Source organism: Ancylobacter amanitiformis, from assembly GCF_030814815.1.
Classification (GTDB): domain Bacteria; phylum Pseudomonadota; class Alphaproteobacteria; order Rhizobiales; family Xanthobacteraceae; genus Ancylobacter; species Ancylobacter amanitiformis.
This window is the reverse complement of sequence record NZ_JAUSVR010000008.1, coordinates 171,848-219,799: the sequence shown is the minus strand read 5'-3', so window position 1 is coordinate 219,799 and position 47,952 is coordinate 171,848. Positions and strand designations below refer to the sequence as shown.

At 67.1% G+C, this 47,952-nt stretch carries 39 protein-coding genes (1 of these 39 running past the window's edge); 19 read left to right on the top strand and 20 right to left on the bottom strand.

Annotation, left to right across the window (positions count from 1 at the left end; all coding sequences use genetic code 11):
* From bamA to QOZ99_RS13895, 3 genes are all read left to right on the top strand, one after another.
* The coding region (gene bamA / locus QOZ99_RS13905; protein ID WP_306890584.1) for an outer membrane protein assembly factor BamA at positions 1 to 1,392 on the top strand (1,392 nt) is incomplete at its 5' end.
* A gap of 340 nt (positions 1,393 to 1,732) precedes the next feature.
* Entirely contained in the window at positions 1,733 to 3,538 is a 1,806-nt protein-coding gene (locus tag QOZ99_RS13900) for a monovalent cation:proton antiporter-2 (CPA2) family protein (protein ID WP_370876858.1), read from the top strand.
* A gap of 53 nt (positions 3,539 to 3,591) precedes the next feature.
* Complete coding sequence (locus QOZ99_RS13895; RefSeq protein WP_306890583.1) at positions 3,592 to 4,110, top strand: DUF924 family protein; 519 nt, start codon at positions 3,592 to 3,594, stop codon at positions 4,108 to 4,110.
* Between the two features lie 116 nt (positions 4,111 to 4,226).
* Here QOZ99_RS13895 and QOZ99_RS13890 read toward each other — a convergent pair whose 3' ends face one another.
* The 3 genes from QOZ99_RS13890 to QOZ99_RS13880 all read right to left on the bottom strand — a co-directional run bounded on the left by QOZ99_RS13890 (position 4,227) and on the right by QOZ99_RS13880 (position 8,974).
* Positions 4,227 to 4,799 (bottom strand): GNAT family N-acetyltransferase, encoded by a 573-nt coding sequence (locus tag QOZ99_RS13890; protein ID WP_306890582.1) that lies wholly within the window; start codon positions 4,797 to 4,799, stop codon positions 4,227 to 4,229.
* Positions 4,800 to 4,819: 20 nt separating this feature from the next.
* Positions 4,820 to 7,177 carry an Orn/Lys/Arg family decarboxylase gene (locus QOZ99_RS13885; protein WP_306890581.1) on the bottom strand — a complete coding sequence of 786 codons (2,358 nt, stop codon included), beginning with the start codon at positions 7,175 to 7,177 and terminating at the stop codon, positions 4,820 to 4,822.
* Positions 7,178 to 7,300: 123 nt separating this feature from the next.
* Positions 7,301 to 8,974, bottom strand: coding sequence for a CYTH and CHAD domain-containing protein (locus tag QOZ99_RS13880; RefSeq protein ID WP_306890580.1), 1,674 nt, complete (start codon positions 8,972 to 8,974; stop codon positions 7,301 to 7,303).
* A 265-nt stretch (positions 8,975 to 9,239) separates the two neighbouring features.
* Here QOZ99_RS13880 and QOZ99_RS13875 point away from each other — a divergent pair, with 265 nt between their 5' ends.
* Positions 9,240 to 10,067 (top strand): metallophosphoesterase family protein, encoded by an 828-nt coding sequence (locus tag QOZ99_RS13875; protein ID WP_306890579.1) that lies wholly within the window; start codon positions 9,240 to 9,242, stop codon positions 10,065 to 10,067.
* 57 nt (positions 10,068 to 10,124) lie between these two features.
* On the opposite strand, the gene QOZ99_RS13870 is transcribed toward QOZ99_RS13875, so the two are convergent.
* The 8 genes from QOZ99_RS13870 to QOZ99_RS13835 all read right to left on the bottom strand — a co-directional run bounded on the left by QOZ99_RS13870 (position 10,125) and on the right by QOZ99_RS13835 (position 24,840).
* On the bottom strand, positions 10,125 to 12,215 hold the full coding sequence (locus tag QOZ99_RS13870) for a 3'-5' exonuclease (RefSeq protein WP_306890578.1): 2,091 nt from the start codon (positions 12,213 to 12,215) through the stop codon (positions 10,125 to 10,127).
* Positions 12,216 to 12,283: 68 nt separating this feature from the next.
* Positions 12,284 to 15,088: a site-specific DNA-methyltransferase gene (locus tag QOZ99_RS13865; RefSeq protein ID WP_306890577.1), complete on the bottom strand. Its 2,805-nt coding sequence runs from the start codon at positions 15,086 to 15,088 to the stop codon at positions 12,284 to 12,286.
* 47 nt (positions 15,089 to 15,135) lie between these two features.
* Positions 15,136 to 18,159, bottom strand: coding sequence for a BPTD_3080 family restriction endonuclease (locus tag QOZ99_RS13860; RefSeq protein ID WP_306890576.1), 3,024 nt, complete (start codon positions 18,157 to 18,159; stop codon positions 15,136 to 15,138).
* A 277-nt stretch (positions 18,160 to 18,436) separates the two neighbouring features.
* Positions 18,437 to 19,147, bottom strand: a complete 711-nt coding sequence (locus tag QOZ99_RS13855; RefSeq protein ID WP_306890575.1) for a siderophore-interacting protein — start codon at positions 19,145 to 19,147, stop codon at positions 18,437 to 18,439.
* The gene (fhuB, locus tag QOZ99_RS13850; protein WP_306890574.1) at positions 19,144 to 21,117 is read right to left on the bottom strand and encodes a Fe(3+)-hydroxamate ABC transporter permease FhuB; all 1,974 of its coding nucleotides are present in this window, start codon (positions 21,115 to 21,117) and stop codon (positions 19,144 to 19,146) included. The genes QOZ99_RS13855 and fhuB overlap by 4 nt, the downstream gene beginning before the upstream one ends.
* Complete coding sequence (locus QOZ99_RS13845; RefSeq protein WP_306890573.1) at positions 21,114 to 22,001, bottom strand: iron-siderophore ABC transporter substrate-binding protein; 888 nt, start codon at positions 21,999 to 22,001, stop codon at positions 21,114 to 21,116. The genes fhuB and QOZ99_RS13845 overlap by 4 nt, the downstream gene beginning before the upstream one ends.
* Positions 21,998 to 22,804, bottom strand: coding sequence for an ABC transporter ATP-binding protein (locus QOZ99_RS13840; protein WP_370876857.1), 807 nt, complete (start codon positions 22,802 to 22,804; stop codon positions 21,998 to 22,000). The genes QOZ99_RS13845 and QOZ99_RS13840 overlap by 4 nt, the downstream gene beginning before the upstream one ends.
* The gene (locus tag QOZ99_RS13835; protein ID WP_306890572.1) at positions 22,804 to 24,840 is read right to left on the bottom strand and encodes a TonB-dependent siderophore receptor; all 2,037 of its coding nucleotides are present in this window, start codon (positions 24,838 to 24,840) and stop codon (positions 22,804 to 22,806) included. Before QOZ99_RS13835 ends, QOZ99_RS13840 begins: the two co-directional genes overlap by 1 nt.
* A gap of 263 nt (positions 24,841 to 25,103) precedes the next feature.
* On the opposite strand from QOZ99_RS13835, the gene QOZ99_RS13830 reads away from it, so the two are divergent.
* The 5 genes from QOZ99_RS13830 (at position 25,104) to QOZ99_RS13810 (ending at position 28,496) form a co-directional block, all read left to right on the top strand.
* Positions 25,104 to 26,045 carry a LysR family transcriptional regulator gene (locus tag QOZ99_RS13830; RefSeq protein ID WP_306890571.1) on the top strand — a complete coding sequence of 314 codons (942 nt, stop codon included), beginning with the start codon at positions 25,104 to 25,106 and terminating at the stop codon, positions 26,043 to 26,045.
* A 7-nt stretch (positions 26,046 to 26,052) separates the two neighbouring features.
* The gene (locus tag QOZ99_RS13825) at positions 26,053 to 26,262 is read left to right on the top strand and encodes a hypothetical protein (RefSeq protein ID WP_306890570.1); all 210 of its coding nucleotides are present in this window, start codon (positions 26,053 to 26,055) and stop codon (positions 26,260 to 26,262) included.
* A gap of 120 nt (positions 26,263 to 26,382) precedes the next feature.
* Complete coding sequence (locus QOZ99_RS13820) at positions 26,383 to 27,006, top strand: LemA family protein (protein ID WP_306890569.1); 624 nt, start codon at positions 26,383 to 26,385, stop codon at positions 27,004 to 27,006.
* Positions 27,007 to 27,017: 11 nt separating this feature from the next.
* Positions 27,018 to 27,875, top strand: a complete 858-nt coding sequence (locus QOZ99_RS13815; RefSeq protein ID WP_306890568.1) for a TPM domain-containing protein — start codon at positions 27,018 to 27,020, stop codon at positions 27,873 to 27,875.
* Between the two features lie 9 nt (positions 27,876 to 27,884).
* Positions 27,885 to 28,496 carry a TPM domain-containing protein gene (locus tag QOZ99_RS13810; protein ID WP_306890567.1) on the top strand — a complete coding sequence of 204 codons (612 nt, stop codon included), beginning with the start codon at positions 27,885 to 27,887 and terminating at the stop codon, positions 28,494 to 28,496.
* Between the two features lie 432 nt (positions 28,497 to 28,928).
* Here QOZ99_RS13810 and QOZ99_RS13805 read toward each other — a convergent pair whose 3' ends face one another.
* Positions 28,929 to 29,240 carry a hypothetical protein gene (locus tag QOZ99_RS13805; RefSeq protein ID WP_306890566.1) on the bottom strand — a complete coding sequence of 104 codons (312 nt, stop codon included), beginning with the start codon at positions 29,238 to 29,240 and terminating at the stop codon, positions 28,929 to 28,931.
* Between the two features lie 307 nt (positions 29,241 to 29,547).
* On the opposite strand from QOZ99_RS13805, the gene QOZ99_RS13800 reads away from it, so the two are divergent.
* From QOZ99_RS13800 to QOZ99_RS13770, 7 genes are all read left to right on the top strand, one after another.
* A complete protein-coding gene (locus QOZ99_RS13800; RefSeq protein WP_306890565.1) occupies positions 29,548 to 30,699 on the top strand; it encodes a transporter substrate-binding domain-containing protein in 1,152 nt (383 codons plus the stop codon).
* Positions 30,696 to 31,277 carry an ANTAR domain-containing response regulator gene (locus tag QOZ99_RS13795; protein ID WP_306890564.1) on the top strand — a complete coding sequence of 194 codons (582 nt, stop codon included), beginning with the start codon at positions 30,696 to 30,698 and terminating at the stop codon, positions 31,275 to 31,277. Before QOZ99_RS13800 ends, QOZ99_RS13795 begins: the two co-directional genes overlap by 4 nt.
* Positions 31,277 to 32,134: an ABC transporter permease gene (locus QOZ99_RS13790; RefSeq protein WP_306890563.1), complete on the top strand. Its 858-nt coding sequence runs from the start codon at positions 31,277 to 31,279 to the stop codon at positions 32,132 to 32,134. The genes QOZ99_RS13795 and QOZ99_RS13790 overlap by 1 nt, the downstream gene beginning before the upstream one ends.
* On the top strand, positions 32,134 to 33,054 hold the full coding sequence (locus tag QOZ99_RS13785) for an ABC transporter permease (protein ID WP_306890562.1): 921 nt from the start codon (positions 32,134 to 32,136) through the stop codon (positions 33,052 to 33,054). The genes QOZ99_RS13790 and QOZ99_RS13785 overlap by 1 nt, the downstream gene beginning before the upstream one ends.
* Before the next feature lie 47 nt (positions 33,055 to 33,101).
* Positions 33,102 to 34,739 (top strand): ABC transporter substrate-binding protein, encoded by a 1,638-nt coding sequence (locus tag QOZ99_RS13780; RefSeq protein ID WP_306890561.1) that lies wholly within the window; start codon positions 33,102 to 33,104, stop codon positions 34,737 to 34,739.
* A gap of 172 nt (positions 34,740 to 34,911) precedes the next feature.
* On the top strand, positions 34,912 to 35,856 hold the full coding sequence (locus QOZ99_RS13775; protein WP_306890560.1) for an acetamidase/formamidase family protein: 945 nt from the start codon (positions 34,912 to 34,914) through the stop codon (positions 35,854 to 35,856).
* Entirely contained in the window at positions 35,853 to 37,523 is a 1,671-nt protein-coding gene (locus QOZ99_RS13770; RefSeq protein ID WP_306890559.1) for an ABC transporter ATP-binding protein, read from the top strand. Before QOZ99_RS13775 ends, QOZ99_RS13770 begins: the two co-directional genes overlap by 4 nt.
* Here QOZ99_RS13770 and QOZ99_RS13765 read toward each other — a convergent pair.
* The 6 genes from QOZ99_RS13765 to QOZ99_RS13740 form a co-directional block, all read right to left on the bottom strand.
* On the bottom strand, positions 37,510 to 38,436 hold the full coding sequence (locus QOZ99_RS13765; protein WP_306890558.1) for an SMP-30/gluconolactonase/LRE family protein: 927 nt from the start codon (positions 38,434 to 38,436) through the stop codon (positions 37,510 to 37,512). The two genes, QOZ99_RS13770 and QOZ99_RS13765, sit on opposite strands and share 14 nt — an antisense overlap.
* Positions 38,437 to 38,448: 12 nt before the next feature.
* The gene (locus tag QOZ99_RS13760) at positions 38,449 to 39,624 is read right to left on the bottom strand and encodes a mandelate racemase/muconate lactonizing enzyme family protein (protein WP_306890557.1); all 1,176 of its coding nucleotides are present in this window, start codon (positions 39,622 to 39,624) and stop codon (positions 38,449 to 38,451) included.
* An 82-nt stretch (positions 39,625 to 39,706) separates the two neighbouring features.
* Positions 39,707 to 40,510: an ABC transporter permease gene (locus QOZ99_RS13755; protein ID WP_306890556.1), complete on the bottom strand. Its 804-nt coding sequence runs from the start codon at positions 40,508 to 40,510 to the stop codon at positions 39,707 to 39,709.
* The gene (locus QOZ99_RS13750; RefSeq protein WP_306890555.1) at positions 40,507 to 41,394 is read right to left on the bottom strand and encodes an ABC transporter permease; all 888 of its coding nucleotides are present in this window, start codon (positions 41,392 to 41,394) and stop codon (positions 40,507 to 40,509) included. The genes QOZ99_RS13755 and QOZ99_RS13750 overlap by 4 nt, the downstream gene beginning before the upstream one ends.
* A gap of 12 nt (positions 41,395 to 41,406) precedes the next feature.
* On the bottom strand, positions 41,407 to 42,486 hold the full coding sequence (locus tag QOZ99_RS13745) for an ABC transporter ATP-binding protein (protein WP_306890554.1): 1,080 nt from the start codon (positions 42,484 to 42,486) through the stop codon (positions 41,407 to 41,409).
* Positions 42,487 to 42,589: 103 nt separating this feature from the next.
* The gene (locus QOZ99_RS13740) at positions 42,590 to 43,609 is read right to left on the bottom strand and encodes an ABC transporter substrate-binding protein (protein ID WP_306890553.1); all 1,020 of its coding nucleotides are present in this window, start codon (positions 43,607 to 43,609) and stop codon (positions 42,590 to 42,592) included.
* A 295-nt stretch (positions 43,610 to 43,904) separates the two neighbouring features.
* On the opposite strand from QOZ99_RS13740, the gene QOZ99_RS13735 reads away from it, so the two are divergent.
* A complete protein-coding gene (locus QOZ99_RS13735) occupies positions 43,905 to 44,735 on the top strand; it encodes an SDR family NAD(P)-dependent oxidoreductase (protein ID WP_306890552.1) in 831 nt (276 codons plus the stop codon).
* Here QOZ99_RS13735 and QOZ99_RS13730 read toward each other — a convergent pair.
* Positions 44,681 to 45,733, bottom strand: coding sequence for a hypothetical protein (locus QOZ99_RS13730; RefSeq protein ID WP_306890551.1), 1,053 nt, complete (start codon positions 45,731 to 45,733; stop codon positions 44,681 to 44,683). The genes QOZ99_RS13735 and QOZ99_RS13730 overlap by 55 nt on opposite strands.
* Before the next feature lie 5 nt (positions 45,734 to 45,738).
* Positions 45,739 to 46,557: a FadR/GntR family transcriptional regulator gene (locus tag QOZ99_RS13725; RefSeq protein WP_306890550.1), complete on the bottom strand. Its 819-nt coding sequence runs from the start codon at positions 46,555 to 46,557 to the stop codon at positions 45,739 to 45,741.
* Between the two features lie 372 nt (positions 46,558 to 46,929).
* On the opposite strand from QOZ99_RS13725, the gene QOZ99_RS13720 reads away from it, so the two are divergent.
* Together QOZ99_RS13720 and QOZ99_RS13715 are read left to right on the top strand one after the other, a co-directional pair.
* Positions 46,930 to 47,799: a substrate-binding periplasmic protein gene (locus tag QOZ99_RS13720; RefSeq protein WP_306890549.1), complete on the top strand. Its 870-nt coding sequence runs from the start codon at positions 46,930 to 46,932 to the stop codon at positions 47,797 to 47,799.
* Between the two features lie 76 nt (positions 47,800 to 47,875).
* Positions 47,876 to 47,952, top strand: partial view of an amino acid ABC transporter permease gene (locus tag QOZ99_RS13715; protein ID WP_306890548.1) — the start only. Its footprint extends 601 nt past the window's final position; 77 of the gene's 678 nt are visible here — the first part of the coding sequence; it begins with the start codon at positions 47,876 to 47,878; its stop codon lies beyond the right edge, outside the window.

The window sequence follows — 47,952 nt, the reverse complement described above, 5'->3', positions numbered from 1 at the left end:
ATCTCGCTGGTCTTCGCCGTCGAGGAAGGGCCGCGCGTCTATATCGAGCGCATCGAGATCCGCGGCAACACCCGCACCCGCGACTGGGTCATCCGACGCGAGTTCGATCTCGCCGAGGGCGATGCCTATAACCGCGTGCTGATCGACCGCGCCGAGCGCCGTCTGCGCAATCTCGGCTACTTCAAGGACGTCAAGATCACCACCGAGCCCGGCACCGCGCCGGATCGCGTGATCCTGGTGGTTCAGGTCGACGACCAGCCGACGGGTGACTTCTCGATCTCGGGCGGCTACTCGACCTCGGACGGCTTCATCGGCGAAGTGGCGATCTCGGAGAAGAACTTCCTCGGTCGTGGCCAGTATGTGCGTCTGGCCGGCACGCTGGGTCAGAACACGCAGGGTGTCGACTTCAGCTTCACCGAGCCCTACTTCCTGGATTACCGCGTCGCCGCCGGCTTCGACCTTTACTACAAGGTGACGAGCGCGACGAGTTCGAGCCCCTATGACACGACCACGGGCGGCGGCACGCTACGGGTCGCGTTGCCGCTCACCGATGAACTGACGCTCGGTCTGCGCTACAGCCTGTACCAGAAGGAAATAACGATCGACGCAGATACGATTGCCGACTACGGAACGCCGTCCTGGGCCCTGCGCGAGGTAAGCGGCGTGGCATCCATCACCTCGTCCGTTGGATACACGCTCACCTACAACATGCTCGACAACAACATCGATCCGACCAACGGCTACCTGCTGGAACTTAAGCAGGACTTTGCCGGCCTCGGTGGTGACGTCGACTATATCAAGAGCACGTTCGACTCGCGGTTCTACTTCCCGGTCTATGGCGACGTGGTTCTCATGTTCCGCGGTCAGGCCGGCAACATCACCTCGTGGGGCGGCGACGACCTGCGCATCCTCGATAATTTCTTCAAGGGACCGGACATTGTCCGCGGCTTCGCGTCCAACGGCATCGGCCCGCGCGACCTGGCCTCCGGCCTTGATGGGTCCGATCCGGATGCGCTGGGTGGCACGCTCTATTGGGGCACTTCGGCCGAGTTGCAGTTTCCGCTCACCTTCCTGCCGAAGGATATCGGCATGAAGGCCGCCGTGTTCGCGGATGCCGGCTCGCTGTGGGGCTATGAGGGCGGGACGACCTTCCAGAATGTCTCGGGATGGCAGGATAATCTGGTGAACTGCGATGCCATCGCGGGTTCGAAGACCAAGGGCTATGCGAATGTCTGCGTCGCCGACAGCGACTCCATCCGCTCCTCGGTCGGTGTCAGCTTGATCTGGAAATCGCCTTTCGGCCCGCTGCGCTTTGACTATGCCTGGGCGCTCACCAAGGAAGACTACGACCAGACGCAGGCTTTCCGTTTCAGCGGGGGCACCAAGTTCTAGAGATTGGGCTGGTAGGCTTGGCTTGCTGCCGGCCCCGTGGACGCTCAGCCAAGCGGGAACGGGAGGCGCTCATGCCTATGTCGCTCCTCCTTGCAGAGGGTGCCGACGGTGCTCGGCATCTTCGCCCTTTTCGGCAAGCTCTGGAACGGCAGTGTCGCCGGCATCGCCTCGGGTGCCAGGCTCTTCATCCCCGTGGCGGGGCGATTGCGCTGGCAAACATGTGGGTGAGCGTCACCAAGGCCGGCTGCACGGTCACACAGGAGTTGCCGATCCGTCTGGTCGTCTTCATCGTGCTGCGCTCGCCGCGTTGGTGACGTGGCAGTTGACGAAAGGCTGACCCGTGAGCCCCGAAGCCGTCTCCCATGCCGCTGAGGCCGCCTCTCATGGCGGCTTCGATCTGGTTCCCGTCGTGGTGCTTCTCGGCGCGGCCATTATCGCTGTGCCATTGTTCAAGCGACTGGGGCTCGGCTCCGTGCTGGGCTATCTTGCCGCCGGCCTTGTCATCGGGCCGTTCGGCATCGGCCTGTTCACCGACCCGCAGTCGATCCTGCATGTCGCGGAACTCGGCGTCGTCATGTTCCTGTTCATCATCGGACTGGAAATGCAGCCCTCGCGGCTCTGGTCGATGCGCGGCGAGATTTTTGGTCTGGGTCTCGCGCAGGTCGGATTGTGCATCGGCCTCCTGACCTGTGTCGGTCTTGCCCTTGGCTATCCCGTCGCGCAGAGCTTCGTCGCCGGCACCGGCTTCGTGCTGACCTCCACCGCCATCGTCATGCAGATGCTGGAGGAGCGGCGGGCCATGGGCCTGGCCAAGGGGCGGCGGATCGTTGCCATCCTGCTGCTTGAAGATCTCGCCATCGTGCCGCTGCTGGCACTTGTCGCCTTTCTCGCGCCGGGCGGGGAAGACGCCACGCTCGCCGACCGGCTGACCGGCGTCGCGATCGGTCTGGCGTCGATCGCCGGACTGGTGCTTGCGGGTCGTTACCTGCTCGATCCGCTGTTCCGCCTTCTGGGCAAGGCGAGAGCGCGTGAGGTGATGACGGCGGCCGCGCTGTTCGTGGTGCTCGGCGCGGCGCTCGCGATGCAGCTTGGCGGCCTGTCAATGGCGATGGGGGCCTTCCTGGCGGGCGTGCTGCTGTCGGAATCCTCGTTCCGCCACCAGTTGGAGGCCGATGTGGAGCCGTTCCGCGGCATTCTGCTCGGCCTGTTCTTCCTGGGCGTGGGCATGTCGCTCGACCTTGCCGTGATCGCCGCCAACTGGCGTCTGATCGGGCTCGCCGTGGTCGCCTATATGGTGCTGAAGACGGTCGGCATCTACGCGGTCGCCCGGCTGTTCCGGGCCGATCATCGCGAGGCGATCGAACGTGCCGTGCTGATGGCGCAGGGTGGCGAGTTCGCCTTCGTGCTCTACGCCGCGGCGACCTCGGCCGGGATCATCGATGGCGAGGCCAACGCCATCCTGACCGCGACCATCATCGTCTCCATGGCGCTCACCCCGCTCATGATCATCCTGCACGATCGGTTGATGCCGAAGCGCGCGCCGTCGATGGAAGGCGTCGAGACCGCGCAAAACCTCTCCGCCAGCGCGCTGCTCATCGGCTTCGGCCGCTTCGGCCAGATCGCGAGCCAGCCCCTGCTGGCCAATGGCTGTTCGATCTCCATCATCGAGACCGACACGGACGCCATCCGCGACGCCCGCGATTTCGGCTTCAAGGTCCATTATGGCGATGGCGCGCGGCTCGACATCCTGCACGCCGCCGGCGCCCATGACGCCCGCCTGATCGTTATCGCCGTTCACGATCGCGAGGCGAGCCTGAAGATCGCGGAACTGCTCAAGGCCGAGTTTCCGCTGGTGCCCGTGCTCGCGCGCTCCCTCGACCGAGAACATGCCGTCGAACTGATCCACGCGGGTGTCGACTGGCAGATCCGCGAGACCCTCGAATCCGCCCTCATGCTCGGCGAGAAGGCGCTCGAAATGATGAATGTCGATGAGGAGGATCGCCGGCGCGTGATGGAGGATGTCCGCCGCCGCGACAGCGAGCGCTTCGCCATGGAGACGGTGGAAGGCATCTATGCCGGGCGGGATCTGATCCACGGCAATGCACGGCGAAAGGATGAGCCGGCAAGCCGGGACGGCTCGTCTTGAAGGTGACGCACAGGCCTCAGGCTGGGGAGACGGAGGCGGAGATCGCAGCCGTCGTGGCGTTCTGGAAGAAGGCGGGCGAGCGCGGGCAATGGTTCGACGCGGATGGCGGCTTCGACCTGGCTTTCCGCGAGCGGTGCCTCGGCCTGCACATGGAGGTGGCGGCACGCGGGCATGACGGCTGGCTGGCATCGCCCGAGGGCGCGCTGGCGCTCCTGATCCTGACGGACCAGTTCCCGCGCAATGCCTTCCGGGGCACCGGCCACATGTATGCGACCGACCCGCTCGCACGCTGCTTCGCGCGTCAGGCGCTGGCGATGGGGCATATGGCGCGCGTCGAGCCAGGCTTGCGGCTCTTCTTCTGCCTGCCGTTCGCCCATTCCGAAGACCTCGACGATCAGGATCTATCGGTGCGGCTGAACGCGGAACTGGGCGAGCCATGGCTGGGGCATGCCGAAGGGCACCGCGATATCATCCGCCGCTTCGGCCGCTTCCCGCATCGAAATCCCGTGCTCGGCCGCGCCATGACACGGCAAGAGGACGATTATCTCAAGAGCGGCGGCTTCCGGGGCTAGAGCTTTTCCGGTGAATTCCGGCTCCCCGGAAAAGCTCCAGGTTATTGTTCTGACGCATTTTCTTCACGCGAACCGAAATCCACTTCGCTCGAAAATGCTCTAGCGATGCGTTCAGATCAGGTTGCGTCCCGTGGGGTGGAGAGGGGCAAGGGCGGAGGCGGAGCGGTTGCGCCGGGGCCCAGCGAGCGCTGCACCATCACACTGTCGGCCCAGCGGCCATAACGGTAGGCAACCGAGGGGAGAACTCCCACCCGGATGAAGCCGAACCGCTCATGGATGGCGAGCGATGCGGTGTTGTCGCCATCGATATAGCCGATCATCTGCCGGAACCCAGCCGCCGCGCAGGCGTCGATCAGCCCGCGCAGGAGCCGGCTGCCGATGCCGCGGCCAATGTGCTGGTGGTGAACATAGATGGAATGCTTGACGGTGTAGCGGTAAGCCGGGCGCTTGCGGAACAGCACCACATAGGCATATCCGACCACCTCACCGCCGCGAACCGCGACGATGTGGGGAAACCGGCGGTTTTTCAGATTCTTGCGCCGCTCCCGCAGATCGTCGGGCTGCGGCGTGTCATTGTCGTCCACCCCGTCCTCGACGCCCCGGCGGATGTGATGGCGATAGATCGCCAGCATGGCATCAACGTCGCCATCCCGCGTCGGCCGGATGACGACCGCAATCTCCTGCTCCATGAACGAATCCGAATTCCTGATTATTCCGCAACCACATACGTATAGAGCCGGATGCGTCCGGCAGCATCGGTTTCGCGATAGACGCCCTGTATCTCGACGTCAAAGCCCGGGAATGTATTGAAGCAGGCTTCGAACATCCGGAGATAATCGATCATCGGCTGCGCGCGCTCGGTGAGCCTTTCGCCGGGGACGATCGTTGCTATGCCCGGCGGGTAAACCACGAACGGCGTGGTAGCGATACGCCCGGCAATGGCGTCGATGGGCAGGTACTCCACATCGTTGCGCACGAGGCAGCGCGCCGCATCGTGGGGAGACAGCGCGATATCGGGCAAGTGCTCAGCCGAGAACTGCATCGCCTGCAGCGCGCTGACATTGGCGGCGCGGAAAAAGCGGTGCATCTCGCCGCACAGGTCGCGCAGGCGCACGCCGGCATAGCGCGCGGGCCGGCGCCGGTAGAATTCGGGAATGGCGTCTTCCAGCAAAGCGTTGTCGTCGTGCAGCTTCTTGAAGGCGACCAGACCGCTGATCAGCGTCCCCGCCTTGCTCGATTCAACACCGGGCGTCAGCAGGAACAGCAGCGAATTGAGGTCGTTCTTCTCCGCGACGATTCGATTCTCGCGCAGATACTGCGCCACCACAGGGGCCGGGATGCCGTGCTCCACATAGGCGCCGGTAGTGCGATCGAAGCCGGGCGTCAGCAGGGTCAGCTTGTTGGGATCGGTCATGGCGAATCCAGCCGCCATGTCGGCATAGCCATGCCACGCCGCACCCGGCGTGAGATGCCAGAAGGCCGGATTGGTGGCGAGCTGGTCGGTGGAGACGCTCTCCCACGGCACGTCATGCACGGCGCCGGGGCTGGAGGCATCGGGTATAGCCACCCGGTCCGGCACGAAGGGCTCGAAGAACCAGCGGCGCTCGGGGCGCTGCTCCTTCTCCTCGAACTCCCGGCGCACGGCGCGGATCTTCTTGCGCAGCTCGATGCCGAGGCGGATCGTATCGTCCCACAGCACTTCGCCGGAACGGCCCTTCATCATCTGCGCGCCCACATCCAGCGAGGCGAATAGCGGGTAGAAGGGCGAGGTTGAGGCGTGCTGCATGAAGCTCTCATTGAAGCGCCGGTGCTCCACCCGCCGCTTCTGGCCCTTGATATGCCGGTCCTTCATGTGGATCTGCGAGGCCTGGCTGAAGCTCGCAAGCTGCTTGTGGGTGGACTGGGTGGCGATGATGCCCGGCGCATCCGGCCCCAGATCCTTCAGCCCCATGGCGAAACGCCCGGCATAGAGCGGGTGGAACTTCATGAAGCCGGCCCAGGCCTCGTCGAACAGGATGTAGTCGCACAGATGGCCGATGCGCTGCAGGATCATCTCGGCATTGTGGATCGTGCCGTCATAGGTGCACTGCTCGACCACGGCGACGCGGAACGGGCGCGGCTTCTGCCACGCCTCCGGGTCCTTTACCAGCGGATGGGTGCGGATGCGCTCGCGCAGCACGTCTTCGTCCAGCGCCGCGACATCCATCGGGCCGATCAGCCCCCAGGCATTGCGCACGGTCGGCACATAGACCGGGACGCCGCCGGAGATCATGAGGGCGCCATGATGGGCGGCCTTGTGGTTGTTGCGGTCGAACAGCACCAGATCGCCATCGGTCACGAGGGCGGAGAGCGCGACCTTGTTGGAGGTCGAGGTGCCGTTGAGCACGAAATAGGTCTTCTCGGCGCCGAAGATCTTGGCCGCTTCCTTCTGCGCCGCGAGAGCCGGGCCCTCATGGGTCAGCAGGTCGCCGAGATCGAGCACGGAATTGTCGAGATCGTCGCGGAACACCGCCTCGCCCAGATGCTCCATGAACACCCGGCCGATCGGGCTGCGCGAGTAGAACACGCCGCCATTATGCCCGGGACAAGTCCACAGCTGGTTGCCCTCCTCGGCATAATCCACCAGCGCGCCGAAGAACGGCGTCTTCAACGTCTCGGCATATTGCTTGAGCCGGCTGATGAGGTTCTTGGCGATGAAGGCGGGGGTTTCCTCGGAGAGGAAGACATAGCCGTCGATGAAGTCGAGCACCTCCACCGGTACATCTTCGAACCGCTTGCGGCGGATCAGCAGGATGATGGGAAAGTCGAGGCCGCGCCGGCGCATCAGGTTGATGAGCGAGGCGGTCTTGCCCTCCATGCCCTTCTTGCCCCAATCCACCATCATGCAGCCGATGGCGGCGTCGGTCTGCACCGCGATCTCGGCATCCTCGATTGTACGCGCACGCACAACCTCGAAGCCGGAACTCTCGATCTCCGCGACGATCTGGTGATAGCGGGCGCCCTCCAGATCGTCCGCATCGAAGGCGGGTGTCGCGAAGAGAAAGTTGAAGCGCTTGAAATAGTCCATCCGGGCACCCGCTCCTGTTCGGCTCGACGCGACGTTTCGACGTGCCTCATGACGAGAGCACGACAGCGCGGTGACGATCCCTAGAGGGGCCGGCATAGGGAAGGCAAGGAGCACGCGGCCTGGCTAGTCGAGCCAGAACGGCTCCACATCGATGAATTTCCGCCAGCTGCGCCTCAGCGCCTCGGCGGTCTCGAGGCGGTCGCGGCCTTGCCAGCCGGTGATCGCGCCGATGGCCTTGTGGGCCTGCGGGCTCGATGTGCTCTCCTCCACCTCACGCAGCAGCGACTGCGTGGTGGTGATATCGTTGTCGATGCCGAGAATGTCCTGGAGACGGGACATCCGCTTCAGATATTTCCGGGCGGCACCGTCGCGATCGTAGAGCGGCAGCAGGAATTCCGCGCCATAACGCAGCTTCTTCAGCGTCAGGCGCAGCTCATGACGGGCCGTCGGCCGCAGCTTGCGGAAATTGTGCCCCTGTTTCAGCGCTTTGCGGTGCAGCAGCGTCAGTCCGCGCCCGGCAAATTCGCGCGCCGGCTGGGTGAGCACGGCGAGAGCCTCGATGCCGATGTCGTTCCGCCAGCTTCGGCGCTCGATCACCCGGCCGAGCGACAACAGGAAGCGGGTGCATTCGAGATCGACCAGATCCGCGCGAACGGCCTGATGGCTGCGAGCCCGCGGCGGGACGATCGCGGATTTGAGCTCGGCAAAGTCGACGCCGGGCAGGTTCGCGCGCTCGATCTCGGCGATCGTCGTCGTGGCGAACACGTCCCAGTTGCGGGCCGGCCCGAGGGCGCTCGCCAGCCGTTTGGCGTCAAGGCCGAGGGCCTGGAGCGCCGAGGCGGGGACTTCCTTTTTGAACAGGGATATGGCGGTGCGCAGACGCCGCAGCGCGACCCGCAGCTGATGAACGCCCTCCGGATCCCGGCCATGATGCGCCGCCATCAGATTCGCCATCACATGGCGCTGGCAGGCGTTCAAGACCTTGGTAATCGCCTCGTCTGTGGTATCGGCCGGCCCGATGCCGGTCGCAAACGCCTTTTCGGCGGTGGGCAAGGTGCCGGAGGCGAGCGCATAGCCGCGCTCGGCCTTGCTCTGGACCCCGATGTGAAGGGTGCCCTGCTCCAGCAGCGACAGGGCCAGCTCATAGAGCGCACCCGCCTCGCCCGTTTTCAGTTCCAGCTCGATCTCGCAGACGGCTTCCGCCTTCTCGCCGGCGCTCAGCGTTCCCTCATCGAACGCGACCTCGATGACGGCGCCGCCAAATTCCACGACCTGTATATGGCGGCGGATCTTGGTGATGAACACCGGTGCGAGTTCCGAGCCCGGCAGCGTCGCGAAGGGCGCGCCCAGATCGCTCAGCGGCAGCGCATCGAGCTGAAGGGCGATATCCGGCACCCGCGCTTCCATCTCGCGCCGCTGGAGCACGCTCTCCAGGGGCGCCAGCTTCAGCGTCTGGACAAACTGCTTGCCGCTGCGCCGGACGCGCAGCGACGCGCCCTGCCGCGCGATCAGCGCATCGGGCGTATCGTAATAGGTGGCCTCCAGACGCCGGACGACCCCCTTTGACGTGGCGTGTCGCGTGACGACAGCCGCGGTGAGGAGGCGCTGCAATGTGGCTGGATCCGTGAGAAGTTTCAGCTCGACCTCGCGGCCGGCACCCGCGGGCTCCGGCGCGTCCATGTCGCCGGGCGGCTGAATCTCTGGTGTATGCTCCGACATATCGTCTCTCCGCTCGTCCGGGCATGAGCCCGTTTTGCCGCCACGAAGAGGCCACCTCCCGTCAGCTTGAAACGCCACCGATAGCGGCTCGCACTGTCACATAAAAGTAGCATTCGCGAACCGAGCCACGGGACCACGCCCGCGGAGTCGTGGATTTCTGGGGGAATCGCCGCGCCGGGCGACGCCGAGGGGTTCCAAGACCATCGACATTCGGTGCAACTTGCTCTGGAAAGAAGGTACCCTGTCACGGCGCGCAAGACGTGGTCGCGGCTCCTGCCCTGTCGCTTTCACCACCCCGGCACAGGCGGAGGGTCGCGGCGCATTCCCGCCCCGGGCCACTTCTGTGATATCGTTTCACGGCACGCTGGATCATTCCGCTGCCCCGGATTGGAGTCGGCAGATAATTTTCGGACTTTGGAAAACCCCACTTGTCACCCTTTCGGAGGCGCGCGGCCCCGAGGGGATCCGGATTTACGCCGTTGGCGACATCCACGGATGCCTGTCCCTTCTCAACAAGCTTCTGCAGAAGATCGGGGAGGATATCGCACGGTCAAAGCCGGATGACTGGCGGATCATTTTCCTTGGCGACTATGTGGACCGAGGCTCGGATTCCAAGGGCGTTATCGACCGTCTGATCGCGCTTCAGGCGGCGGATCCCCGCCACATCCTGCTCGCGGGAAACCATGACGCGGAATTTCTCGCCTTTCTCAAGCAGCCCAGCATGGATGGCGTCTTCGTCAATAGCGGCGGCAACGCCACATCGCGCTCCTATGGCGTGAAGCTCAATCCCTCCAAGCTGAAGACGGAGGCCGATCTCGAGCACGTGCACCAGAAGCTGGCGGATGCGGTCCCCTCCTCGCACATCCGCTTCCTGGAGGGGCTGCAGCACGCGGTCTCATACGGGGATTATTTCTTTTGCCACGCCGGAGTTCGCCCCGGAACGCCCCTGGACAGCCAGGACCCCGACGATCTCCTGCGGATGCGCGCACCTTTCCTGCAATCCTTGATGCCCCTGGAAAAAGTGGTGGTCCACGGACACACGATCAGCGCGAAGCCTGAGGAGCGGATCAACCGTATCGGGATCGATACGGGCGCCTATCGAACGGGCCGTCTCACCGCGCTGGTCGTGGATGGCAACGACAAGGCTTTTCTATCGAGCAAACCGTCGTAGCGGGCAGTTGCTCGCGCAGGATTGCGGTTAGCCGATAGATTTCACGTCTATCGGGACTTACATCGACACCCTTACATCATCCAGAAACTCCGATCCGGGCGCGAGACCCGAGAGCAACAGCCGATCGCGAGCCCGTGTCGCGGCGACATAGAGCAGATGCCGCTCGGCTTCCTGAATCGCCTCGAGGTCGGCCATGTCGCCGACATCCTTGAGCCGCTGCGGATCCGGCAATACGTCCTCATCCAGAGCCATGACGGCAACGGCCCGAAACTCCAGCCCCTTGGCATCGTGCATGGCAAGGATCGCCACCTCGGCGCCCGCGGCCCTCCGTGCCGCTTCGGCACGCGCCAGCTGGCCGGCGCCCCGCACGAGGATGGCCAGTTCCTCGGCCTTGATGCCGCCCGCGACGCCATCGCGGATCCACGTTCCGACGGCCGCGACCTCCCCGGCCACATCGTTGAAGAGCCGAACGATCGGCTCGGGCCCATCAAACACCGACACCGTGCCGCGTCGGCTCTCGCTCACCCCGTCCTGGTCGATGAGGGTCGACATGAGCAGTCTGTCCGCCAGCGACCGTATCTGATGCGAGGTTCGATAACAGACCTTGAGCACCTGTGACCGGCCACGGATGTCGAGCCCCAGCTTTGCCCAGGAAAAGGGAAGCTTGAAGATCCGCTGGCCGAGATCACCGGTCAGGAACAGCGCATCCGGTCGCGCCCGACCCGCCGCCGCGAGGAAACGAACCTGGGCCACGGAGAGATCCTGCGCCTCGTCGACGACAAGATGCGTGCAGGGGAACGCCCGCTCCCCAAACGCCCGCTCTCCAAACGCCCGCTCCTCCCGCGCTTCCCCCTCCAGCAACTGCCGTGTCAACCGCGCGTAGATGTCGGGCCAGGTGACAAGACCGGCCCGCGCCAGATGTTCGCGCACGAAGGCGAACGCCGTCCAGGCGGCCTCTCTCTGCTTCAGGCCGAGACGGGTCTTGCGGCCAGGACGCGGAACGAGCGCATAGCCGGCGGCATCGCCGATCTGCCAGGCATCGACCACGTCTTCCCACTCCTCGATGAGGAAGGCGGCGGAATGGCCATCGCCATGCCCCGCCTTGCGGGCGGCATCCACGGCCATTCGCACGTCATCGCGGCTGGCGATGCGAGCGGGACCCGACCAAGTCTCGAACAGCGCGAGCGCCACCGGATCGAGCGCCCGCACGGTCACGCGCCCGCGCAATTCCGGCGCGGCGTCGGCCAGCACATCGACCTTGCGCTGCAGCGCCTCGGCGAGCGACTGTGAGAAGCTGGTGAGCAGCACATGCGCACCCGGCTGACGGGCGAGATGCAGCGCGCGGTGCAGCGCGACGATGGTCTTTCCCGTGCCGGCCGAGCCGGAAATCCGCGCGGGGCCGTTCCAGGCCTTTCCAACCAGCGCGCGCTGCGTGGGGTGCAGGAAAACCGCCCATTGGGCGAACGGCGCGTCGAGCGCGGCCTTGAGTTCCTCCAGCCCCTCGACGATGCGGAAGCGGCGCTGCGCATCGGGATGAGCATAGGGGTCCGCCCCGACAGGCGCGCGAACGGCGATATGATCCTCCAGCCGCCCGCCCGTGGCGATGTCGAGCAGCGCCTCCGCCGCTTCGTCCGGCAGGCGGGCGAACAGGCCGTCCACGCTGGCCGTGTCCGCGGCGCGGACGGCGTCCAGCCAGTCCCGCGGCACGCCGATATCGAGCAGCTGATCGTCGGTCAGCACCGCGAAGGGCCGGCCCGGCGGCAGGGCCGCGGCGGCCTCCTGCGGGCGGTCCGTGCGAAGGGGGGCGAGAGGGCTTTCCTCGGTCCGCTCCACGATTTCCACGAACTGCATCGCGCCGGTGCGCTCATGGGGCACCAGCCGGCGGCGCGAGGCCCAGCGATAGGCCTCGTCATGGTGATCGACATAGGCGATGAGCGTGCGCCCGCCGTCCCGGTGCAGCACGAGGCGGATATCCTGCGAGACGCGGGCGGTCCAGAAGCCCGGCGCGGCCTCCACCCGATGCAGCTGGAGGCCATTGCCGGTCGGGTCGAGCGCGAGGTCGACCGTGGCAATCTTCACCTGCTTCTGCTCGGCGGCGGAGAGCCGGCCGAGCGCCTTGGTGAAGGTGGAGGCGTAAAGAAGCGTCATCGGCCATCCCGTTCCCGCGCCACGCCCACGCCCACGCCCACTTCCACGCCCACTTCCACGCCCCTCGCCTAGACCGCCACCACCTTCATCACCTCGTCGCCGAGGTGATTGATCACCTTCACCGCCACGCGCCCGCCGTGCGGGCGGGGGAAGGGGCGCGAGCGGGTGCGCTTCAGGCTCTCCCAGGCTTCCGGGTCGATCTCCGCCTTCAGCGTGGTCTTCAGCGCCTTGTAGGGATCGTTGGCGCCGGGGAAATAGGCGTGGCGCACGCGGAAATTCTCGTAGTCGTAATCGGTGTCGATGAACCAGACCGCGATGTCGTCGGCGTCCGAGCTTTCGATCTGCCCGGCCTTGTACATGTCGACGCCGGCCAGCTCGATCGAGACCATCCCCTCGCCCTCGTCATGCGCCTGAATGTCCGGCTCGCCGAACACGGTGAACAGGTTGCCGGCGCCGGTGGAGGCGAGATCGGGCATGTGCAGATCGGGGTTGATGCGCGCCTGCAGCACGGTGAGCGCGCCCATGCGGTCGAACTCGCTGGCATGGGCGTCGAAATTGAACGCGGCGACGATCAGGAGGTCGAAGCCGGCTTCCATCGCCTCGCGGGCGGCGGCGGTGATGTCGGGACGCGAGACGGTGCCGTATTCCGGGCCGACAAGAATGGCGGCGCGGCGCTCCGGGCTGTCGGCCAGCGTGTCGCCCTCCCCTTCCGAGGCCTGCCGCACCCGGCCCTCGGCGCAGATGAAGCGGCCGGGCCACGGCTTGATCGCGGTGAATACCAGCCGGTCCGCCCTGTGCGCCTGCTGCACGCCGGATTTCCTCAGATTTTCGAGGATCATTTCGGCAAAGTCCGCGCTCTCGACGCTCTCGCCCTTCTGGCGGCGGCCCTCGCTGGCTTCCAGCTCGTCGAACAGGCTGTCGTCATGGTCCACCGCCGGCACGCGGTGCGGGGAGAGGCTCTCCACCGTGAAGGGACCGGCGACGCGCACGCGGCCCTTGTCCTCATAGGGCTGGTCATAGAGATATTCGGTGTCGGCGCGGGCGGCGATGGAGGCGTCGATCTCGCCTTGCCGGGCGATGCGCGCCGCCCACCACGCCTCATGCGCCGCGCGCGCCGCCTCGGGCCAGTCCTTGGCGGCCTCGCGCGGAATCTCCCATTCCGGCCAGTCCTTGCCGAGGCTCGCGTTCAGCGCCGCGCGCGGCGGCTCCAGCTTCGACTGGAAGGCCTCCCAGATGGTGTCGATCTCGGCATTGTTGGCGATGGATTTCAGCGTGATATGCGGCACGCGCTTGTAGACGAAGCCGTGGCGCAGCCGGCCATAGGTCGGCGTCTCCGAGGGAAGCGAGCGGGTGATCTCGGCCTCCCTGCGCTGGCCCTCGGGGCTGTCGGCGAGGAGATACCAGTTGTAGCGCGCGCCCATCAGCCGGGCGCGGGCCAGCGCCAGCGCGACGCGGCTGGTATCCATGGTGATCCAGCGCCGGCCCCATTGCTCCGCGACAGTGGCCGTGGTGCCCGAGCCGCAGGTGGGATCGAGCACCAGATCACCGGGATCGGTGGTCATGAGGATGCAGCGTTGAACAATCGTCGAACTCGTTTGAACTACGTAGACTATACCGCTTGCACCGGCCACATCAGTCCAAACATTCGAAAGCGGATAGGCTGCAAAATCGTCAATATACCTCACATAGGCGATCGTACGTTTCCGTGCTTCAATCCGACCCGACCTTCCAAGGCGCTCAAGTCCCGTGAGTGACGTCTTCCAATTCGACGATTCTCCGGAATGATAAGACCGACCTCTAAACGTCCACGAGGCTGTTGTATTGGTTCTAACGCCACTAGAAATGAGGCTGGTCAGCTGAAAAGCCCGACTGGCGTCCGGTAACGGCGCCCCGTTCTTCTCCTCATCCGTGAGAGGACGAACATGTCCGTCAAGCGAGCGGACCTGATTGTAGCGCAGACCGCTACCCTCGCCCACGCCGAGTAACTTTCCTAGATATATCTGACGATACTTTGCTTTTTTTGCATCTCGCGAATACCAGACGATGTAATCAGATACATTTGGAATAAACGACGCTTCCTGACCGCCAGTCTTCTGGAGGCAAATGATCGATACACAGTTCTCATCCCCAAACACCTCATCCATCAGCGCCCGCACGCGGTGGACGTTCTCATCGCCGATCTGCACGAAGATGGAGCCGCTCTCGGTGAGCAGGTCGCGCGCCACGGTGAGCCGGTCTCTGAGATAGGTGAGATAGGAATGTATTCCGTCCCGCCACGTATCGCGAAACGCCTTCACCTGCTCGGGCTCGCGGGTGAGGTGGTCGGCCTTGCCGTCCTTCACGTCGCGGCTGGTGGTGGACCACTGGAAGTTCGAGTTGAACTTGATGCCATAGGGCGGGTCGATATAGATGCACTGCACCCGGCCCTTGAGCCCCTCGCGCTCCGCAAGGCTCGCCATCACCTTCAGGCTGTCGCCCAGGATCATGCGGTTCGACCAGTGCTGGTCATGGGCGTAGAACTCGGTGCGCTGCTCCCGATCCAGCCCGTTGAAATCGGCGAACAGGTCGGGCGTCGCGTCCGGCTCGCGGCGCCGCTCGCTGGCGCGCTTCAGGTCCTCGATCAGCGCCTTGGGGTGGATCTTCTCCTGAATATAGAGCGGCGGCGCCTCGACGATGAGGTCCGACCAGTCCAGCACATCCTTGCCGCGCCACACCAATTGCGGGTCGAGATCCGGGTTGCGCCGCTGGTACGCGGCGCGGATCGGCTCCTTCATGTCCGGCGGCACGAACGCCTCCAGCTCGGCGGTGGGCGCATTCTTGCGCGTCGCCTCGTCATGGGTGAGCGTGTCGACGCGCAGGGGGGATTTGGACATCAGGCTTTCCTCGAAGGCGCAGGCGGGGCGGCGAACGGGACGAAGGCTCAGGCGGCGGTGACGGAAGCGGCGGATATCGTGACACGATCCAGCCACGCTTCCACCTTGGCGGCGAATTCGGTCTGGATGGTCCACACATCGCGGAACTCGGCAAAGTCCCAGCGGCCGAGCCCGCCGAGATTGTTGACGCCCGGCACCCACAGCGTGCGCATGGTCTCCGCCTTGTCCTTGTCGTCCTCGTCGCGCGCGCCCTTGATTTCCACCACGAGATGGAGCGGATCGGCCTCGCCGCGCCCATCGTCGATGCGCAGGATGAAGTCGGGGCGATAGCGCCGCACGTCGCCGCTGGCGGAATAGGGCACCTCGAAACCGAGATTGTGGTTCTTCACCCAGGCCAGCACGCGCGGATGGCGATCCGCCACGCGGCAGAATTCCGCCTCCCAGTCGCTGTCGATCACGGCGTAGTTGATGTGGCAGCGTGGCCCGGTCTCGTAGCGGTCCTTCGAGGTCATGAAGCGCACATGGCGCGTCGAGCCCTCGCGATTATAGGGATCGAGCAGCGCCAGCACGCGCCCGCCACCCTCCTGCCCGCGGGTGATCGCCGCCATGATGCGGTCGGCCACGCGGTCGGCAATGCCGTAATAGAGCAGCTGCGCCGGCTGGGTGCCGCCGGTGCACACAAGATGCTCGGCCATCCAGCGGCGCACGATGGGCTTCAGCTGCATGATGAGCCCGATCTTGGGCTGCTCATTGGCATCGGTGAGCCGCCGCTTGACGATCCAGTCGGCCAGCCGCAGCTGGATCGTCGCCGGGCGGACATCGGCGAGATGGGCCAGCGTCAGGTCCGCCTGCTCGCCGATGATGCCGGCATTCACCGTCTCGGTGGCGCCGACGAGGTCCGGAGTCAGATCCAGCGTCGAATCCTCGCTGAACGCCGCGGCCAGCACCTCCTGCCCCAGTTCGGTACGGTAGCCCTCGACACGGGGAAAGCGGATCTCGCTCATGTCGCGGTCCGGGCTGATGGCGAAGACGCGCTCCATATTGTCCGGCGGGCTGGGCTTGGCCACCACGGGCTGGGCCGTGAAGTCGAAGGGAATGCCGAGCACATCGGCATATTCCACCTTGAACAGCCCATCCGCCTGCAGCTGGTAGGACTGGCGCCGCAGCGCCCGGCCGATCACCTGCTCGCACAGAAGCTGGGTGCCGAAAGCCCGCACGCCCAGCACATGGGTGACGGTGTTGGCATCCCACCCCTCGGTCAGCATCGACACCGAGACCACGCAGCGAATGCCCTCGCCGAGCGCGCCCTTGCGACCGACCGTGTTCATCACCTCGCGCAGGATGGTGGCGTCATCAATGGCGTCGGCGGCGGAGCGGTCGCCGGTGCGCTGGGTCAGCTCGTCCTTGAAGCGCTGGATTTCCGGGCCCGCGGCCTCGCGGAACTCGGGGCTGATGGCCTCCCCGCTCTCCAGCTGCCCGCTGTCGATCAGCAGGGTGCGCATGCGCGGCAGGGCGGTGCCATCGGGATCGAAATTGAGGAACAGCCCACACTTTCCGGCAACGAGCGAGCGGTTGCCGTGCTCGTCCTCCAGCTCGTAGCCGGCGATGTAGTCATGCACCAGCTTGGAGGTCGCGGTGTTGTTGCACACCACGATGAAGACGGGATCGACGCCGAGCCCCGATTCCCGCCACAGCGCGTGGGTCTTCTCATAATGGCCGTACAGCGCGTCGATGGCGCTCAGCAGGGGGTTCGGCAGTTTCTGCGGATCATAGCCCCTGGCGCTGGCCCGGCCCTTCTTGGGCATGATCTTTCCGATATGGTCCCACAGATTGCGGAACATCGGCGTGTCGCCGCCCGGCACATTGTCCATGATCGGCACGCGCGGCAGCTTGACGATGCCGCATTCGATCGCGTCCATCAGGCTGAAGTCGCTCATCACCCAGCCGAACAGCGATCCCTCGCGATAGCCCGAACCGCGCAGGAAGAACGGCGTCGCGGACAGGTCGTAGACCATCTGCGTGCCGAGCTCGCGCTTGATCGCCTCCAGTCCGGAAATCCACAGCCGGGCCGCCTCGTTATTCTCCTTGGCCTCGGCGAGGGCGTCGCCTTTCAGCTCGGCCAGTTCCTCGGGCGTCAGCGGCCGCTCGCGATAGCAGTGATGCGCCTCGTCGTTCAGCACGACGATGTTCTTCAGGCCCATCAGTTCGCCGGCCACCCGGCGGATCATCGCGCCGTCGCTCTCCTCGCGGGAGGTGGTCTTGAGCGCCGCCCGCTGCACCTTGTTGAGCGGGATCTCGTCCTTCTTCTTGAAGGCGTGGAAATTGGTGATGACGATCTTCGCCCGCCCCATGTCGGGGAGCATGTCCTCGGGCACGAGTTCACGCGTGCTGTAATAGCTCTCGGGATCGTTGGGCTGCAGGACGCGCAGCCGATCCTTGATGGTGATTCCGGGCGCCACCACGAGAAACCCGCGGGAGAACTTCCTGGCATTGGGATGCCGCACGGCATTGACCGTCTGCCAGGCGATGAGCATGGCCATGACGGTGGTCTTGCCCGCGCCCGTCGCCAGCTTCAGCGCCATGCGCATGAGTTCGGGATTGGACGCGGCGTTGGCGGCTTCCAGATGGGTCCAGAAGCGTCGACCCTGCGAGGAGGATTTCGGCGCCACCTCGGTCAGCCAGATGACCGTCTCCACCGCCTCGATCTGGCAGAAGAACGGCTTCTGATTCGCGAATTTATGGTTGCGCCAGTGCCGCAGCAGCCGCGCGGTCGACGGCGTCACCTGCCACTGGCTCTCCGGCAGCCGCCGCCAGCTCTCGACGGCCGAGCGAATGCCGTTGATCACTTCGGTCGGGTTGTATTCCTGCCCCTGCTCGTCCGCGAGCAAATCAGCCTGCACCGGCTTGCCACGCACCTTCCTCGCCTTGGGAATTGGCGAGACGAGTGCACTCGGCCGTCTGCGCGCCACCACGCTATTTGTCGGCTGGCCGTTGGCGTCGAGCTCCCAATGGCGGTTTGGTTCGGCATAGGGCGAGTTCAGTATGGGAGAGCGAAAAAACGCTTCATTCATCAGGCCTGCAACTCCCGCCAAACCCTACTGGCATTGTTGCACTTTTGCATGCCACACCCTGTGGTGGTCAAGGCAAGGGGCGGTCAGAGCAAGGCTGTTCACCTGACGATCCCCCGCGCTTCATCGGCCGCATTCCTCAAGCAACGTCCCCGACGCGCGAAAATTGCGATGGCTTCATGCCTGAGGCTCCCGGCCTCCCGCATTTCCGACGGGCGCGAAATCCCAACCACGTTCGGAACGACAGCCCGAGCTTCAGGCGCTTCAGGAGGATGACCCGCTATCGCCAATAGGCCACCGCGAGGCATTGTGCGGCGTCGATGCCGGACGCCTTCCAGTGCTCCTTCAGGCGCCGCGAGCAGTCGGCATGTGCCCCGGCCCAGGCAAAGACGGTGGCATCCTCGGGCGGCCGGATGGACGCGACTTCATCGAAGAGCCGTTCGCCGGCGGTCTCTCCTTCACGCGGATGCACCCATCGCACGACGATGCCCGGCGGGTGGGACAACGCGACCCGCTCCTCGAACCCTCCCACACATAGAATGACGACACCGGCCGCCGTGCCCGGCATGGCCTCGACAATCCGCGAAATCGCCGGCAGCGCGGTCTCGTCGCCGGCGAAGACATGCCAGTCGGCCGTCCCGACCGGACGCCCCACCGGCCCGGCAATCTCGCATGTGATGCCGGGCCGTGCCTGCGCCGCCCAGTCGCCGGCCGGTCCCGGTTCCTCATGGAGGAAGAAGTCGATGTCCATCTCGCCAGCGGCCGCATCGATCCGCCGGATCGTGTAGAGGCGCGTCGCCCGGCTCGCACCCTCGCCGACCGACAGCCGCACATGCAGTTGCCAGGAGACATCGAAGGGCGCGAGATCGTCGCCGCTCAGGGTGATGCGACGCATCCGCCGGGAGAGGCCCGCCACGCGCACCACCTTCATCGTTCGCCGCGCGAGGCCGGCATCGCCTGCGGGGATCGTATCGGGGGATGCGACCGTCATCGCCGGGCCAGCATGTAGAGAAGATAGGGCGTGCCGATGAGCGAGGCGAACAGCCCGATCGGCATCTGGTAGGGGTAGAAGGCGAGCCGCGAGGCGAGGTCGGCAACGCCCATCAGCAGCGCCCCGAGAGCCGCCGAGGTGGCCAGCAGGCTCCTTGCGTCGGCCGCGCCGACATGGCGGGCAATGTGCGGCGCCATCAGGCCCACGAAGCTCACCGGCCCGAGGGTCAGCGAGGCGGCGCCGGTCAGCAGCGCCGCGAGAGCAAGCAGAACCAGCCGCGCGCGCGTCATGGCGAGGCCGAGCGCCGCCGGCATCTCATTGCCGAGGGCCAAAAGGTCGAGCCAGCGCGACAGCACCAGCGCGGGGAGGATGAGCAGGAGGGCGAGTATGGCCGTCACCCCGGCGATCACGGGGTCGACATGGGCCGTCGCGCCGGTGAGCCAGGCGAGGATCATGCCGGCCTCCATGCCCCCGCGCGTCATCAGCACCGTCAATGCCGCGCCGCAGAAGGAGCCCAGGGCGACGCCGCCGAGCAGCATGCGGTTGCCCTCGAAGGCACCCCGGCGCGCGGCGACGATCAGGACCGCGAAGCCGAGCATCGCGCCCAGCGTCGCCCCGGTGATCTGTCCCGCAAGGCCCATGGCGGGAGCGGCAAAGACGCAGATCGCCATGGCCAGGATCGCCGAGGAACTCACGCCGAGCACTTCCGGACTCGCGAGCGGATTCGACGTCATGCGCTGGAGCAGGCAGCCCGCCGTGGCCAGCATGGCGCCACCCGCCATCGCCGCAACCAGCCTCGGCGCCCGCCAGGGAAGCAGCGTGGCCATCGTGGAAAGAGAATCGAACCCGATAGTGCCCTCGCTCCGCCCGACCAGCAGCGCCAGCGCGGTAACGATCGCGAGGCCGCCGAGAACGGCCGGCCAGAGCCGCCGGCGCGACGCTTCCGTCACTCCCTCGGCCCGCAGGTCCGGACGCGCCGTGCGCAACCGGCTGGACAGCCAGAGCAGGACAGGTCCGGCGAACAGCGCGGTGACGGCGCCGGTCGGCATGTCGAAGCGGCTGGCCCGATCGATCGCCTGCACGATTCCGTCGGTGACACTCAGCATCAGGGCGCCCAGCAGCGGCGACAGCAGCAGGACAGGGCGCGCCGTGCGTGCCCCCATGAGCCGCGCGAGATTCGGCGCGGCCAGGCCGACAAAGCCGATCACGCCGACCTGGGACACGACGGCCGCCGACAGCGCCACCGCAAGCGCGAGGATGGCGAGCCGTGTGCCCGCCACCGACAGCCCGAGGGCGCGCGCGCCCGGATCGTCGAGCGTCAGCAGCGAGAGCGAGCGCAGGAACAGCATCGAGATCGCGAAGGCCGGGACGAAGCGCACGGCCAGATCGATAGCCGGCGTCCAGTTCTGCTGCGCGAGCGAGCCGCCGCCCCAGAGGAACAGCGAGGTCAGGTACTGGCCGCTATAGAGGATGATGGTGGCGGCAAGAGAGGCGCAGAGCAGCCCCACCATCATCCCCGCCACCACCACGGTGGCCGGCTCGAAGGAACGGCGCCAGGACAGGCCGAGGACGATGAGCACCGCCATGAGCCCGCCCGCGAAGGCAACGCCCTCGCGCGGGAAGCCGCCGAGTTCGGGGGCGAACGCCGTCATGGCGACAATGGCGAGATGCGCGCCGGCCGCGACGCCGAGGCTCGACGGATCGGCCAGCGTGTTGCGCAACACGCTTTGCAGCAGCGCACCCGCCAGCCCGAGGGCGGCCCCCGCCAGAAGCCCGACGACGTAGCGCGGCGCCAGGCTGTGCAGCGCGACGAGGGCGGGGAAGCGCCCCGAAGGGTCCATCGCCGCGATGGCGCCATCCGCCGAAAAGGCCTCCGCGAGGGACCAGCCGAACAACCCCACCGACAGCGCGGCGAGGATGAGGCACACCGCCAGGAGACGGCCGCGGGAGGAGAAGGCGGCGGTCGTCATGCGAGGGCGCCGCCCAGCAGGCGCGCGAGGCGGCGCGCGGTCGGCAGCCCGCCAAACGGGTTCACCGGATCGATCACATGAACCCGGCCCTGCGCGACCGCCGGCAGGGCGTTCCAGAGCGGGCTCTCGGGCAGCACCCGGAGCGCATCGGACGGGATCGGGCGCACGATGATGATGCCGGCATCGCCCGCATTCGCCAGTGCCACAAGGTCCACCGGCGCCTGGGCCGAATAGCGCGTCTGGCCCGCCCAGGCATTGCGCAGGCCGAGGCGGTCCAGCACATGGCCATGCATGCTGTCGGCGCCGAATACCCGGAAGTGCCGGGGATCGCCGATATTGATGATGGAGAAGGACTCGCCCCGCCGGCGGGCCAGCCGCTCCCTCTGTGCATCGATTTCCGCCGCCACCGCGAGGATGAGGTTTTCCGCCGCCGCCTCGCGCCCGGTCAGCCGGCCCAGTTCCCGTGCCGCCGCCACGGCGGGCTCATAGGGGGAACGCCCGCGCTGGTCGATGCGAAAGCTGCGGACCGGGGCGATCCGGCTCAGATTGGCCTCGTATTTCACGTACCACGGCGCCGAGAGGATCAGGTCCGGCGCGGCGCGCAGCAGCGCCTCGTAATTGAGGCTGCCGCGCAGGCCGAGATCGGCGATGGCGGGCGATGCCGCCGGCTCCACCACCATCTGGCGATAGAGACGCAGTTCCGCGGCGGCGACCACCTCGGCACCGATGGCCAGCGCGGTCTCCAGCATGGCCCAGTCGATCGCGGCAACCCGCACCGCGGAAGGCTCGCCGGCGCGGGCCGTCCCGGCAGCGCCCGCAAGGGACGCCCCCGCCAAGGAGGCCAGAGCGCTGGCGCACAGCGCGCGGCGGGTGAGGCCGCTCACAGCGGATATCCGATCGGCTGGCCGAGATCGCGGGGATGCGTGATTCCCATGGGCACGGCGTAGATGCGCTCAAGCACCTCCGCCGTCATGACCTGCGCCACCGAGCCCTGGAACACCACCCGCCCGGCGCCGAGCGCGACGATTGAATCGCAGTGGCGCGCGGCGAGGTTGATGTCGTGGAGGATGACGACGACGGTGATGGCGCGCTCAAGCGACAGTTCGCGAACGAGGGCAAGAACGTCCATCTGGTGGGCGAGGTCGAGCGCCGAGGTCGGCTCGTCGAGCAGCAGGCACGACGCATCCTGTGCCAGCAGCATGGCGAGCCATGCCCGCTGGCGCTCGCCGCCGGAAAGGGTGTCGACGCGCCGCGCCGCCATGTGGAGCAGGCCCGCACGCTCGATCGCCTCGTCCACCTTGGCCCGGTCGCGCGAGCCGAACCGCCCGAGCGCGCCATGCCAGGGAAAGCGCCCGAGCGCCACCAGTTCGCGCACCAGAAGGCCATCGGCCGAAGGGGTGAACTGCGGTAGATACGCCACCTCGCGCGCGAAGGCCCGCGCCGTCAGGGAGGCGACAGGCCGCCCGCGAAAGAGCACCTCACCCGAATGCAGCGGAAGCTGCCGGGCGAGAAGCTTGATGAGCGTGCTCTTGCCCGAGCCATTCGGACCGATCAACCCATGGATGCGGCCGCCCTCGAGCATGAGGTGCACGTCATCGACGACAGGCCGACCGTCAATGCGCACGGTGACGCCTTTAAGCTCGAAGGCGGCAAAGCCCAATCGCTGTGTCGGCTCCACCGTTTCCATCACCAGCGGTAGTAAAGGCCCGCGCTTACCGTCCGGCCGTAGCCATAGGCGCAGGTCGTCGAGGTGTAGCAGGATGCCAGATAGGTTTCGTCGGTCAGGTTCTTGGCGTTCACCTGCAACCGCCAGCCGTCGAGCTTGGCGTATTTCTTGCCAAAATCGTAGGACAGCGCAGCGTCGAACAGCGTCACGTCCGGAATCTCGATCGTGTTGTTGGTGTTGTAGCTCGACCCGATATAGCGAACGCCGACAGCGCCCGCGAGTCCGTACAAGGGCGAGTCCGGTTGGACGTTGTAATGCACCCAGAGCGAGGCCATGTCGTCGGGCACGCCGACCGGAACGAGGCCCTGAAGTCCGCTATTGTCCTGCGTATACCGGGTGTCGAGCCGGGTATAGGCGGCGAGCATGGACCAGCCGTCCTGCAATTCGGCCTTGGCCTCGAACTCGAAGCCACGCGAGCGCGCCTCGCCGATCTGAACCGAATAGCCGATATGGGCGAGATCCGAGGTCAGGAGGTTCTCGCGCGTCAGATCGAAATAGGCCGCGGTTATCAGAATGTCCGTGCCGGGCGGCTGGTACTTGATGCCCGCTTCGTACTGCGTGCCCTGTTCCGGCTCGAAGGCGTCGCCGTTGAAATCCGTGCCGGCGAGCGGCGTGAAGGATTCGGCGTAGCTCACATAGGGGGCGAGGCCGTTGTCGAAATGATAGAGCAGGCCGAACCGGGTGCTGGGCGCGGAATCGTTCTGCTTCTGCAGCGTGGTGCTGCGGGTCGTGCTCTCCGCCCAGTCCTGACGGACGGCGAGCGTGGCGATCCAGTTGCCGAAGCGGATCTGGTCCTGGGCATAGAGCCCGTACTGGGTGCCGTCGACATCGGTACGGCGCAGCGTCGGCATCGTCACCGCCTTGCCGTAGACCGGGTTGAAGATATTGATCGAGGGTGCGGTGCCGGTGCCCGAATTGTAGAAGCCGTCATAGGCCTGCGCATCGAAGCCGACGAGCAGCGTGTGACGCAGCGCGCCGGTGTCGAACTGCTTCTCGATCTGGTTGTCGAAGGCGAACGAACTGAGTTCGTCATGGGAATAGGTCACGGAGCGCGACAATGTCTGGTTATCGGCTCCCAGCGAACGGCCATAGACGCCGGCATAGTCGAGTTCGGTACCGAACCATTGTCCGTTCGCCCGCACGACCAGCGTGTCGTCGACGGCATGCTCGAACCGATAGCCCAGCGACGCCTGCGTGCGGTCGAACTGCTCGATATCGGGTTCCCCGACATTGAAGTCGCGCGGGATGACGCCCTTGGGGTTGAACACGGCCGAGCCGACGGAGGGCACCCCGGCATAGGAGTTCGCCTCCGGATCGCGCTGGTAGAAGGCGGTCAGCGTCAGGCTGGTCTGGCTGCTCGGCGTCCATGTCAGGCTCGGCGCGACGGCGAAGCGTTCCGCGGACGTATCCTCGATCTGGCCGTCGCCGGCGCTGCCGACCGCGGCCACGCGGTAGAGCAGCGTGCCATCCTTGTCGACAGGGCCGGAGAGATCCGCCACGGCGCGTCGATAGGCGAAATTGCCGACATCGACCCCGACCTCGTGGGACGGCTCGGCCAGCGGCATTTTCAGGATCTGGTTGACCATGCCCCCGGTCGGCGCCTGACCGTAGAGCACCGAGGTCGGCCCCTTGAGCACATCGATCCGCTCCAGGAGATAGGGATCGATCTGCGGCGAGACGAAGTTCATCTTCATCAGGCGCAGGCCGTTCAGATAGGTCGCGGCGTCGAAGCCGCGAATCTTGAACAGGTCGAAGCGCGTCGATATCGCGCCGCGACTCTCCGGAATGACGCCCGCAGTGTAGCGCAGCGCCTCGTTCAGCGAGAGCGCGTTCTGCTGCCGGATCTGGTCCGCGGTGATGACCGAAATGCTTTGCGCGGTCTCGACAAGCGAGGTGTTGGTCTTGGTGCCCGTCGACGATCGCTCGGCGACGAGGCCGTTCACCGGCCCGGTCGTCGACTGTCCGCTGCCTTGCACGCTGATCGTGTCGAGCTGCACGTCCGCGTCTTCTTCCGCGCAGGCCGACGACATGCCGGCCAATAGTACGGAGACAGCCAGAATACTGGACGGATGGCGGTAAAATATTCTGCGCATCACATGAATCGATCAGATCAATTGAAAGGGTGCGCAAACATAGCCGTGGCGATCGCCGCCGATCCAATAAGCCAACCTCGCTAATTTCATAGTCCTTGGTTATGATGATGTCACGATCCATCATTCTTGATTATAATAATTCCGATCTGGCAGCCTGAACCGGAAACATGAAGCGAGTTGCTGGCCCAAAGGTAGCGGAGACCTTCGAAATCCGGCATCTGCGGTACTTCGTGGTGCTGGCGGAGGAGCAGAATTTCGCGCGCGCGGCGGAGCGGCTCGGCATCGCCCAGCCCGGCCTGAGCCAGCAGATCATGAAGCTGGAATCGATCGTGAAGACGCCGCTGCTCGACCGCACCCAGCGCCTGATGAAGCTGACGCTTGCCGGTGAAGTCTTCCTTGAGGAAGCGCGCAAGACGCTCAATGCGGCGGAATCGGCGCTGGTCGCCGTGACCAAGGCCGGGCGCGGCGAGACCGGCCGCATCTCGATCGGCTATGTCGCCTCCGTCGCCTATGCCGGCGTGCTCACCCGCTCCATCGCGAGTTTCCGCAAGGCGCATCCGGACGTCGAACTGCAGCTGGTGGAAATGGAAATGGGCGAGCAGCTCGCGCGCATCTCCGAGGGGCGGCTCGATTTCGGCTTCATCCGTCCCCCCACGCCGCTGCCGCCCAATGTCGTGACCCGCGTCATCCTCAAGGAACGGCTGGTCGTCGCCCTTCCCGACGATGACGCGCTGGCCGGAACGGGGGCGGTGGATCTGGCGGATCTCGCCGATCGCGAATTCATCACCCCGCGACAGGCTCCCGATGTCGGCTTTCGCCGGAACACGACCACGGCCTGCGAAGAGGCCGGCATCAGCCCGGTGATCCGGCCGATCGGCCGGGACTTCACGACCATTGCCAGCATGGTGGCGGTCGGGCTGGGAATAGCCCTGGTGCCGAAATCGCTCGATTGCCTCCGGCTGCCCGGCGTTCGCTACCGCAACATTCGCGGCGTGCATACGACCTCCGAACTCGCGATCGCCCATCGCAAGAGCGAATTATCCGCGGCGGTGCGGGCGTTCATCACCCATAACCGCTCGGCCACATTCACGGCCGAAGCGTGGGAATGACCGGCAGATGGTCAAGCCCGCGGGCACCGTACGGGCGGCCGTGGCCCAGCGGGGCGAGGCTGGCGGCACGCCACGGCGGGACCTCCTCGCAATCGGTCTGCTTCATGGGATTGTCAGCTTCGAGTTGCTTGATCTGCGGGATCAGCATCCTGTCGCTGACAGCGCGCATGGCGCGCCGCAATTCGCCGTCGCGGATGGACCGTTCGCAGCGATGTGACGCGCCGCGTGGACCTTCTACCCCAGCGGGTCCGGCATGACATGCACAACAGCGCACGCGGGCGATCCCTGCGCTATATAGGGGTGCGCAGCCGCAGCGGCTGCACGGGTGGAGGGTGCCATGACGTCGACATTCCCGGGACTTGCGGGCGCATGGCGCCGTCTCATCGCCCCGCTCCTCCTGATAGCCCTCGCCTTGGGGCTGGCCGGCTGCGGGGTGAACAACATCCCGACCAATGAGGAGAAGGCCAAGGCGGCGTGGAGCGACGTGCTCAACCAGTATCAGCGCCGGGCCGAGCTGATCCCCAATCTCGTCGAGACCGTGAAGGGCTATGCCCAGCATGAGAGCCAGGTACTGACCCAGGTGACGGAAGCGCGGGCGAAGGCCACGTCCATCAAGGTCGATGCCTCCACCATCACCGATCCCGAGCAGTTCAAGCAGTTCCAGCAGGCGCAGTCGCAGCTCTCCGGCGCGCTCGGCCGGCTGATCGCGGTGTCCGAAGCCTATCCGGACCTGAAGGCCAACCAGAACTTCCTCGCGCTGCAGGCGCAGATCGAAGGCACCGAGAACCGCATCGCCGTGGCACGGCGCGATTATATCGAGGCGGTACGGGTCTATAATACCGAGCTGCGCACCTTCCCCGGCGTGCTCTGGGCCAGCACCCTGTATCGCAGCAGCAAGCCGATGGAGACCTTCACCATCCCCGACGAGCAGACCAAGCCGCCGCAGGTGAAGTTCAACTGAAGGAGCGGCCCGTGCATCCGCCGCGTCTGCGCTTCCAGTTGCCCGCGTTTCGGCTGCCAGCGCTCCGGCTGGCCGCGCTCCCCGTGCTGGCCCTGCTGCTCGCGCTGGCCGGCGGGGATGCGGCGCGGGCGGAATTTGCCTTCCCGGCCCTCACCGGTCGCGTGGTCGATGCCGCGCAGGTGCTGCCCCCGGCCGCGCGCGCGGCGCTGGAGGAAAAGCTCGCCGCGCAGGAGGCGCGCACGAGCGACCAGTTCGTGGTCGCCACCCTCCCCTCGCTGGAAGGCACCTCGGTGGAGGATTATGCCAACCGGCTGTTCCGCTTCTGGAAGCTCGGACAGGGGGAGAAGAATAACGGCGTGCTGCTGCTGGTGGTGCCAGCCGAGCGGCGCGTGCGCATAGAGGTCGGCTATGGGCTTGAAGGCGTGCTGCCGGATGCCGTGGCCAGCACCATCATCCAGACTGCCATCCTGCCGGATTTTCGCGCCGGCAATATTGCCGGCGGCATCGAGAAGGGCGCGGATGCGGTGATCGAGGTGTTGAATCTCGATCCCGCCGAGGCCGAGCAGCGCGCCCGCACCGCCGCCGCCCCCGCAATGAGCGGCGATGACTGGGGCCACATCATCTTCGTGGTGCTGATGATCGCGTTCTGGGGCTTCGTTCTCTACCGTCAGGCCCGCTCGGGCAACCTGCGCATGCGCGGGCGGCGCGGCGCGGTTCTGCCGGGAAGCACGGCGGGATGGGACTGGTCGCGCCGCGGCAATTCCGGCGGCAATTCCGGCGGCTGGTCGGGTGGCGGCGGAAGCGGCGGTGGCGGGTTTTCCGGCGGCGGCGGGTCCTCCGGCGGTGGCGGCGCCTCGGGAAGCTGGTGAGGAGACGACATGCTGACACCCCAGGAGCATGCCGCGGTCGCGGGGGCGATCCGACAGGCGGAAGCGGGCACCGCCGGGGAGATCCGCGTCGTCGTGCTCACCCGCCCGCTGGTGCGCCATGCCTTCTTCGGCCTGATGTGGGCGGCGCTGCTGGCGCTCGTGCTGCCCTGGCCGCTCGCGCTGCTCACCCCGCTGGAAATGCCGGCGCTGCTGTCGCTTCAGGCCTGTTCGTTCATCCTCGCCGGCACGCTGCTGATCTTCACCCCGCTCGGCAGCCGGCTCGTGCCGCGCCTTGCCCGCGAGGAGGCGGGACGGACGGCGGCAATCGAGCATTTCCTCGCGCTCGGCATGCACCAGACGCGCGGGCGCACCGGCGTGCTCATCCTGGTGGCACCGCAGGAGCGGCTGGTCGAAGTGGTGGCGGACGAGGCGATCCACGCCAAGGTCGGGCACGAAGCCTGGCGCGGCGTCTGCGCCGCCGTGCTGGCCGGCGCGCGGCAGGGCCGGCTGGATCAAGGGCTGATGGAGGCGGTCGCCGAGGCAGGCCGCATCCTCGCCCATCACGCTCCCCGCATGCCCGGGGACAGCAATGAACTGCCGGACCGGGTCATCGTGATGTAGGCGGAGACCGCCCCGGGCCGCTCTTTCCAGCGCCGATATACGCCCTCATGCGCGTCGCGCAGGGCGGCAGCGCATTTACGCAAGGGTCGTTTTGCTCGCCGTCACACTCATGCCGCATCACAGGACGATGCGAAGCGCCTATATCGCGTAGCCTGAGTTCACCGGACATTCCACCATGAGCGCCCTCGGTTTCCTGCCCTCCTCCGTCATCTCCGCCATCCTCGTCCTCGGCTTCGCCGGGGTGATGATCCTGGCCTTCGACGTCTTCGCGCCGCGCGGCGAGGGCAAGCGATAACGCGCGCGTAAAACCCCCGCCGTTCCGACGGGCGTCGCCCCGCGTGGCCTTGAGGGCGGCGCGGCATATCGAGATGTCGCGCCCAAATTCCCGTATGGCGGACCGCGGCGGACGCCACGGTCACAGCTGGCCCGCGCCTACCAGCAGCGCGTCCGCCAGCCGCCCGGCACCCGGACGCGGCGGCACACGCGACGACGGCGGCGCGGCGGAGCGACCCAGTAGCGACGACCGTTGCGCCAGACCCAATAGGTGCTGTCGGCCGGCGTGCCGTCCGGCGTCACGCCATAGGCCTCGGGCGGGAGACTATCGGGGCTGGAGGACGGCATCGCCCTCAGCGCATCCAGCGGCACGGCCTGCGCCGGCGTCGCCAGGAAGGGCGCGAGGGCAGCCACGCCCGCCGTCGCCGACCCGATGCCGCAGAGTCCAAGCAGAAAAGACCGTCTGTCCATGGGTTGCCTCCCCGAGCTGCGTCGCATCAGCAACGCGGGACGGGCAAGCATGTTCCCGCGATCGGCCTTCGACGCGCACCACCCTTCCCACAAGGAGATCGCCGCATCGCCTCCTTGGTGCATTGACAACGCGGCGCCAGACCATATTGTGAAGGTGCTTATCTGTTGAGCACGCTTGGATAAGCAGCACATTGGCTGAAGAAGCCTCGGGCAACAGCGCCCCGCGAGACCCCCGCCTGACCGGCGGGCGTGGTTTCGTGGGGTTTTTTGCGTTTGGCCGATGGATCGACGGCATCAGGGAGTTGAGATGGGCGCGCCCCTTCGCATCGGCATTCTCTATTCCACCACCGGCGCCTATGGCGCCTTCGGGCGCGAATGCCGCGACGGCGCGGAGCTTGCCGCCGAGCGTCTGGTCGGCGAGGGCGTGCCGGTGGAACTGGTGATGGCCGACCCGCAGGGCGAGGCGAGCCGCTATGTCACGCTGGCGCGCGAGCTGCTGCGCGAGAAAGGCTGCCGCCACATCATAGGCACCGCGCTCTCCGCCGCGCGCAAGGATGTGGCGCCGCTGGTCGAGAAGCATGACGCGCTGCTGTGGTACATCTGCCCCTATGAGGGGTTCGAGGCGAACGAGAACATCATCTATACCGGCGCCTGCCCGAACCAGCATTTGCTGCCCTTGTTCGACCATCTCATCCCCCGCCATGGCGGGCGGGTGTTCCTGCTGGGGGCGAACTATGTGTGGGGCTGGGAGATGAACCGCCTCGCCCGCGAACTCCTGCTCGCCAGCGGCGGCGAGGTGGCCGGCGAGCGCTTCCTCCCCATCGAGGAGACCGAGATCGGCCGGCTGATCGCCGAAATCCGGACGCAGCGGCCTTCCTTCATCCTCAACAACCTCATCGGCCCGTCCAGCTATGCCTTCCTCGCCGCCATGAGCGAACTGGCGCGCCAGGACGCCGCCTTCCGCCCCGAAATCTGCCCGGTGGTGAGCTGCGACCTGACCGAATGCGAGCTGGGCGAGATCGCGCCCGGCGTGGCGGTGGGCCAGCTGGCGGCCGCCTGCTATTTCGACAGCCTCGACACGCCGGAAAACCGCGCTTTCAAGGCAATCGCGGCGGCGCGCTACGGCGCGGGCCGGCGCTTTTCCTCCTTCTTCTCCGGCGCCTATGCGGCGGTGCGGCTCTGCGCCGAGGCCATCCGTGCCGCCGGCACGGACGAGCCCGCCGAAGTGCGCCGCGCGGTCTGCGGCAAGCTGCACCCGACCGTGCAGGGTCCCATGCGGATCGATCCGCACACCAATCACGCCGCCCTGCCCTTCCATCTCGGGCGGATCAATGGCGCGGGCGGATTCGACGTGATCGCCTCGCGTCCGCCGATCGCCGCCGATCCCTATCTCACCGGCGATCCCTGTCTCACCGGACCGCGCGCGAACCGCGCCCCGCATCTGAGGGTGGTGTCATGAGAACGCCGAACCTTGTCGGCCGCCGCGCCCTTGTCCTGCACCGTCCCGATGAAGCCATTGCGCGGCTGGAGCGCCAGCTGCGGCTGATCGGGCTCGATGTCGAGCAGCGCTGGGCCCCCATGCGCCCCGGCGAGGCGCCCGATATCGTGCTGGTCGATGCCGATCAGGGCTGGAACGGCCTGCTGTCCTGGGAGCCCGGCACGGCGGCCGCCATGCCGGTCGTCGCGCTGCTCGGTTCGGAGGCGCCGGGCCGCATCGCCTGGGCGATCGACCAGGGCGCGGGCGCCATCATCGCCAAGCCGGTGGCTGCCGCGGCGGTCTATCCCGCCCTCGTGCTGGCGCTGCACGCCTTCGATGAACGGGTGCAAGCGCAGCAGAAGGTCGCGGCGCTGGGCGAGCGGTTGCGGCTGCGGGCGATCGTCGCCCGGGCGGTGGAAGCGATCGCGCTGGCGCAGCAGGGGGACGAGGACGCCGCCTATCGGCAATTGCGCGACTTCGCCATGCGCCGGCGCCTGACGCTGGAACAGGCGGCGGCGGCGATCCTCGCCCGCCAGCACGTCCTGCCGGAGGTCGGTTGATGTCGCCCGGCTCCCTCCTGCGCGGCGTGGCGCGCCGGCCGGTGCTGGCGCTGGCGCTGGCGGTCATCATCGGCGTGTTCGCCTGCGCCCTGCTCGCCCCGCTGCTGGCCCCCTATGCGCCGGACGACCAGATGTTCGACGGGCTGTCGCTGGATGGCGCGCCGCTGCCGCCCTCCGCCCAGTTCCTGCTCGGCACCGACACGCTCGGCCGCGACCTGCTCTCGCGGCTCATCTATGGCGCGCGCACATCGCTGCTGATCGGGCTGGTCGCCAATGGCACCGCGGTCATGATCGGCCTCGCCGTCGGCGTGATCGCCGGCTATTTCTCCGGCCTGCTCGGCGGGGTGCTGATGCGCTTCACCGACCTGATGACGGCGTTTCCCGCCTTGCTGCTGGCCATCGTGCTGGCGGCGCTGCTCAAGCCCAGCCTGTGGATCGTCGCCATGGTCATCGCCATGGTGAACTGGGTGCAGGTCGCGCGCATCGGCTATACCGAGACCCGCTCGCTCGCCGAGCGCGACTTCATCCTGGCCGAACGGGCCATGGGGGCGGGCAACCTGCGCATCCTCACGCGGCATATCCTGCCCCATCTCGTGCCCACCGCCATCGTCTGGGGCACGCTCGGCATCGCCACCACCGTGCTGCTGGAGGCGACCCTGTCCTTCCTCGGCATCGGCGTGCAGCCGCCGCAGCCCTCCTGGGGCAACATCGTCTTCGAGAGCCAGAGCTATTTCCAGTCCGCGCCGTGGCTGGTGTTCTTCCCCGGCGCGGCGATCCTCGCCACCGCACTGTCGTTCAACCTGGTCGGCGACGCGCTGCGCGACCTCATCGACCCCACCCAGCGCGGGAGGGATTGATGGTGCTGCTGCTCGCCCGCCGGCTCACCCAGGCGGCGCTCATCCTGCTCGGCGTGGCCGCGATCACCTTCGTGCTGCTCTACGCGCTGCCGGCCGACCCCGCCGTGCTGCTCGCCGGCCGCAACGCGACGCCGCAGACCGTGGCCAATATCCGCCACCAGCTTGGCCTCGACCTGCCGCTGCCGGTGCAGTTCTGGAACTATATCGTGCATCTCCTGCAGGGCGATCTCGGCCGCTCGTTCAACCAGAAGACCGCGGTGGCCCCGCTCATCCTCGCGCGTCTGCCGGCCACGCTGACCCTGATGGCCGCCGGCATCGCCATCGAGGTGATGATCGGCCTGACGCTGGGCGTGATCGCCGCCGTGCGGCGCGACGGCGCGATCGACCGGCTGGTGATGACGCTGTCCTTCGTCGGCGTCTCGACCCCGCAATTCCTTGTCGCGCTGCTGCTGCTCTATGTCTTCGCGGCCACGCTCGGCTGGTTTCCGATGTCCGGCTATGGCACGCCCGCCCATCTCGTGCTGCCCGCCTTCACGCTCGGCATTCTCGGGGCCGGCTGGTATGCGCGCATCGTGCGCTCGGCGATGATCGACGTGCTGGGTCAGGATTATGTGCGCACCGCCCATGCCAAGGGCGTGCCGGCGGCACGCGTGGTGCTGCGCCACGCCCTGCCCAATGCGCTTCTGCCGGTGATCGCCATGATCGGCATCGATATCGGCCAGTTCATGAGCGGCGCGGTGGTGGTCGAGGCGGTGTTCGGCTGGCCCGGCATCGGCCAGCTCGCCTGGCAGGCGATCCAGCAGGTCGACATCCCCATCATCATGGGCGTCACCCTGGTCTCGGCGCTCGCCATCGTGCTCGGCAACCTCCTCGCCGATCTCATCGCCCCCTTCATCGACCCGCGTATCCGCGCGGGCTGAGGCACTGCCCAAGAATGCGTTCAACCAACCAGAGAGGGTTCCACGCCATGCTGAAGACCTTGCTGCGATCGACGGCGCTCGCCGCCGCCATCGCCTTCGCGCCAGCCGCCGCGCTGACGCTCGCCGCCACCGCGCCCGCCATGGCGCAGGCGCAGGGCGGCGACATCGTCGTCACCTACAAGGACGACATCGCCACGCTCGATCCCGCCATCGGCTATGACTGGCAGAACTGGTCGATCATCAAGAGCCTGTTCTCGCGGCTGATGGACTACACGCCCGGCACGCCGGACCTGGTGCCCTCGCTCGCCGAGAGCTTCACCGTGTCGCCGGACGGGCTGACCTACACGTTCAAGCTGCGCAAGGGGGTGAAGTTCTCCAATGGCCGCGTGGTCGTGCCGGCGGATGTGAAATACTCCATCGAGCGCGCGGTCGATCCCAAGACGCAGGGCCCCGGCGCCGGCTTCTTCGGCGCCATTGCCGGCTTCGACGATTTCGCAGCCGGCAAGGCCACCGGGCTCGCCGGCATCGAGACGCCGGATACTGAGACGGTAGTGTTCAAGCTTTCGCGCCCGGACGCCACCTTCCTGCATGTGCTGGCGATCAACTTCGCCTCCATCGTGCCGAAGGAGGCCGTCGAGGCCGCCGCCGGCGATTTCGGCAAGAAGCCGGTGGGCTCGGGCACCTTCGTGCTGAAGGACTGGGTGATCGGCCAGAAGCTGGTCTTCGCGCGCAACCCGGATTATTTCGTCAAGGGCGTGCCGCATATTGACAGCTTCACCATCGAGATCGGCCAGGAGCCGCTGGTGGCGCTGCTGCGCCTGCAGAAGGGCGAGGTGGACATTGCCGGCGATGGCATCCCGCCCGCCAAGTTCCTCGAAATCTCCAAGTCGCCCGACGCCAAGGACCTGATCGTCGACGGCCAGCAGTTGCATACCGGCTATGTCACGCTGAACACCAAGATCAAGCCGTTCGACAATGTGAAGGTGCGCCAGGCACTGAACATGGCGATCAACAAGGAGCGCCTCGTGCGCATCGTCAACGGGCGCGCCACTCCGGCCAACCAGCCGCTGCCGCCCGCCATGCCGGGCTATGACACGGCCTATAAGGGCTATGCCTATGACGTCGCCAAGGCCAAGGCGCTGTTGAAGGAAGCCGGCTATGCCGACGGCTTCTCCACCGTGCTCTACTCCACCAATACCGACCCGCAGCCGCGCATCGCGCAGGCGATCCAGCAGGATCTCGCGGCCGTCGGCGTGAAGGCGGAAATCAAGGCGCTGGCGCAGTCCAACGTCATCGCCGCTGGCGGCACGGAAGGCGAGGCGCCGATGATCTGGTCGGGCGGCATGGCCTGGATCGCGGACTTCCCGGATCCGTCCAACTTCTATGGCCCGATCCTGGGCTGCGCCGGCGCGGTGCAGGGCGGCTGGAACTGGTCGTGGTACTGCAACGAGGACCTGCAGAAGCGGGCGGTCGCGGCGGATTCCATGTCCGATCCGTCGAAGTCGGCGGAGCGCGTCGAGGCGTGGAAGAAGATCTTCGTCGACGTGATGGCGGACGCGCCGTGGATCCCGGTGTTCAACGAGCGCCGCGTGGTGGCGAAGTCGAAGCGGATGGGCGGCGAGCCGAACATCTATGTCGACCCCACCCGCGTCATCAATTACGACGCCATCTTCGTGAAGCCGTAAGGCGTGCAGCCCCCTCTCCCCGCCGGGGAGAGGGTTGGGGTGAGGGGTCTTCGACGCTTCGCAGTCGCGCCGCCCCTCACCGACCCGCTTCGCGGGCCACCTCTCCCCAATGGGGAGAGGGAAGTCGAACTGCACTGACTCTTCCGGTGAACGAGCAGAAACGAGAACCATCATGTGCGTGGCCTGTAACCACACGATCCATCGCGCCAGCCATCATTTCGGCTGGAACCGCGACTTCGCACCCGTGCTGACCGCGCGTCCCGGCGAGACGATCCATTTCGAGTGCACCGATTCCTCCGCCGGCCAGCTGGGCGAAGGCTCGACAGTGGAGAGCGTGCGCAATCTCGACTTCAGCCGGATCAACCCGGTGACCGGGCCGGTCTACGTTGAAGGCGCCGAGCCGGGCGACGCGCTGAAGGTGACGATCCGCAAGTTCATCCCCTCCGGCATCGGCTGGACGGCGAACATTCCCGGCTTCGGCCTGCTGGCCGACCAGTTTCCCGAGCCGGCGCTGCATGTGTGGACATATGATGCGAGCGCGCTGACCCCGGCTCTGTACGGGCCCGGCGGGCGCGTGCCGCTCAAGCCCTTCGCCGGCACGATCGGCCTCGCCCCCGCCGAGCCCGGCCTGCATTCCATCGTGCCGCCGCGCCGCGTCGGCGGCAATCTGGACATTCGCGACATCAGCGAAGGCGTGACGCTCTATCTTCCCGTGGAGGTGCCCGGCGCGCTGTTCTCCATCGGCGATACCCATGCCGCGCAGGGTGACGGCGAAGTCTGCGGCACGGCCATCGAGAGCCGGATGGATGTCGAGGCGACGCTCGAACTGGTGAAGGACGCGCGGCTCGCCTCCCCCCGCTTCACCACGCCCGGCCCGGTCACGCGCCATCTCGACGCGGCCGGCTACGAGGTGACGACCGGCATCGGCCCCGACCTGATGACCGGGGCCCGCGAGGCGCTGCAACGGATGGTCGACCTGCTCGCCGCCGAGCACGGCCTGAACCCGGTGGATGCCTACATGCTCTGCTCGGTCTGCGGCGACCTGCGCATCAGCGAGATCGTCGACATGCCGAACTGGGTCGTCTCCTTCTATTTCCCGCGGATCGTGTTTTCGTGACAGCGCCGGTCCTGTCCGTCGAAGGCCTGTGCGTCGACGCCCGCACCCCGCAGGGCGCGCGGCGGGTGCTGCATGATGTCAGCTTCGCGCTCAACGCGGGCGAGACGCTGTGTCTGGCCGGCGAGAGCGGCTCGGGCAAGTCGGTGACATCGCTGGCCATCATGCGGCTGCTCGCCAAGAGCTCGCTGCGGGTGGCCGCGGGGGCCATAAAGCTCGGCGGACAGGACCTTCTCGCCCTGCCCGAGAGCGCCATGCGACGCCTGCGCGGCGGCGATGTCGCCATGATCTTCCAGGAGCCGATGACCTCGCTGAACCCGGTGATGAGCATCGGCGCCCAGCTCACCGAGGCGATCCGCATCCATCAGGGCGCGCAGGACGCGCCGGCGCGCGCCCGCGACATGCTGGATGCGGTGCGCATCACCGATCCGGCCCGCCGGCTGGCGCAGTTTCCCCACGAACTGTCCGGCGGCATGCGCCAGCGCGTGATGATCGCGATGGCGCTGTCCTGCCGGCCCAGGGTGCTGATCGCCGACGAGCCGACCACGGCGCTCGACGTGACCGTGCAGGCACAGATCCTCACCCTGATGCGCGAGCTGAAGGGGGAGTTCGGCACCTCGATCATCCTCATCACCCACGACATGGGCGTGGTTGCCGAGATGGCGGACCGCGTCGCCATCCTGCAGGGCGGCCGCATCATCGAGCAGGCCGGCGTCGTGCCGCTCTTCACCGCGCCGCGCGAGGATTACACCCGCACCCTGCTCGCCGCCGTGCCGCGGCTCGGGGCCCGCGCGGGCGAGGACGGACCGCCGCGCGTGACCACGATTTCCCCACCAACGCCGCCGCCGGGGGAGAGCCCGGTACTGTTCGTGCGCGACCTCGCCGTCACCTATCGCGCGCACGGCAAGTGGTTCGGCGGCGGCAGTGCGCTCAAGGCCGTGGACAACGTGTCGTTCGAGCTCAGGCGCGGGCGCACGCTGGGTCTGGTCGGCGAGAGCGGCTCGGGCAAGTCGACCACCGGCAAGGCGGTGCTCGGGCTCATTCCCTTCGCCGGCGAGGTCGCGCTGGACGGCGTGCCCATCGCGGGCCTCTCGACGCGCGAGATGCGGCCCCTTCGCCGCAAGGCGCAGATGATCTTCCAGGACCCCTATGCCTCGCTCGACCCGCGCATGCCAGTGGCCGCCGCCATCGCCGAGCCGCTGGCCATCCATGGCATCGGCACGGCATCCGAGCGCCGCGAGCGGGCGGCCGAACTGCTGCGGCGGGTCGGCCTCTCGCCGGACCATGGCAGCCGCTACCCGCACGAATTCTCCGGCGGCCAGCGCCAGCGCATCTGCATCGCCCGCGCGCTGGCGCTGGAACCCCGGCTCATCGTGGCGGATGAAAGCGTGGCGGCGCTCGACGTCTCGGTGCGCGCCCGCGTGCTGGACCTGATGCTGGAATTGCAGGAGACGATGGGCCTCGCCTATCTCTTCATCTCGCATGACATGGCGGTGATCGAGCGCATGTGCCACGACGTGGCGGTGATGCGCGCCGGCCGCATTGTCGAGGCCGGCAGCCGCCGCGCGGTGTTCGAGGCGCCCGCCGATGCCTACACGCGCGAATTGATGGCGGCCGTCCCGGTGCCGGACCCGACCCGCCGGCCGGGCGTGCCGCTCATCCCGGAATAAACGCCCGCTCGGGCAGGCCTTTGATGCCGGCCTCCACGGCGAAGAGCGCGCCCGACAGCGGCGCCGCGTCGATGAGCGGCGGGGCGAGATCCAGCCGCGCGCTGGTCACGAACAGCGTCGCCAGCCCCTCCCCGCCAAAGGCGAGGCTGGTGATGCGCGGTGCTGGCAGCGGCACCACCAGCATTCGCTCACCCTCGGGCGAAAAGCGGGTGATGCGCCAGCCGTCCCAGTGCGCCAGCCACACGCCGCCCCCGGCATCCACGGTCAGCCCGTCCGGATAGCCCTCGTCCACCGCCATGGCGGCGAACACGCGGCGATGGGTCAGCACGGGGGCGTCGGCGGCGACATCAAAGGCCAGCACCCGCCGGCCGACGCTGTCGCTGAGGTAAAGCGTGCGCCCGTCCGGGGAAAAGGCGGGGCCGTTGACCACGGTGAAACCCGCCTCCGCCAGCACCGGCACGCGACCCGGCGTCCAGCACCAGAGCGCGCCGCGCGGCTCCTGCTCCGCCAGATCGCTGGTGCCGATCCACAGCCGGCCGACGCGGTCGACCTTGGCGTCATTATAGCCGATGGCGCTGCGCCCCGCCTCGGGATGGCACAGCGCGACAAGCGTGTCGCTCGCCCAGTCATAGAGCGCGAGCCCGTCCCGCGCGGACAGGATGAGGCAGCCCGCCGCCGGGCCGGCGACAACGGCGCCCAGCGGCACGGGGCGGTCGATCCGCCGCGTCGCCACATGGCCATCCGCCGCCATCCGGTGCAGCCGCCCGCCGGCAAGGTCGAGCCAGTACAGGCAGTCCTCCAGCGGATGCCAGAGCGGGGCCTCGCCGAGCATGTCCGAGGTCTGCGCCACCACGCGCAGGGCGGGACGGCGGATGGCCGGCCGACAGTCCGGGGCAGACGTGGGCGGTTTCATGCCGGCCTCCCCTCACGCCGCGGCGGGCGAGCGGAACAGGGTCCGACCCTGCACGGTGATCTCCACGTCCACCCGATAGGCCTCCAGCGCGGCGGGGTTGATCTCGATGCCGAGGCCGGGCGCTTCGGGCGCGGCAATCTCGCCATTGGCGTCACGCTGGATGTGGTTGGCGGTCAGTTCCACCGCCAGCGGCTGCAACGACACCGGATATTCGCAGATCGTGGCATCCGCCACGCCGGCAAAAGGCTGCAGCGAGGCGCTCAGCGCGAGATTCGAGGTGAAGGTGTGGTTCACATAGGTGACGCCCTTGGCCACCGCGTGATCCGCCACGCGCTTGGCCGGCCCGATGCCGCCAATGCGCCCGCAATCGATCTGCACGAAGCCGATATCGCCATAGTCGATGAGATTGCGCGCCATGTGGAAATTATGCGCACCCTCGCCGCCCGCCATCTTCACGCTCGTGCGCGCGGCAAGAGCGGCATATTCGCCATAGGCGCTCGCGGCGAAGGGCTCCTCCAGCCACGTGGCGCGCGCCGCCTCCAGCGCCGGCAGCCGCCGCGCCGCCCGCTCCACATCCTCGCCGAAGATCTGGCCGACATCCACAAGCAGGATGCCGTCCGCGCCCAGCCCCTCGCGAGCCGCCGCGAAATGATCGGCATCGATCTCCAGCGTGCCGCGCCCGACCGGGCCCCAGCCGAACTTCACCGCGCGGAAGCCATCCGCCCGGGCGCTGCGGCCGCGCTCCAGCGTCTCCTGCGGGCTGTCGCCGAACAATTGCGAGGCATAGGGGGTCTTGGCATGGGAGCGGCCATAGCCGAGCAGCTTCCAGACGGGCTCGCCGCGCGCCTTGCCCAGCAGGTCCCACAGCGCCATCTCGATGCCCGACCAGGTATGGGGCGCCTGCAACAGGTCCATGCTGTCATATTCCACCTGCGCGGCGATGCGGGCGATGTCGGCGGGCGCCTCCAACCGCTGGCCGAGCACGGCGTTCTGCACGGGCTGGCAGGCGCCATGCGACATCGGGCAGACGAAGGCGGCGATGGAGGGCAGCGGCGCGGCCTCGCACTCGCCCCAGCCGGTGAAGCCGCCCGCGCGGACGCGCACCACCAGCGCATCCTGGCTGCCATCGGCGGCGGTCGTGATCTCAGGCATCGCCAGATAGAAGAAGTCGACGGTTTCGATTTTCATGGGAAGGCTTCTTCTCCCGGAGAGGTGGGTGTTGGGGGCCGGCGCATCGCGGGCGTCGGGCCGCCGATGTTCAGGTCGATGTTCAGGACGCGCGCTCCGCCTGCCCGCGCTGCAGCAGCCCGATGGCGAGGGTGATGAGCGCGGTGACGAGGAGGATGAGGGTCGCCAGGGCATTGATTTCCGGCACGAAGCCCACCCGCATCATCGCCCACAGGCGGATCGGCAGCGTCGTCTCCGATCCCGCGACGAAGAGGGTGATCAGCGTTTCATCGAAGGAGATGGCGAAGGCGAGCAGCGCGCCCGAAATGAGGGCCGGGCGCATCTGCGGCAGGATCACGTGGACCAGCGTCTGCACCCGCGAGGCCCCCAGATCCAGCGAGGCCTCGGTGAGGCTGCCCCCGAGCAGTTGCAGGCGCACCAGCACGGTGCGGTAGACCACGGGCACGATGAACACGATATGCCCGACGATGATGGTGGCGAGCCCGCGCGCGAAATCGATCTCGCGAAAGGCGATCAGCAGCGACAGGCCGGTGATGATGGGTGGCAGCAGGAAGGGCAGGAACACCATCATCTGCATCATCAGGCCAAAGCGGCGCCGGGCCGAGACGAAGTAGAAGGCGAACATCAGCGCCAGCACCAGCGAGGCGAGGCTCGCCACCATGGCGACGATGAGCGAGGTGGCGAGCGCCGCGAGGATCTCGCCATTGGCGATGAGCGCGGCATAGGGCTCCAGCGAGAACGGGGCGAAGCCCATCACACCGCGCACCCGCGTGATCTGGAAGAAGGACAGCGCCGCCACCGCGACCAGCGGGGCATAGAGCGCGATGAGGCCGGCCACGGCGACGAGACCGAGCAGGGTGTCGAGAAGCGGTGCCTTCTGCTTCATCGCACATGCTCCCGGCGGAGCGTCAGGCCGGCGAGCGCCACCGCCAGCAGCGTGGTGGCCAGCAGGATCACCGCCAGCGCCGACCCGAGCGGCCAGTTGAGCGCGAGCCCGAACTGGCTGAACACGATGCGCCCGAAAGTGAAGCCCTGCGTGCCGCCCACCATCTGCGGCGTGACGAAATCGCCGAAGGTGAGGATGAAGGTGAACACCGCCCCCGCCGCGATACCCGGCCGGCCGAGCGGCAGCACGATGTCGCGCAATGCCTGCAGCGGCGTGGCGCCGAGATCGGCGGAAGCCGCGAGATAATTGGCCGGGATGCGGTCAAGCGCCAGATAGATCGGCAGGATCGCATAGGGCAGGTACAGCACCGCCAGCGCGATGAAGATGGCGGTGCGGGAGAACAGCAGCACCTCGATCGGCTGGTCGATCAGTCCCAGCGCCAGCAGCCCCTCGTTCAGCAGGCCGCGCTGGCCGAGAATGCTGCGGATCGAATAGATCTTGATGATGTAGCTCATGAACAGCGGCAGCATGAAGCTCATCAGGATGAGAAAGCGCACCCGTGGCGTGCGCCGGAAGATGAACACCGCGATGGCGATGGCCAGCACCACGTTGATCAGCGTCACCTGCGCCGACAGCAGGACGGTGCCGAGATAGACCTGGAGATAGCTGCCCTCGGTGAAGAAGGCGCGGTAATTGGCAAGGGTGAGCGTATGGACGATCTGCCCGTTCGTGAGGGTCCAGAAGCTCACCAGCACGAAAGACAGGATCGGCAGCACCACGAAGAGCAGCGGCAGGCCGAGATTGAGGCCGTGCCACAGAAGATCGCGGACGATGCCGCGCCGGCGGGGCCGCGCCGATCGGTGGGAGGAAGAGGTGGTGCTCATCGCGCGCCCTCCTCAACCCTTCGCAACCAGCAGCGCGGCATCGTCCGCCGCCCAGCCGACCGTCAGCCGCTGGCCGGGGCTCAGGCGCGCGGTGGAGCCATCGGCGAGGCGCCGCACCTTGATGAGCGTGTCGGGCAGCGCGGGGTGTCGCAATTCGATCAGGATGTTGGCGCCGAGGAACCGGATCTCCACCACCTCGGCGACCAGAGCGCCGGGCGCCGCGGCTGCGAGGGTGATATGCTCGGGCCGCACCGCGACCAGCACGGCGCTGCCGGGCAGCGGGGCCGGGCCATCCACCGTCGCGTGAAGCGGACCGGCGGCGGTCTCCACCCGGCAGACGGCGCCCTGCACGCCGGCGAGCGTTCCGGCAATCAGGTTGTTCTCGCCGAGAAACGCGGCGATGAAGGGCGTGCGCGGGCGGCGGTAGAGCTGCTCGGGCGCGCCTTCCTGCTCGATGCGGCCGCGATGGACCACGATGATGCGATCGGACAGCGCGATCGCCTCCTCCTGGTCGTGGGTGATGAACACGAAGGCGATGCCGAGCCGGCGCTGCAGCGACTTGAGGAAGCGCTGCATCTGCGCGCGCAGTTCCACGTCGAGCGCGGAAAGCGGCTCGTCGAGCAGGATGAGGCGGGGCTCGCAGATGATGGCGCGGGCGAGCGCCACGCGCTGGCGCTGGCCACCCGAGAGCTGGGCGGGATAGCGCGCGCCCAGCGCGCCGAGGCCGACGGTTTCCAGAACGTCGGCGACCTTCGCCGCGATCTCCGCCCTCGGCCGGCCGCGCACCTTGAGCCCGTAGCCGACATTCTCCGCCACGTTCATGTGGTGGAACAGCGCGTAGTCCTGGAACACGGTGTTGAACGGGCGCCGGTTGATCGGCACGCTCGCGAGGTCGCGCCCCTCGAACATCAGCCGTCCGCCATCGATGCCCTCGAAGCCGCCGATAATGCGCAGGATCGTCGTCTTGCCGGAGCCGGAGGGGCCGAGAATGGTGAGAAACTCGTTATCGGCGACGGTGATGTCGATGCCGTCGAGCACACGCACGCTGCCATAGCGCTTGGAAATGTTTTCCAGATGGAGAAGTGGCTGCACGCGCGTGGTTCCACACATCGATTGGAAGAAGACGGCGGCGCATCGATCGCCGCCGGCGTTGAGGCAGGGCCGCTCCATTCGCGGCCCCGCGGCCGACGCGCCGTCAGTTCGCCGCCTTGACCTCGTTCCAGATGGCCTGGCGGCGCGTGTAATCTTCCGGATTCTGCGCCCAGATCAGCCGGTTGGCATAGTCCATGCCCTGCGGCGCGTCGGTGGTGGCGCCGTAGCCGTATTTCTTCGCCATGTCGGCGCCGATCTTCTTTTGCAGCGCGAAGTTCATCCAGGCATAGGCGGCATCGGTGTTCTCCGTGCCGGCGCTCACCGTCAGATTGTCGAGCCAGCCGACCGCGCCCTCCTTGGGAATGACATAGCCGACATCGAACCCCTTCTTCTGCAGGTTGATCGCCGCGAGTTCGCCCATGGAGAACATGAGCACGACGTCATTCTCGCTCCAGATGGTGGTGCCCTCGTCGAACCCGGCGAAATAGGTGAGCAGGTTCTTCTTGAGGGCGATCAGCTTGTCCTTCACCTGCGCCAGCTGCGCGTCGGTGAGGTTGAACGGATCCTTCATCCCGAGCGCAATGGCGCCGAAATTGATGTCGTTATTGGCATCATCCAGCGAGATGACCTTGCCCTTGAATCGCGGGTCCCACAGCACTTCCCAGCTATCGGGCGCGGTGGGAAAGGTCTTCTTGTCATAGACCATGCCGAGCGAACCCCAGGCCCATGGCACGCCATAGGTGGCGCCGCCGAAGGTGGCGTTGCTCATCGGCTGGAAATCCGGCAGCAGGTTCTTGGCGCTGGTCAGCTTTTCCTTGTCGATGGGGGCGATCAGCTTCTGGTCGGCGAAGGCCTTGAGGCTGGCGGTATCGACGGTGACGACGTCGTAATCCTTGCCGTTCGAGGCCTTCATCTTGGCGATCTGCTCGTCGACGCCGCCGACATAGGTCACCTTCACGGTGATGCCGGTTTCCGTCTCGAATTCCTCGACCCAGGCCGGGTCGGCATAGCCCTCATAGGCCAGCAGACGTACCTCGCCCTTCGGGCCAGCGAACGCCGCGGCCGATGCGAGGAGAGTGAGCGCGGTAAGCGATGCTGCAACTGCCTTCGACGTCCAATTCATCCTGCGTTCTCCGTCTGGAACCGGCGCTTGCCGTTGTGTTCTTGATTTCAAAAAAATCATATTTTATTTTTTGCGTCAATCGGCACGACCCGAATTTACCTGCGCGCCAGCCCGGCCCTATCGGCGGCTTCGCTCGCTTTCGACGCGGTATTCAGCGCGGCCCGTGATTGACCATCTTAAATATCATATTTTATGATGAGCATCGGATGCCTGCCGCGCGCCGGCAGGCGGCGCGGACCCGCCGTCCCGTCCGCTCCGCTTTGCCCGCCCACCTCGTGACCCGACCGGAAGATCCATGACACCGCAAGCCCCCGCCGCCCCGCCCGGTGCCCCACTCGCCGCCCCACCCGCCGCCCATCGCCTTGCCGGGCGCGTCGCGCTCGTCACCGGCGCCGCGCGGGGCATTGGCGCCGGCATTGCCGAAAGGCTGGCAATGGAAGGGGCTCATGTAGTGGTCGCCGACATCGACGAAGCCGGCGCGCACGCGGTTGCCGCCCGTCTCGGCGCGACGGCGATGGCGGTGCGGGTGGATATTGCCGATCCGGCATCGGTGGCCGCCCTCGCGGGCGCGGTGGCGGCGCGCCATGGAGGCTGCGAGATCGTGGTGAACAACGCGGCGATCCTCGACACGGCCGGCATCGACACGATGAGCTTCGCGCATTATCGCGGGGTGCTGGACATCAACCAGGACGGCGCGGTCCGCGTCACGCTGGCCATGCTGCCGCTGATCCGCCGGGCGGGAGCGGGCCGGCGGATCCTCAACATCGTGTCCATCCAGGGCCTGCGCGGCGCGCGCGATTCCCTCGCCTATGCCACGGCAAAGGGCGCGCTGGTCAATTTCACCCGCGCGCTCGCCTGCGACCTCGCCGAGGACGGCATTCTCGTCAACGCTCTGGCACCGGGCTTCATCGACACGGCGATGGCCTTGTTGCCCGAGGGCGCCGGCCACGAGCATGAAACCGACTGGTTTCGCGACATCTACATCCGCCACGGCCGCATTCCGCTGCGCCGCCCCGGAACGCCCGTGGATATTGCCGGGCCGGCCTTCTTCCTCTGCTCGGACGATGCCCGCTATGTCACCGGGCAGGTCCTCATGGTCGATGGCGGACTGTCCGCCACCTTCTGATATCCGCGCGCGGACAGGCGGTAGGCAATCTCCACGGGCTGATCCGGATCAATCGCAAGGCTCGTCGCGGTGCCGCCGGCGCGAATGGGATTGTCCCCCAGCGACACCGCCTCCGCGAAATCGAAGCAGGAGGCGATCGGCTCCACGCCCAGCCCGCGATAGCGGCCGGCCCAGGGGGCCTCATCCAGCGCACGGTCGCTGATCCAGATCTGGCAGGAGGGCAGAAGGCGCCGGTCCCAGTCCAGCACCAGCGTCGCTTCGCGCTCGGGGAGGTCGATTTCCACCGCCCCCTCAACGTCGCAGAGCTGCACGACATCTTCCACCGGCCGCGCCTTGGGCAGGCGCGACAGGTCGACCACGCCGCCCGCGCGCGCCGGCACCGTGGCGAGCGTGCCGAATTCCGCGCCGATGACGGCCAGCATCGCGGCTCCCGGCACGGCCGCGGGATAGGTGAAGCCGCGGCGGAAGGCGGCGCGGAGGTGCACGCTTTCCGGCGGCGCGTCGAGCGAGAGGATGGGATGCAGGCCAAGCGACACGCGACCCGCCCGCCGGGCCTCGATGGTCAGACGCAGGTCGAGCGCGGGCGCATCGGGCTGCACCGCCAGCACGCGGGTGAGCCGCCGCACGGCATGATCGGCGGGATAGTCGAGCGTGAAGCACAGCCGCGTCGGGCTGCGCGCCGCCAGCGTCCATTCGGCATTGGCGGCCAGCCCATGGGCGGGCACGTTGCAGCGCGCGAGACCCAGCCCCCGCCAGGGCGCCGCGATATCCCGCACGTCCCCGCCCACCCCGAAGGGCAGGCAGACGAATTCCGCCCCGAGATGGCGCAGATGGGCCGGGAGATCGGCAAGGGCGGGATCGTCCGGCGACCAGTGCCGCCGCGCGAAAGGCGAGACGTCCCGGCCCGGCGGCAGCCGGAACGAAAGTTCGGCGATCATCGCGCCCACCGGTGTCACCCGCAGGAAACCATACGCCCAGGCGAGGTCGAGCGGCGCCATGCGCGTCAGCCCAGCGCCGCCAGCAGCGAGTTCTTGCCGTTGAGAACCACGTTGCGCATGGCCCGCGCGGCGCTTTCCCCCTCGCCGCTATTGATCGCCTCGAATACCAGCCGGTGCTGGGCGACGTCGTCCTCGATGCGGTTGTCGCGCTCGTTGAGCGCCTCCTGCTGGATGGAGAAGCTCAGGCGCAGGAAATCGGCCACGAGATGGGCGAACTGGGCGAACAGCGCGTTGTGGCTCGCGGTGAACACCGCCATGTGGAACGCGACATCGGCGCGGGCATAGCTCGCCATGTCCCCCGTCGCCGCCTCCATCGCCTGCACGGCGGCGCGGATCCGGCGCAGGTCCTCCATCGTGGCGCGGCCGGCGGCGAGCTGGGCGGCGGTCGGCTCGATCACCTGCCGCAGCTCGATGAGGTCGCGCAGCATGCTGTCGCGCTGGCCCGGGCCGGCGCCCTCGTCGCCGAGGTGCCAGGCCAGCACGTCGCTGTCGAACGTGTTCCACAGGTCGCGCGGGCGCACCCGCGTGCCCACCTTCTGGCGCATCTCGATAAGGCCCTTGGCGGCCAGCACCTTGAGCGCCTCGCGCAGCGAGGGGCGGCTGGCGGAGAATTCGGCCATCAGCTGCGGCTCGCGCGGCAGCAATTCGCCCGGCGCGAAACGGCCGGAGACGATGGCGCGGCCAAGCTCGGTGATGACATGCCCCTGCAGGCCGCTGATCCGGTAGCCCGAGGGCCGCGCCGGACGCGGCGGGCGCTCCTCGCCCGCCGTGCCGGAGGGATCGGCGGCCTCAGCGCGGCGACGGGGCGTAGACGACCGTTCCACCAATCTCGCACTCCAGTTTCCAGGGACCAACCGATTCCAGGGACCAACCGATTCCAGGGCCCACCCGCTTCCAACGCCGCGAGGATCGCACGGACGGGCCGGGCGTGCCCCGGTATAGGCACATGGCGCGCCTGTCCATGCAAAGCATGTGCACGCGCGGCCGACCCGGACGCCGCGACGCGACGCCGGAGCGCGCGCCATCACCGCCCGGGCGCGGCAATCGCGGAACGGCAAACTCACTATAAGTCATATTTTTGTATTTTAATGCACCGCACATCACGAACTGTCTGGACAGGATAATCTCAAGAAGTCATATTTTTATCAATAACCGTGTCGGCGGCAAGCCGGCCATTCCGGAAAGAGGAGAAAGCCATGCTGAAATCGGTTCTGGCGGCCTTGTTCGTGGCCGTGGCAAGTGCAGGCGCGTTCAGTGCAGGCGCGATGGCGCAGGAATTCCAGTTCGAGGCGCCGCCGCTATTCGACAATTGCGGCGACCCGTCGCTGGCCCGGGCCAAGGCGGACGGCGTCACGCTCGGCTTCTCGCCCTCGCCGCCCTATTCCTCGCTCGACCCCGCCACCAAGCAGGCCGGCGGCCTCGATATCGAGCTGGTCGAGGCGGCGCTGAAATGGGCGGGCGTCACGAAGTTCAAATATGAGGTGATGCCGTTCGGCCAGCTCATCCCGGCGCTGCTGGCCAAGCGCATCGACATCGTGTCCGCCAACATCCACGTCACGCCCGACCGGCTGAAGGCGGTGTCCTTCTCCGGCCCGGCCTGGTGGTATGGCCCCGCCATCGTGGTGGCCAAGGGCAACCCGGCCGGCATCACCTCGTTCGACACGCTCAAGGGCAAGAAGGTGGGCGCCATCGCCGGCTCGGCGGCGGATGAGTATCTGCGCAAGATCGGCGTGGCGGTCACGCCCTTCCAGACCGACGCCGAGGAATTCGCCGCCATCTCCACCGGCCGCGTCGACGCCATTCTCGACGACGACGTGAAGATCATCGAGTTCATGAAGGCCAACGGCGCCTCGCCGATCGAGATGGTCGCGGGCGTCGCCATCCCGGACGAACTGATCTTCAAATATGGCTATGGCTATGCCCGCTATGCCCTGCGCAAGGACGACTGCTCGCTGCGCAGCGCCTTCAGCCAGGGCCTCGCGGAAGTGCGCGGCAACGGGCTGGCGACCGCCGTTTTGAAGAAATACGGCCTCACCAACCGCAACCTGTTCTTCTTCCCGCTCTGACCAAAGCCCGCCGGGGACACCGGCATGACCCGGGCCATCCTCGCCTGATCATTCCCAATCCCCGGCGCCGCCTCTCATGAACCTGCTCGATTTTTCGGTCGTCCACGATTACGGCTCGGTCTTCCTGCAGGGTCTGGCGGTGACGACCTTCCT

What these genes read in the sequence shown, in the direction of transcription:
- QOZ99_RS13820 (WP_306890569.1), top strand. Translation starts at nt 26,383, where the DNA reads ATGACGTCGACATTCCCGGGACTTGCGGGCGCATGGCGCCGTCTCATC.
- QOZ99_RS13885 (WP_306890581.1), bottom strand. Translation starts at nt 7,177, where the DNA reads ATGGACTATTTCAAGCGCTTCAACTTTCTCTTCGCGACACCCGCCTTC.
- QOZ99_RS13775 (WP_306890560.1), top strand. Translation starts at nt 34,912, where the DNA reads ATGTGCGTGGCCTGTAACCACACGATCCATCGCGCCAGCCATCATTTC.
- QOZ99_RS13860 (WP_306890576.1), bottom strand. Translation starts at nt 18,159, where the DNA reads ATGAATGAAGCGTTTTTTCGCTCTCCCATACTGAACTCGCCCTATGCC.
- QOZ99_RS13810 (WP_306890567.1), top strand. Translation starts at nt 27,885, where the DNA reads ATGCTGACACCCCAGGAGCATGCCGCGGTCGCGGGGGCGATCCGACAG.
- QOZ99_RS13790 (WP_306890563.1), top strand. Translation starts at nt 31,277, where the DNA reads ATGTCGCCCGGCTCCCTCCTGCGCGGCGTGGCGCGCCGGCCGGTGCTG.
- QOZ99_RS13855 (WP_306890575.1), bottom strand. Translation starts at nt 19,147, where the DNA reads ATGACGGTCGCATCCCCCGATACGATCCCCGCAGGCGATGCCGGCCTC.
- QOZ99_RS13800 (WP_306890565.1), top strand. Translation starts at nt 29,548, where the DNA reads ATGGGCGCGCCCCTTCGCATCGGCATTCTCTATTCCACCACCGGCGCC.
- QOZ99_RS13890 (WP_306890582.1), bottom strand. Translation starts at nt 4,799, where the DNA reads ATGGAGCAGGAGATTGCGGTCGTCATCCGGCCGACGCGGGATGGCGAC.
- QOZ99_RS13730 (WP_306890551.1), bottom strand. Translation starts at nt 45,733, where the DNA reads ATGGCGCCGCTCGACCTCGCCTGGGCGTATGGTTTCCTGCGGGTGACA.
- QOZ99_RS13805 (WP_306890566.1), bottom strand. Translation starts at nt 29,240, where the DNA reads ATGGACAGACGGTCTTTTCTGCTTGGACTCTGCGGCATCGGGTCGGCG.
- QOZ99_RS13780 (WP_306890561.1), top strand. Translation starts at nt 33,102, where the DNA reads ATGCTGAAGACCTTGCTGCGATCGACGGCGCTCGCCGCCGCCATCGCC.
- QOZ99_RS13870 (WP_306890578.1), bottom strand. Translation starts at nt 12,215, where the DNA reads ATGACGCTTCTTTACGCCTCCACCTTCACCAAGGCGCTCGGCCGGCTC.
- QOZ99_RS13760 (WP_306890557.1), bottom strand. Translation starts at nt 39,624, where the DNA reads ATGAAAATCGAAACCGTCGACTTCTTCTATCTGGCGATGCCTGAGATC.
- QOZ99_RS13825 (WP_306890570.1), top strand. Translation starts at nt 26,053, where the DNA reads ATGGTCAAGCCCGCGGGCACCGTACGGGCGGCCGTGGCCCAGCGGGGC.
- QOZ99_RS13720 (WP_306890549.1), top strand. Translation starts at nt 46,930, where the DNA reads ATGCTGAAATCGGTTCTGGCGGCCTTGTTCGTGGCCGTGGCAAGTGCA.
- QOZ99_RS13735 (WP_306890552.1), top strand. Translation starts at nt 43,905, where the DNA reads ATGACACCGCAAGCCCCCGCCGCCCCGCCCGGTGCCCCACTCGCCGCC.
- QOZ99_RS13755 (WP_306890556.1), bottom strand. Translation starts at nt 40,510, where the DNA reads ATGAAGCAGAAGGCACCGCTTCTCGACACCCTGCTCGGTCTCGTCGCC.
- QOZ99_RS13740 (WP_306890553.1), bottom strand. Translation starts at nt 43,609, where the DNA reads ATGAATTGGACGTCGAAGGCAGTTGCAGCATCGCTTACCGCGCTCACT.
- QOZ99_RS13765 (WP_306890558.1), bottom strand. Translation starts at nt 38,436, where the DNA reads ATGAAACCGCCCACGTCTGCCCCGGACTGTCGGCCGGCCATCCGCCGT.
- QOZ99_RS13830 (WP_306890571.1), top strand. Translation starts at nt 25,104, where the DNA reads ATGAAGCGAGTTGCTGGCCCAAAGGTAGCGGAGACCTTCGAAATCCGG.
- fhuB (WP_306890574.1), bottom strand. Translation starts at nt 21,117, where the DNA reads ATGACGACCGCCGCCTTCTCCTCCCGCGGCCGTCTCCTGGCGGTGTGC.
- QOZ99_RS13865 (WP_306890577.1), bottom strand. Translation starts at nt 15,088, where the DNA reads ATGTCCAAATCCCCCCTGCGCGTCGACACGCTCACCCATGACGAGGCG.
- QOZ99_RS13840 (WP_370876857.1), bottom strand. Translation starts at nt 22,804, where the DNA reads ATGGAAACGGTGGAGCCGACACAGCGATTGGGCTTTGCCGCCTTCGAG.
- QOZ99_RS13795 (WP_306890564.1), top strand. Translation starts at nt 30,696, where the DNA reads ATGAGAACGCCGAACCTTGTCGGCCGCCGCGCCCTTGTCCTGCACCGT.
- QOZ99_RS13750 (WP_306890555.1), bottom strand. Translation starts at nt 41,394, where the DNA reads ATGAGCACCACCTCTTCCTCCCACCGATCGGCGCGGCCCCGCCGGCGC.
- QOZ99_RS13785 (WP_306890562.1), top strand. Translation starts at nt 32,134, where the DNA reads ATGGTGCTGCTGCTCGCCCGCCGGCTCACCCAGGCGGCGCTCATCCTG.